Source organism: Virgibacillus alimentarius, assembly GCF_000709085.1.
GTDB lineage: Bacteria > Bacillota > Bacilli > Bacillales > Amphibacillaceae > Virgibacillus_B > Virgibacillus_B alimentarius.
Map to the genome: position 1 here is coordinate 1 of NZ_JFBD01000066.1, position 57,671 is coordinate 57,671.

At 37.5% G+C, this 57,671-nt stretch carries 60 protein-coding genes, 5 pseudogenes and 1 riboswitch (1 of these 66 running past the window's edge); of the genes and pseudogenes, 49 read left to right on the plus strand and 16 right to left on the minus strand.

Annotated elements, in window-relative coordinates:
• Positions 1–306: 306 nt before the first annotated feature.
• The 5 genes from GZ63_RS0110870 to rocF all read left to right on the plus strand — a co-directional run bounded on the left by GZ63_RS0110870 (position 307) and on the right by rocF (position 5,734).
• A complete protein-coding gene (locus GZ63_RS0110870; protein WP_029269470.1) occupies positions 307–1,596 on the plus strand; it encodes a hydroxymethylglutaryl-CoA reductase, degradative in 1,290 nt (429 codons plus the stop codon).
• Positions 1,593–2,561, plus strand: a complete 969-nt coding sequence (gene mvk, locus GZ63_RS0110875) for a mevalonate kinase (protein WP_029269472.1) — start codon at positions 1,593–1,595, stop codon at positions 2,559–2,561. The genes GZ63_RS0110870 and mvk overlap by 4 nt, the downstream gene beginning before the upstream one ends.
• 41 nt (positions 2,562–2,602) lie before the next feature.
• Positions 2,603–3,577 carry a diphosphomevalonate decarboxylase gene (gene mvaD, locus GZ63_RS0110880; protein ID WP_029269474.1) on the plus strand — a complete coding sequence of 325 codons (975 nt, stop codon included), beginning with the start codon at positions 2,603–2,605 and terminating at the stop codon, positions 3,575–3,577.
• 13 nt (positions 3,578–3,590) lie between these two features.
• Positions 3,591–4,700 (plus strand): phosphomevalonate kinase, encoded by a 1,110-nt coding sequence (locus GZ63_RS0110885; RefSeq protein WP_029269476.1) that lies wholly within the window; start codon positions 3,591–3,593, stop codon positions 4,698–4,700.
• A gap of 131 nt (positions 4,701–4,831) precedes the next feature.
• The gene (gene rocF, locus GZ63_RS0110890) at positions 4,832–5,734 is read left to right on the plus strand and encodes an arginase (RefSeq protein WP_029269478.1); all 903 of its coding nucleotides are present in this window, start codon (positions 4,832–4,834) and stop codon (positions 5,732–5,734) included.
• Positions 5,735–5,788: 54 nt separating this feature from the next.
• Here rocF and GZ63_RS17450 read toward each other — a convergent pair whose 3' ends face one another.
• Positions 5,789–5,953 (minus strand): aspartyl-phosphate phosphatase Spo0E family protein, encoded by a 165-nt coding sequence (locus tag GZ63_RS17450; protein ID WP_084179223.1) that lies wholly within the window; start codon positions 5,951–5,953, stop codon positions 5,789–5,791.
• Between the two features lie 223 nt (positions 5,954–6,176).
• Between GZ63_RS17450 and cdaA the strand changes: the two genes are divergently transcribed.
• The 8 genes and pseudogenes from cdaA to GZ63_RS18420 form a co-directional block, all read left to right on the plus strand.
• Complete coding sequence (cdaA, locus tag GZ63_RS0110900) at positions 6,177–6,998, plus strand: diadenylate cyclase CdaA (protein WP_029269480.1); 822 nt, start codon at positions 6,177–6,179, stop codon at positions 6,996–6,998.
• Positions 6,991–8,013 carry a CdaR family protein gene (locus GZ63_RS0110905; RefSeq protein ID WP_051681470.1) on the plus strand — a complete coding sequence of 341 codons (1,023 nt, stop codon included), beginning with the start codon at positions 6,991–6,993 and terminating at the stop codon, positions 8,011–8,013. Before cdaA ends, GZ63_RS0110905 begins: the two co-directional genes overlap by 8 nt.
• Positions 7,985–8,434, plus strand: a complete 450-nt coding sequence (locus tag GZ63_RS0110910) for a CdaR family protein (protein ID WP_029269484.1) — start codon at positions 7,985–7,987, stop codon at positions 8,432–8,434. The genes GZ63_RS0110905 and GZ63_RS0110910 overlap by 29 nt, the downstream gene beginning before the upstream one ends.
• A 101-nt stretch (positions 8,435–8,535) precedes the next feature.
• Positions 8,536–9,881: pseudogene (glmM, locus tag GZ63_RS16690) on the plus strand (phosphoglucosamine mutase).
• A gap of 65 nt (positions 9,882–9,946) precedes the next feature.
• Positions 9,947–10,624, plus strand: coding sequence for a response regulator transcription factor (locus GZ63_RS0110920; protein WP_029269486.1), 678 nt, complete (start codon positions 9,947–9,949; stop codon positions 10,622–10,624).
• Between the two features lie 41 nt (positions 10,625–10,665).
• The gene (locus GZ63_RS0110925; protein ID WP_029269488.1) at positions 10,666–12,057 is read left to right on the plus strand and encodes a HAMP domain-containing sensor histidine kinase; all 1,392 of its coding nucleotides are present in this window, start codon (positions 10,666–10,668) and stop codon (positions 12,055–12,057) included.
• Between the two features lie 33 nt (positions 12,058–12,090).
• Positions 12,091–12,483, plus strand: coding sequence for a hypothetical protein (locus GZ63_RS0110930; RefSeq protein WP_029269490.1), 393 nt, complete (start codon positions 12,091–12,093; stop codon positions 12,481–12,483).
• Positions 12,484–12,568: 85 nt separating this feature from the next.
• Positions 12,569–12,703, plus strand: a pseudogene (locus GZ63_RS18420) (hypothetical protein); the annotation flags it as partial.
• Between the two features lie 28 nt (positions 12,704–12,731).
• On the opposite strand, the gene GZ63_RS17455 reads toward GZ63_RS18420, so the two are convergent.
• Positions 12,732–12,908: a YjzC family protein gene (locus GZ63_RS17455; protein WP_084179226.1), complete on the minus strand. Its 177-nt coding sequence runs from the start codon at positions 12,906–12,908 to the stop codon at positions 12,732–12,734.
• 63 nt (positions 12,909–12,971) lie between these two features.
• Complete coding sequence (locus GZ63_RS0110940) at positions 12,972–13,598, minus strand: metal-dependent hydrolase (protein WP_029269491.1); 627 nt, start codon at positions 13,596–13,598, stop codon at positions 12,972–12,974.
• A 199-nt stretch (positions 13,599–13,797) separates the two neighbouring features.
• On the opposite strand from GZ63_RS0110940, the gene GZ63_RS0110945 reads away from it, so the two are divergent.
• The 3 genes from GZ63_RS0110945 (at position 13,798) to brnQ (ending at position 17,183) form a co-directional block, all read left to right on the plus strand.
• Positions 13,798–15,189, plus strand: a complete 1,392-nt coding sequence (locus GZ63_RS0110945) for a DUF6612 family protein (protein WP_029269493.1) — start codon at positions 13,798–13,800, stop codon at positions 15,187–15,189.
• Between the two features lie 48 nt (positions 15,190–15,237).
• Entirely contained in the window at positions 15,238–15,645 is a 408-nt protein-coding gene (locus tag GZ63_RS0110950) for a secondary thiamine-phosphate synthase enzyme YjbQ (RefSeq protein WP_029269495.1), read from the plus strand.
• Between the two features lie 182 nt (positions 15,646–15,827).
• The gene (gene brnQ / locus GZ63_RS0110955; RefSeq protein ID WP_029269497.1) at positions 15,828–17,183 is read left to right on the plus strand and encodes a branched-chain amino acid transport system II carrier protein; all 1,356 of its coding nucleotides are present in this window, start codon (positions 15,828–15,830) and stop codon (positions 17,181–17,183) included.
• 52 nt (positions 17,184–17,235) lie between these two features.
• Here the strand turns inward: brnQ and GZ63_RS0110960 are convergent, their stop codons facing one another.
• Positions 17,236–17,898, minus strand: a complete 663-nt coding sequence (locus GZ63_RS0110960) for a GntR family transcriptional regulator (protein ID WP_029269499.1) — start codon at positions 17,896–17,898, stop codon at positions 17,236–17,238.
• Between the two features lie 701 nt (positions 17,899–18,599).
• Here GZ63_RS0110960 and GZ63_RS17905 point away from each other — a divergent pair.
• Positions 18,600–18,752, plus strand: coding sequence for a hypothetical protein (locus GZ63_RS17905; protein ID WP_156947724.1), 153 nt, complete (start codon positions 18,600–18,602; stop codon positions 18,750–18,752).
• 144 nt (positions 18,753–18,896) lie between these two features.
• Here the strand turns inward: GZ63_RS17905 and GZ63_RS0110975 are convergent, their stop codons facing one another.
• The 5 genes from GZ63_RS0110975 to GZ63_RS0110995 all read right to left on the minus strand — a co-directional run bounded on the left by GZ63_RS0110975 (position 18,897) and on the right by GZ63_RS0110995 (position 23,041).
• Positions 18,897–19,103 (minus strand): CDGSH iron-sulfur domain-containing protein, encoded by a 207-nt coding sequence (locus GZ63_RS0110975; protein ID WP_029269501.1) that lies wholly within the window; start codon positions 19,101–19,103, stop codon positions 18,897–18,899.
• Between the two features lie 150 nt (positions 19,104–19,253).
• Positions 19,254–20,087: a phosphate ABC transporter ATP-binding protein PstB gene (gene pstB / locus GZ63_RS0110980; RefSeq protein WP_029269502.1), complete on the minus strand. Its 834-nt coding sequence runs from the start codon at positions 20,085–20,087 to the stop codon at positions 19,254–19,256.
• A 53-nt stretch (positions 20,088–20,140) separates the two neighbouring features.
• A complete protein-coding gene (gene pstA / locus GZ63_RS0110985) occupies positions 20,141–21,025 on the minus strand; it encodes a phosphate ABC transporter permease PstA (RefSeq protein WP_029269504.1) in 885 nt (294 codons plus the stop codon).
• Position 21,026: 1 nt separating this feature from the next.
• Positions 21,027–21,983: a phosphate ABC transporter permease subunit PstC gene (gene pstC / locus GZ63_RS0110990; RefSeq protein ID WP_029269506.1), complete on the minus strand. Its 957-nt coding sequence runs from the start codon at positions 21,981–21,983 to the stop codon at positions 21,027–21,029.
• 83 nt (positions 21,984–22,066) lie between these two features.
• Positions 22,067–23,041 (minus strand): PstS family phosphate ABC transporter substrate-binding protein, encoded by a 975-nt coding sequence (locus tag GZ63_RS0110995; RefSeq protein ID WP_029269508.1) that lies wholly within the window; start codon positions 23,039–23,041, stop codon positions 22,067–22,069.
• Positions 23,042–23,296: 255 nt separating this feature from the next.
• On the opposite strand from GZ63_RS0110995, the gene GZ63_RS18730 reads away from it, so the two are divergent.
• The 18 genes and pseudogenes from GZ63_RS18730 to GZ63_RS18940 all read left to right on the plus strand — a co-directional run bounded on the left by GZ63_RS18730 (position 23,297) and on the right by GZ63_RS18940 (position 36,949).
• Positions 23,297–23,722, plus strand: a complete 426-nt coding sequence (locus tag GZ63_RS18730) for a GntR family transcriptional regulator (RefSeq protein ID WP_318842378.1) — start codon at positions 23,297–23,299, stop codon at positions 23,720–23,722.
• Positions 23,723–23,726: 4 nt separating this feature from the next.
• Positions 23,727–23,999: a UTRA domain-containing protein gene (locus GZ63_RS18735; protein WP_318842379.1), complete on the plus strand. Its 273-nt coding sequence runs from the start codon at positions 23,727–23,729 to the stop codon at positions 23,997–23,999.
• A 130-nt stretch (positions 24,000–24,129) separates the two neighbouring features.
• On the plus strand, positions 24,130–24,552 hold the full coding sequence (phnG, locus tag GZ63_RS0111005; RefSeq protein WP_029269510.1) for a phosphonate C-P lyase system protein PhnG: 423 nt from the start codon (positions 24,130–24,132) through the stop codon (positions 24,550–24,552).
• A gap of 45 nt (positions 24,553–24,597) precedes the next feature.
• Positions 24,598–25,194, plus strand: coding sequence for a phosphonate C-P lyase system protein PhnH (gene phnH / locus GZ63_RS0111010; protein WP_029269511.1), 597 nt, complete (start codon positions 24,598–24,600; stop codon positions 25,192–25,194).
• Positions 25,194–26,297 carry a carbon-phosphorus lyase complex subunit PhnI gene (locus GZ63_RS0111015; protein WP_029269513.1) on the plus strand — a complete coding sequence of 368 codons (1,104 nt, stop codon included), beginning with the start codon at positions 25,194–25,196 and terminating at the stop codon, positions 26,295–26,297. The genes phnH and GZ63_RS0111015 overlap by 1 nt, the downstream gene beginning before the upstream one ends.
• 2 nt (positions 26,298–26,299) lie before the next feature.
• A pseudogene (locus GZ63_RS16700) lies at positions 26,300–27,164 on the plus strand (alpha-D-ribose 1-methylphosphonate 5-phosphate C-P-lyase PhnJ).
• Positions 27,157–27,996: an ATP-binding cassette domain-containing protein gene (locus GZ63_RS0111025; RefSeq protein ID WP_029269515.1), complete on the plus strand. Its 840-nt coding sequence runs from the start codon at positions 27,157–27,159 to the stop codon at positions 27,994–27,996. The pseudogene GZ63_RS16700 and the gene GZ63_RS0111025 overlap by 8 nt, the downstream one beginning before the upstream one ends.
• Before the next feature lie 14 nt (positions 27,997–28,010).
• A complete protein-coding gene (phnM, locus tag GZ63_RS0111030; protein ID WP_051681471.1) occupies positions 28,011–29,234 on the plus strand; it encodes a phosphonate metabolism protein PhnM in 1,224 nt (407 codons plus the stop codon).
• Positions 29,212–29,931 carry a phosphonate C-P lyase system protein PhnL gene (phnL, locus tag GZ63_RS0111035; protein ID WP_029269519.1) on the plus strand — a complete coding sequence of 240 codons (720 nt, stop codon included), beginning with the start codon at positions 29,212–29,214 and terminating at the stop codon, positions 29,929–29,931. The genes phnM and phnL overlap by 23 nt, the downstream gene beginning before the upstream one ends.
• On the plus strand, positions 29,928–30,725 hold the full coding sequence (locus tag GZ63_RS0111040) for a PHP domain-containing protein (RefSeq protein WP_029269521.1): 798 nt from the start codon (positions 29,928–29,930) through the stop codon (positions 30,723–30,725). Before phnL ends, GZ63_RS0111040 begins: the two co-directional genes overlap by 4 nt.
• A gap of 179 nt (positions 30,726–30,904) precedes the next feature.
• Positions 30,905–31,948: a PhnD/SsuA/transferrin family substrate-binding protein gene (locus GZ63_RS0111045; protein WP_029269523.1), complete on the plus strand. Its 1,044-nt coding sequence runs from the start codon at positions 30,905–30,907 to the stop codon at positions 31,946–31,948.
• A gap of 73 nt (positions 31,949–32,021) precedes the next feature.
• Entirely contained in the window at positions 32,022–32,786 is a 765-nt protein-coding gene (gene phnC / locus GZ63_RS0111050) for a phosphonate ABC transporter ATP-binding protein (protein ID WP_029269525.1), read from the plus strand.
• 25 nt (positions 32,787–32,811) lie between these two features.
• Positions 32,812–33,585, plus strand: a complete 774-nt coding sequence (gene phnE / locus GZ63_RS0111055; protein ID WP_404814847.1) for a phosphonate ABC transporter, permease protein PhnE — start codon at positions 32,812–32,814, stop codon at positions 33,583–33,585.
• Positions 33,585–34,421, plus strand: coding sequence for an ABC transporter permease subunit (locus tag GZ63_RS0111060; protein WP_029269529.1), 837 nt, complete (start codon positions 33,585–33,587; stop codon positions 34,419–34,421). Before phnE ends, GZ63_RS0111060 begins: the two co-directional genes overlap by 1 nt.
• A gap of 346 nt (positions 34,422–34,767) precedes the next feature.
• A complete protein-coding gene (locus GZ63_RS17160; protein ID WP_029269531.1) occupies positions 34,768–35,367 on the plus strand; it encodes a DedA family protein in 600 nt (199 codons plus the stop codon).
• A gap of 240 nt (positions 35,368–35,607) precedes the next feature.
• Complete coding sequence (locus GZ63_RS0111070; RefSeq protein ID WP_029269533.1) at positions 35,608–36,318, plus strand: EcsC family protein; 711 nt, start codon at positions 35,608–35,610, stop codon at positions 36,316–36,318.
• 23 nt (positions 36,319–36,341) lie between these two features.
• The gene (locus GZ63_RS18935) at positions 36,342–36,659 is read left to right on the plus strand and encodes a nucleotidyltransferase domain-containing protein (protein WP_455570177.1); all 318 of its coding nucleotides are present in this window, start codon (positions 36,342–36,344) and stop codon (positions 36,657–36,659) included.
• A 131-nt stretch (positions 36,660–36,790) separates the two neighbouring features.
• Positions 36,791–36,949: a hypothetical protein gene (locus tag GZ63_RS18940; RefSeq protein ID WP_455570176.1), complete on the plus strand. Its 159-nt coding sequence runs from the start codon at positions 36,791–36,793 to the stop codon at positions 36,947–36,949.
• 77 nt (positions 36,950–37,026) lie between these two features.
• Here the strand turns inward: GZ63_RS18940 and GZ63_RS16715 are convergent.
• Positions 37,027–38,759 (minus strand): annotated as a pseudogene (locus GZ63_RS16715) (ABC transporter ATP-binding protein).
• Positions 38,760–39,049: 290 nt separating this feature from the next.
• Here GZ63_RS16715 and yfkAB point away from each other — a divergent pair.
• A complete protein-coding gene (gene yfkAB, locus GZ63_RS0111085) occupies positions 39,050–40,180 on the plus strand; it encodes a radical SAM/CxCxxxxC motif protein YfkAB (protein ID WP_029269535.1) in 1,131 nt (376 codons plus the stop codon).
• A 109-nt stretch (positions 40,181–40,289) separates the two neighbouring features.
• Here the strand turns inward: yfkAB and GZ63_RS0111090 are convergent, their stop codons facing one another.
• Positions 40,290–40,910 (minus strand): NUDIX hydrolase, encoded by a 621-nt coding sequence (locus GZ63_RS0111090; protein WP_029269537.1) that lies wholly within the window; start codon positions 40,908–40,910, stop codon positions 40,290–40,292.
• Between the two features lie 203 nt (positions 40,911–41,113).
• On the minus strand, positions 41,114–42,718 hold the full coding sequence (locus GZ63_RS0111100; RefSeq protein WP_029269538.1) for a catalase: 1,605 nt from the start codon (positions 42,716–42,718) through the stop codon (positions 41,114–41,116).
• 273 nt (positions 42,719–42,991) lie between these two features.
• Between GZ63_RS0111100 and GZ63_RS0111105 the strand changes: the two genes are divergently transcribed.
• Positions 42,992–43,585, plus strand: coding sequence for a lysophospholipid acyltransferase family protein (locus tag GZ63_RS0111105; protein WP_029269540.1), 594 nt, complete (start codon positions 42,992–42,994; stop codon positions 43,583–43,585).
• Positions 43,586–43,637: 52 nt separating this feature from the next.
• Here GZ63_RS0111105 and GZ63_RS0111110 read toward each other — a convergent pair whose 3' ends face one another.
• Together GZ63_RS0111110 and GZ63_RS0111120 are read right to left on the minus strand one after the other, a co-directional pair.
• A complete protein-coding gene (locus GZ63_RS0111110; protein ID WP_029269542.1) occupies positions 43,638–44,255 on the minus strand; it encodes a DUF3298 and DUF4163 domain-containing protein in 618 nt (205 codons plus the stop codon).
• Between the two features lie 166 nt (positions 44,256–44,421).
• Complete coding sequence (locus GZ63_RS0111120) at positions 44,422–45,666, minus strand: serpin family protein (RefSeq protein WP_051681473.1); 1,245 nt, start codon at positions 45,664–45,666, stop codon at positions 44,422–44,424.
• A 214-nt stretch (positions 45,667–45,880) separates the two neighbouring features.
• Here GZ63_RS0111120 and GZ63_RS0111125 point away from each other — a divergent pair, with 214 nt between their 5' ends.
• The gene (locus GZ63_RS0111125) at positions 45,881–46,609 is read left to right on the plus strand and encodes a polysaccharide deacetylase family protein (RefSeq protein ID WP_029269546.1); all 729 of its coding nucleotides are present in this window, start codon (positions 45,881–45,883) and stop codon (positions 46,607–46,609) included.
• A gap of 100 nt (positions 46,610–46,709) precedes the next feature.
• On the opposite strand, the gene GZ63_RS0111130 is transcribed toward GZ63_RS0111125, so the two are convergent.
• A complete protein-coding gene (locus GZ63_RS0111130) occupies positions 46,710–47,195 on the minus strand; it encodes a QueT transporter family protein (RefSeq protein WP_029269547.1) in 486 nt (161 codons plus the stop codon).
• Between the two features lie 6 nt (positions 47,196–47,201).
• Positions 47,202–47,246: riboswitch (PreQ1 riboswitch) on the minus strand.
• A 104-nt stretch (positions 47,247–47,350) separates the two neighbouring features.
• Entirely contained in the window at positions 47,351–48,115 is a 765-nt protein-coding gene (locus GZ63_RS0111135; RefSeq protein ID WP_029269549.1) for a DUF3891 family protein, read from the minus strand.
• A gap of 174 nt (positions 48,116–48,289) precedes the next feature.
• On the opposite strand from GZ63_RS0111135, the gene GZ63_RS0111140 reads away from it, so the two are divergent.
• The 11 genes and pseudogenes from GZ63_RS0111140 to GZ63_RS0111190 all read left to right on the plus strand — a co-directional run.
• Entirely contained in the window at positions 48,290–48,838 is a 549-nt protein-coding gene (locus GZ63_RS0111140; protein WP_029269550.1) for a LemA family protein, read from the plus strand.
• Positions 48,839–48,850: 12 nt separating this feature from the next.
• Positions 48,851–49,753, plus strand: coding sequence for a zinc metalloprotease HtpX (gene htpX, locus GZ63_RS0111145; protein ID WP_029269551.1), 903 nt, complete (start codon positions 48,851–48,853; stop codon positions 49,751–49,753).
• 104 nt (positions 49,754–49,857) lie between these two features.
• Positions 49,858–50,810 (plus strand): annotated as a pseudogene (locus tag GZ63_RS16720) (calcium/sodium antiporter).
• Between the two features lie 271 nt (positions 50,811–51,081).
• Positions 51,082–52,383: an ABC transporter substrate-binding protein gene (locus GZ63_RS0111155; RefSeq protein ID WP_051681474.1), complete on the plus strand. Its 1,302-nt coding sequence runs from the start codon at positions 51,082–51,084 to the stop codon at positions 52,381–52,383.
• A 111-nt stretch (positions 52,384–52,494) separates the two neighbouring features.
• A complete protein-coding gene (locus GZ63_RS0111160) occupies positions 52,495–53,574 on the plus strand; it encodes an ABC transporter ATP-binding protein (RefSeq protein WP_029269555.1) in 1,080 nt (359 codons plus the stop codon).
• 2 nt (positions 53,575–53,576) lie between these two features.
• Positions 53,577–54,446 carry a carbohydrate ABC transporter permease gene (locus tag GZ63_RS0111165; protein ID WP_029269557.1) on the plus strand — a complete coding sequence of 290 codons (870 nt, stop codon included), beginning with the start codon at positions 53,577–53,579 and terminating at the stop codon, positions 54,444–54,446.
• Positions 54,447–54,463: 17 nt separating this feature from the next.
• On the plus strand, positions 54,464–55,288 hold the full coding sequence (locus GZ63_RS0111170) for a carbohydrate ABC transporter permease (protein WP_029269559.1): 825 nt from the start codon (positions 54,464–54,466) through the stop codon (positions 55,286–55,288).
• Between the two features lie 32 nt (positions 55,289–55,320).
• Positions 55,321–56,133 (plus strand): glycerophosphodiester phosphodiesterase, encoded by an 813-nt coding sequence (locus GZ63_RS0111175; RefSeq protein ID WP_084179229.1) that lies wholly within the window; start codon positions 55,321–55,323, stop codon positions 56,131–56,133.
• Positions 56,134–56,141: 8 nt separating this feature from the next.
• Positions 56,142–57,110, plus strand: a complete 969-nt coding sequence (locus GZ63_RS0111180; protein ID WP_029269563.1) for a glycosyltransferase family 2 protein — start codon at positions 56,142–56,144, stop codon at positions 57,108–57,110.
• Entirely contained in the window at positions 57,091–57,471 is a 381-nt protein-coding gene (locus GZ63_RS0111185; protein ID WP_029269564.1) for a GtrA family protein, read from the plus strand. The genes GZ63_RS0111180 and GZ63_RS0111185 overlap by 20 nt, the downstream gene beginning before the upstream one ends.
• Positions 57,465–57,671: the beginning of a YfhO family protein gene (locus tag GZ63_RS0111190; RefSeq protein WP_051681475.1), read on the plus strand. Its footprint extends 2,451 nt past the window's final position; 207 of the gene's 2,658 nt are visible here — the first part of the coding sequence; its start codon is at positions 57,465–57,467; its stop codon lies off the right edge, out of view. The genes GZ63_RS0111185 and GZ63_RS0111190 overlap by 7 nt, the downstream gene beginning before the upstream one ends.

Genomic DNA, 57,671 nt, shown 5'->3' on the forward strand with positions numbered 1-57,671 from the left:
GTTAAGGCCTTGGTTAACCAATTCCGGAATTCCGGAAGGTCGGAGGTTCGAATCCTCCATGGCTCACCACTTAAAATGATAAAAATGTTAAGGTTATACATCATACATAAAATAAAGTACATGAACAAACAAGGTCGCTATGATTGTAGTCAACCTTGTTTATTTGCATTTTGTACTCTTTTTTAACATAATAGATACAAAAATTATAAAACATGTTATAATTACTATTTGAGAAAAATAAAAGTGAAGGCTTTATATAGATATTTTAGATGTAAATAATTATGGACTTCAAAAGGATGAGGTAGCGTGAGAACTTCTAGAATTCCAGGTTTTTATAATATGACAGTTGAAGAGCGCAGAGCATTAGTGGCAAAAATGTATGGTCTTTCTGGGGAAGAAAAGAATGATTTATTTTCTGCGGAACCGCTGCCAGTCGGTACTGCGGATAAAATGATAGAAAATGTTGTGGGTTCCTTTCCCCTTCCTCTCGGATTAGGGTTGAATTTTTTAATTAATGGGAAGGAATATGCGATCCCAATGGCTATTGAAGAACCTTCTGTTGTTGCCTCTGCAAGTTATATTGCAAAAATTGTTAGGGAAGCTGGGGGCTTTACGACAGAGGCTACAGATAGATTGATGATTGGCCAGATTCAAGTTGTAGGGTGTCCTGATATTTATGCTGCAAAGGACGCTATCTTGAAAGAAAAACAAGCTTTGATTGAAGATGCAAATGCTGCCTACCCAAGTATGGTTGCAAGAGGTGGCGGAGCAGAAGATTTAGAAGTTCGTATTCTAAATGAAGAATCCGGATCCGCCTTTAGCCAAATGCTTGTCTTACATTTATATGTGAATACATGCGACGCAATGGGTGCGAATATAATAAACACAATGGTAGAATCATTAGCTCCAATTGTGGAACAGCTAACAGATGGGAAAGTTTATTTACGTATTCTTTCCAATTATGCTGACCGTTGTTTAGCCCGTGCACGTTGTGTGATTCCTCCTGAATTATTAGCAGATGAAAACTATACTGGTGAAGAAGTTCGCGATGGAGTTGTACATGCATATGAGTTTGCTGCCTCTGATCCATATCGAGCAGTGACGCATAATAAAGGTATAATGAATGGAATAGATCCAGTTGTTATTGCTACAGGGAACGACTGGCGCGCAGTTGAAGCTGGCGCACATGCATATGCAGTCCGTCATGGTTCATACGGTTCCATGACAACATGGTATGTGGATCATGAGGGGAATTTGGTCGGCGAATTAGAATTGCCTATGTCCGTTGGTACTGTTGGCGGTTCGATAAACGTCCACCCAATTTCGAAATTAGCGCATAAAATTTTAGGCGTGGAATCGGCGCAAGAACTTGCTCAAATTATTGTATCGGTTGGATTGGCACAAAATCTTGGGGCATTAAAAGCATTAGTAACTGATGGGATCCAAAAAGGGCATATGGCACTACATTCTCGTTCTGTTGCAATTGCAGCAGGGGCTACTGGGGAGATGATCGATATTATTGCTGAGAAATTAGTCGATGTAAAAGAAATTCGTGTCGGAAAAGCAAAAGAATTGGTGGAAGAGTATATAAAATGAGTGCAGAAAAGGCAACAACTTCAGAACAAATAGCTATCGGCATAGCTCATAGTAAATTAATATTAATTGGCGAACATGCAGTTGTCCATGGGCAGCCTGCAATTGCAATTCCTTTTCCATTAGTTGGTGTGGAATCCGTTGTTGAATATGTCCCTGGTTCTGTAAAAATTGACAGTTCGTTTTATCATGGTCCAATTGATTCAGCCCCAGAATCACTAGAAGGCATTGTCAATTGTATTAAAAGCACCTTAAAGTATCTTAATATGCCCTGTGAGGATTTATTAGTTCAAATACAATCATCGATACCCCCTGGTAAGGGCCTTGGTTCCAGTGCATCCGTTGCAGTCGCGGTGGTTAGATCCTTGTTTGCTTATGCTAACGTATCCTATACAGAAGAAGAGTTACTCTATTTCGCAAATATTTCTGAGACCTATGCACATGGAGCACCAAGTGGCATTGATTCATTAACTATCATGTCACAATCACCAGTGTGGTATGAGAAAGATCGCTCCATCGAATTTATCAATCTTAGCGACGATTTTCACTTTATTGTAGCTGACTCCGGAAGAGTAGGAGATACACGTTTAGCAGTTGAATCCGTAACAGAGCTGCTTAAAGCTGCTCCTAAAATCATTCAGTCCAAACTGGATCGCATCGGGGAATTAACACACCAGGCAAAGCATGCTTTGGAAAAGGCTGGTAAACAAATATTGGGCAAGATGTTAGACGAGGCACAAAAAGAATTAGAGGCGCTCGGTGTAAGTGATGCGGGATTAAACAAATTGATCTACTTTGCCCGTCAAGAAGGAGCTTTAGGTGCAAAACTTACTGGCGGAGGAAATGGTGGTTGTATTATTGCACTAGCAAAAAATGAAGTGCATTCAAGACAGCTTTCTGAAAAGTTAAGACGATTTGGTGCACATGCTGTGTGGCCATTTGTTTTACGGAAAAAGGATCAATCATAAATACCTTTGATTCAGGGAGAAGAAAAGGAGATATATCTATCATGAAGGCGACAGCTAAAGCACATACGAATATTGCCTTAATCAAATATTGGGGAAAACGGGATGAGTCATTCATATTGCCAACGAATAATAGCTTATCTCTAACATTGGATGGTTTTAGTACAACTACTTCTGTTGAATTTCGGGAAGATTTATCAGAGGATATATTTACTTTAGATGATAAGCGTATTACAGGGGTAGAGTACGATCGTGTTCGAAGCTTTCTGGATTTAATTAGGAATTTAAGTGATAAAACGCTATACGCTGATGTTCATTCGATTAATGATGTGCCAACGGCTGCAGGTTTTGCCTCTTCTGCTTCTGGTTTTGCTGCTCTTGCAGGAGCTGCAACCCGGGCAATGGGATTGCAACTAAGCGATTATGAACTTTCACGGATAACAAGACAAGGTTCTGGCTCAGCTTGCCGTTCGATTTATGGCGGATTTGCTGAGTGGCAGCAAGGCGTAAAAACAGATGGATCTGACTCATATGCTGTCCCAGTAGCTCCCGTTGAACATTGGGATATTCGGGTTGCTGCGGTTGTTTTGTCGGCTGATATGAAGAAGGTTTCAAGCCGGGAAGGTATGAGAAGAACGGTAGATACCTCTGCATTTTTTCAGAGCTGGGTTGATAGTATTCCTAATGATTTAGAACAGATAAAGCAAGGGATTCAGGAACGTGATTTTGAAAAGGTAGGTCAGATAGCAGAAGCAAACTGTCTAAGAATGCATGCAACAACGCTTGGGGCAAATCCGCCATTTACGTATTGGGCCGATACAACAATGACTGTCATGCAGGCTGTGCAAAGCTTGCGAGAAGGTGGCATTTCGGCTTATTTTACGATTGATGCCGGACCAAATGTAAAAGTGCTTTATTTACCGGAAAATGAAGAAAAAATTAAAACAGCACTAATGCATGTACCTGGTGTAACAGATGTTATTCTAAGTCGTGCGGGTCAGGGAATATCCTATAAATAGGGGTTGAAACGCTTTGTCCAAGACATCATTGACCATAAAGGTTCCTGGTAAACTAATGATCGCTGGTGAGTTTGCTGTACTTGAGCCTCACCATAAGTTAGTCGTCATGGCGGTTAACCGCTTTGTATATGCCACAATTGAGGAAAGCCATGAAAACTTCTTAACCTTAGAGAATTTTAATCTTAATCATATTACTTGGGACTATGAAAATAGTAATATTAACGTTCATGCAAACGATGATCGTATCCGTTTTGCGAAAGATGCGATGACTATTGCTTTAAATTTTTTAGAAGAAAATAGTATTACTACGGGAGGTTTCTCGTTAAAAGTAAAAAGTGAACTTGATGACATATCTGGAGTGAAATATGGCTTAGGTTCAAGTGCTGCTGTAGTCACTTCGATCATTGCTGCGATATTGAAAAAATATTTACCAAACCCATCCGCATCTCTCATTTTCAAGCTTGCGGCTATTTCGCATGTAAAAACGCAAGGTAATGGATCTGGTGCTGATGTTGCGGCCTCATCCTATGGTGGAATGCTAAAGTACGCCTCCTTTCAAGCTGAGTGGTTAAAGGAGATGTATAGGAATGCTAACTCTTTAATGGAATTACTAGAAGAAAATTGGTCTTATCTATCCGTTCATCCAGTTAGTCTACCTGAAAATGTACATATTTGTATAGGGTGGACAGGTAATCCAGCCTCTACTGCTAAGCTAGTTGATAAAGTTTTAAAGCTTAAACAAAATAATACATCTCAATTTGGGCAGTTTCTTGATGATAGTGCGAAAGCTGTTACTCATTTTTATCAAGGGATGCAACAAAACGATATAGATCTTCTATTAAGTGGAGTAAAGAAAAACAGACAGGCTTTATCTACTGTAGGAAATAATGCTAACGTCGATATAGAAACTCCATTATTAGGTAAACTATGTGATTTAGCTGAACAGTTCGGTGGTGCTGGTAAACCATCAGGAGCTGGTGGCGGTGATTGTGGTATTGCATTTATGCCGTCAAAGGAAAAAGCAAAAGATCTGTTCCGTGCATGGGAAGCGGCGGGGATTAAACCGCTGGATATTGAACTATACGGTACTGGAGCTTCGACAATTTCATCATCTTATCACTGATAATAAAGCAGGATGACTCATGGGGTGATCCTGCTTTTAAATCTAGAAGTTTGTATAATTATGCATTTTTGTGCTTGGTTGAGTCATTGATCTGTTTTTGGATAAAATGAAAAGCAGAGGGAGGGACTGTCATGAATGAAAATATTTCAATTATCGGTGTCCCAATGGATTTAGGCCAATGTCGGCGAGGTGTTGATATGGGACCAAGCGCAATTAGATATGCAGGTGTTATTGAAAGACTCGAGCAATTAAAATACGATATTGATGATTTAGGTGACATCTCGATTTCGCGCCCCGACAGGAAACAAAGGGAACAAAAAAATAAGCTGCGAAATTTACCACAGGTGGCAGAAGCAAATGAAGAACTGGGAAAAATGGTTGATGAAGAAATAAAGAAACAGCGCTTTCCTTTAATTTTAGGTGGCGATCATAGTATAGCGATCGGAAGTCTGGCTGGGATTTCTAAACACTATGAAAATTTAGGAGTTATTTGGTATGATGCACATGGTGATTTGAATTCTGATAAGACGTCACCATCGGGCAACATTCATGGAATGCCATTAGCTGCTAATCTAGGTGTTGGTATCGAAAGATTGACACATATTTTAGGGTACTCACCTAAGATTAAGCCAGAGAATGTCGTAATAATTGGTGCGCGCTGTCTGGACCCGGGTGAGAAGGATTATATTCGTGACCTGGGAATAAAAGTATATACGATGCATGAAATTGATTTAATGGGGCTGCCAAAAGTAATGGCGGAGACAATTGATTATTTGGAAGCGCGTACAGATGGATTGCATCTTAGCCTTGATTTAGATGGTTTGGATCCGTCAGAAGCCCCAGGTGTAGGAACGCCAGTTATTGGCGGACTTACCTATCGTGAAAGCCATTTAGCAATGGAGATGCTTGCTGAATCAAATCTTTTAACATCAGCGGAATTTGTTGAAGTTAATCCAATTCTGGATGATAAAAATAAAACGGCATCAGTAGCTGTCGGGTTAATAGGATCTTTATTCGGCGAAAAATTAAAATAGAAAAGTAAAAAAGACATTAAGTTTCTTTATCTAATGTGAAATTTAATGTCTTTTTTATTTATTTATGCATATTTCATTTTGATATTCATTTATTAAATCATCCAACCTCATGCTGATCTTCACAACGATGTCAGAAGTTAGAGGATGAATATTGCTAAGTGATATCATTTCTTCCCGACAATGTTCAATTTCCTTTAATAATCCAGAATTTTTTCTCATTCATATAAACCTCCATTCCAATAATCTATAATATAAAATCCCACAGCTAAATGCAAGTTAAACTTTGTTACAAATTTTGTGATTTCAATGCCAGGGGGGTTACACTAACAAATCAAAGAAATGAAAATATTTATGGACTAACATGAAATGTGGTATAATATATACTGTTAGACGTCTTTAAATAGATTTTTATAGAAATTCACGTGTAAAAGGGTGTGGGAACATGCTTGATGGGGGATTTGATCTTTTAGATGTAGTAAGAATAGGCGTAGATATAGCTCTCGTCTGGTATGTTTTATATAAATTATTAATGTGGATTCGTGGTACGAAAGCGATACAGCTCCTGAAAGGGATTATCATTGTACTGGCTGTAAGAATGTTTAGTATTGTGTTTGACTTACAAACAATACAATGGATTACATATCAAGCAATTTTATGGGGTTTTCTCGTCATCATTATACTATTCCAGCCTGAATTAAGACGAGCATTAGAACAATTAGGAAGGGGAAGCCTTTTCTCAAGAAGTACAAAATCAGAGGAAGAAATTTTGGCAAAAACAATCGATTCACTTATTGAATCGTGCAATTATATGGCAAAACGTCGTATTGGTGCACTCATTACAATCGAAAGGGAAACTGGGATGGGAGAATATGCAGAAACAGGTATTCCGATAAACGGAAAGCTAACCCATCAGTTATTAACGAATATATTTACACCGAATACACCGTTGCATGATGGAGCTGTTATTCTAAGCGGCGAAGAAATAGTCGCAGCTGCTTGTTACCTGCCATTATCAGAAAACCCCTTTATATCGAAAGAATTGGGTACGCGACATAGAGCTGCAATGGGAGTTAGTGAAGTTACTGACGCAATTACAATTGTTGTTTCAGAAGAGACAGGAAATATAACATGTACAAGAAATGGTGAAATGCATAGAGATTTTAATCAAAGCGATTTACGAGCATTTTTGCAAGAAAATTTAACTTTAAACTTAAAAACCCCTGAAACAAAAACAAGGAATTGGAGGGGGAAGAAGAATGGATAAGTGGTTTAAAAGTAAATGGTTTGTACGTGTGCTCTCTTTGGCATTTGCGATTATGCTTTATGTTTTTGTTAATGTAGAAGCGAATACCACACAGTCTGATTCAAGATTTACTCCCAGTTCAAATGACGAAACGGAAACCGTAGAAGATGTTCCAGTAGATATACGTATCGACGATGAACGCTATGTTGTAAGTGGAGTTCCTGAACATGTATCCGTTTCTTTGGAAGGGATAAACAGTATATTGACACCAACTGTCAGGCAGCGAAACTTTAATGTTTTTGTAGACCTTGAGGGCCTAGGTGAGGGTAAACATACGGTAGAAATTGAGCATGAAAATATACCTAAAGGTCTCTCTGCTTATATTGAGCCCAAAACAGTTGATGTAACGATTGAAGAGCGAGAGACGAAAGAATTTAGTGTTTTTGCGGAGTTTATGAATAAAGAACAACTCCCAGAAGGATATGAGCTTGGCGAACCAGAAGTAGATCCTGGCCAAGTAACCATAACAAGTTCAAAAAGTGTAATTGATCAAATAGCGATGGTTAAAGTGTATATCGATGTTGCAGATGTAACAGAACCCATTAATAAGCGAGAGATTCCTATCAATGTGTATGATAGCCAGGGAAATACACTAAATGTGCATGTAGAGCCAGAAAATATCCTTGTTTCTGTGGATGTGCATAATCCAAGTAAGACTGTATCTATTGATGTTCCAACAAAGGGAAAGCTGCCAGATGATTATGAGCTTGTTTCTCTATCACCTAATAAAGAGGAAGTAACGATATACGGAACAAATGATGTGTTAGCTGAAATTGATAATATATCTACGGAGGATATTGACTTATCAGAAATAAATAAATCAGAGACGATTAATACAAATCTAAAAGTTCCAGAAGGTGCAAGAATAGATGATGATAAGATAAAGGTTAAGGTTAACATTGAAGAAACGAAAGAGGAAGAAGCTGATTCAGCAAGCACTAAAGACGATGAAGATACGAAAAAAAAAAACAGATAAACAAGAGTCTGAATCAAAGTCTAAATCAAAGTCTGAATCAGAAATTGAATCAAAAAACCTGAAAGAATCAAATGAATCAACAGAGTCATCGGGCTCATCAGATGAAGAAGAAAAAACGGATGAACTTAAATCTTCAGATAAAACTTTAGAGAATATACCTATTGAAATTCTAAACCAAGATGATGAACAAGAAATAGTTTTCGTTGATCCAAGCAATGCAGTGGTGGATATCACTGTAGAAGGCGATGAAAAGGAAATAAAAGAATTAAAAGAAGAAGATTTCAGTGCTTTTATAGATGTGGATGGTTTAGAAGAAGGAGAGCATGAAATTCCGATAACCATTGAAGGGTCAAGTGATATTCATGCAAGCAGTAGTTTAAAAGATGTCACGATCGAAGTCAATTCTTTAGCAAATGAATAGAATAACACCAGTAAATATACATGTAAGTATGTAAAAACGGCATTTAAATTAATGATATTGTTCTCCCTGCATCTTTTAAGGGGGTAAAGGAGAGGTACAACATGGGAATATATTTTGGAACAGACGGTGTAAGAGGGGTTGCCAATGGTGAATTAACACCAGAATTGGCATTTAGACTCGGGAGATTTGGCGGATATGTTTTAACAAAAGAAATTAAGAGCCCAAAAATCCTTATAGGCCGTGATACACGAATTTCAGGCTATATGCTCGAGGGTGCCCTCATTGCAGGTCTATTATCAATCGGCGCGGAGGTAATGCGTTTAGGTGTTGTGTCAACACCAGGAGTTGCTTATCTTACGAAGGCAAATAGCGCAGAGGCTGGAATCATGATATCAGCTTCTCATAATCCTGTCGAAGATAATGGGATTAAATTTTTCGGCCCCGATGGTTTTAAATTAACCAGTGACCAAGAAGAAGAAATCGAGCGTTTAATGGAGGGCGAGGATAACTTACCGCGTCCTATAGGAGCAGATATAGGGGTCGTAAACGATTATTTTGAAAGCGGGCAAAAATATCTTTCTTTTCTAAAAGAAACGATTGATAATGATTTTGAAGGTATGCAAATTGCTATAGACTGTGCACATGGTGCAACATCTAGTTTAGCAACCCATCTGTTCGCAGATTTGGAGGCGGATATTTATTCCATTGGTTCCTCTCCAAACGGACTAAATATCAATGATGGAGTAGGATCCACACATCCGGAAAAGCTTCAGGAGTTTGTTAAAGAAAAAAAGGCTGATATCGGGCTTGCCTTTGATGGAGATGGTGATCGATTAATTGCTGTAGATGAGAACGGCAGCATTGTCGATGGTGACAAGATCATGTTTATTTGTGCAAAATATATGAATGAAAAAGGTTTTTTGCGTCATAATACCGTTGTATCAACTGTTATGAGTAACCTAGGCTTTTATAAAGCACTTGAAGAGAATGGAATGCGTAGTGATAAAACGGATGTTGGTGATCGTTATGTGATGGAGGAAATGCGGCGAGGCGGCTATAATTTAGGCGGAGAACAATCAGGACATATTATTTTCCTTGATTATAATACTACAGGGGATGGAATGTTATCAGCGATTCAGCTGTTGAATGTGTTGAAGGAAACAGGAAAGCCCCTATCAGAGCTTGCTAATGAAATGACTATTTTCCCACAAGTATTAAAAAACGTAAGAGTCATCGATAAGCAAAAAGCATTAATTAATCCAACCATTCTAGAGACAATTCAGGAAGTTGAAACAGAAATGGGAGAAGAGGGACGTGTCCTTGTTCGACATCGGGTACCGAACCACTTGTTCGAGTAATGGTAGAAGCCCCGACAGAGGAAGCCTGTGAAAAATATGCGAATCGAGTTGTAACGGTCATTGAAGAATTACTGGGAATGAATAATTAATTGTAAAGCTGCAATCTCTAAAAGGGAAAGCAGCTTTTTCTATCCTATTTGAGGGAGGCATAATGATGATAAATATATTAGTTGTGGATGATGATCCGCATATACGTGAATTATTACGCTTTTACTTGCAAAAGGAACACTATCAACCAATTGAAGCAGTGGACGGTCAAGATGCTCTGAAACGTCTCGAAGAAAACCAAATCCATTTAGCAATTGTGGACATTATGATGCCTAATATAGACGGATATCAATTGTGTAAAGAAATTCGTGCATATTATGATATTCCCGTTCTTATGCTTACAGCGAAAGGAGAAATTATAGATAAGGAAAAAGCCTTTTTAGCAGGTACGGACGATTACCTTGTGAAGCCATTTGAACCAAAGGAAGTTTTATTCCGGATCAAGGCACTACTTCGTCGTTTTCAGATGATTAATGAAGAGAAAATCCATGTGGGTGAAATAACGATTAATCGCAAGAATTATGAAGTCGCTATTGGTGACAAAACAATTATTTTACCTTTGAAAGAATTTGAACTTCTGGCACAATTAGCTAGTTATCCAGATCGTATTTTCTCTCGTGAACAGTTAATTGACTTCGTTTGGGGGAATGACTTTATTGGTAATGACCGAACGGTTGACGTACATATTAAACGTCTCAGAGAGCGATTTTCTCCCGAGCAGAGCAAATTCTCTATCCAGACGGTACGCGGATTGGGGTACAAGTTGGAGGAAGTTAAGGAATAGGTACCACCTCACCTATCAGATTAAGTTCGGAGGTCAGTATCATGCGAACACTTTATGTCAGAATTATTGTTACAACAATGGCCATCATGATAGCAAGTTCGATTATTGCCTTTGCAGTGACCAATATCTATTATCAGCATTACCTAAAACCGGAGAATGATCGTAAAATTACTAAAATAGCTCAAAATATTGTGTATGTATTGGAAAAGAATGATAATCGGGACATTTCAACTTTTTTTGCTTCGATGACAAATTTAGGTTATCAGTTTTATGTTATTGACCAAAATGGCAATGAGCAGTTTTATGGTAAACCTTTTCGGAAAAATAATCTAAAAGCGAAGTACATCGATCATGTTTTAGAAGGAAACGTATATCATGGTATTGCACAATTTCCATGGAAACCTTTTGTTACTGGCTTTTTTGATAATGAACTAAAAAATACAGTGGGTGTACCGGTTACTCTGGATAATGAACGACAGGCGTTATTTGTACGTCCAAATACATCCCAGCAGTTTGGAGAAATGCGTGTCTTTCTAGCAGTGTTATTATTATTTGCTTTATTATTCAGCTTTTTATTAGTATTAATAAGTACACGTTTTATTGTTAATCCGATAAAGAAACTTACAGAAGCAACAAAAAAAATAGCAGCTGGGAATTATCATTTAAAATTGAATGTTCATCGCCGTGATGAGATTGGCCGACTTGCTAATAATTTCTCCATCATGAGCAATAGTTTGGAAAAAACAGAAGAAAAGAGACAAGAGTTTGTTTCCGGTGTCTCTCATGAAATTCAATCTCCACTTGCGTCAATTCAAGGATTTGCACAAACATTAAGAAATGAAAATTTATCTGAGCAAGAAAGAATACATTATTTAACAATCATCGAAAAAGAGAGTAAACGATTATCCGCTTTAAGTAAACAGCTGCTAACCCTTTCGTTTTTAGATAGTGAGATGGAGAGCAGTGAAAAAATTGCATTTGATTTAGCGGCGCAGTTGAAGGAAGTTGTGTATTCCACAGAGTGGCAATGGCGAGAGAAAGGTATTGCCTTTGAAATGAACCTCAATCCATGTGAGGCAGTAGGGGACCCGAGGCTCTTACAGCAAGTTTGGATGAATTTAATTACAAATGCGATTCGCTACACGGACAAGGGAGGAGAAGTAATAGTAACGGCAAATTGTGAAAAATCTGGCGTTTACGTTACTGTTAAAGATAACGGAATAGGGATTGCAGAGGAAGATATAACCCAGATTTTTGACCGTTTTTATAAAGTTGATAAGGCGCGTACACGTACGAAGAATAGTACAGGCCTAGGGCTAGCGATCGTAAAGAAAATTATCAGTCTACATGGTGGATCGATTATGGTGGATAGTGAACCTGGAACAGGCTCAGCCTTTCATGTTTATTTGCCAAAATCACAAATATCCGAATAAGTCCTATTTGAATATAAATATGGAGGAAACATGATGAGAGAACTTATTAAACTGATGGCAAATAGAATGAATGATATTCATGATATTTTAGTAGATACGTTTGGTGTACATATGACCGATAAGGAGCTCCACTTTTGGGTTATAGGAATTATAGGGATCATTACCTATTTTATTGTTTACTTTTGTTTTAAAATTATAGAAAAGATGCAGTGGAGTATAACGATACTATCCTTTATTTATACATTTACTGTTATGGTTGTTTTGGTGTTTGCAATAGAGCTACAGCAGGCAATCACCAACCGCGGCAATATGGAATTTGCTGATGCTGTGATGGGTCTATGGGGTTATTTGGTATTTTTTTTGGTATATATCGTTGCAGCATTTATTATCTATACAATTGTTAAACTTTTTAAGGGAAAAAAATAATATCTTAGCTTTTGATTATTTTCCATTTATTAACCGGTATTCCAATCCCTTTTTATAGATTATGACCAAGAGCAATCAGATTATTGTTTTGTTTAACAATAATTCCGGCGGAAACGCATCGAGTAACGCAAAAGAACTGCAATCGATGCTGAAGGTCAAATACGAAGGACTTGCACCAAAACAGCTTGATTTATTTGGGGACAGTCTCTCACCACTTTAAAGTGATGAGGGACTGTCCCCCATTCTTACTAGCCTTTTTCATAGGTCCATACGCGGTCGTGATTCGTGTTTTGCGGAAATTTTTCTCCTGCTTTAAGTTTAACTATTTTTGGATCGTTTACATTATTTCCTGTTTCTCCTATCTCACGGTATATGCCGTTATTAGGCGCTTTTTGGCCATAACGAAAATGACTGTATTCTCCCAAAATGATCACTCCTTTTTATTTTATTATGGCAATATAAGAAGTGATTCATTCACGATTGGATATTTAGATTTCTTTTGTTGAAACTGGAAGGAATAGCGGAATGCCTCGTTTATTAAAGGGAAGAAGTTTACTATCTGCCACTAAATGGCTAATATATCCAATGATACAAGTATAATAAATACCTTTCATATCAAGAGCTGCTTCTAAATGGAAGGCAATTATTCCAAAGAAAATAAGACCAATGATCGAGTGGGTATAACTGCGATGAGGAACCCAAGCAGATATAAAAATATAAATCCCTAGCAAGAATAACCATATTTCGTCTAAAAAATATCCTCCTGTCACAACACCAATACCTGTAATGAGCAGCATATGTTTTTGCTTGATGAGTGAAGAAAGTATAATCATTCCCAGTCCAATTCCAATGCCAATCGTTCTTTCTTCATCCGACCCCCCGTAAAAACTATAAGTGATCAGCAAAACTCCGATTAACTGGGCAATCGACCGAATGATTTTATGGGATATCGTGATTCTACCGCTAAGTTTCCCATCAATATCAAGATCAGGGATCAATCCTGAAATTAGTCCTAATCCCATGAAAAGAAGTGTTGCAGAAGGAGTGGCTGAAAAATAATTAGCAACAATAAATCCTGACGCAGTTCCAATCACCGCGTGTGAAGTACCTGTCATTTTGAACTTCTCCTCAAATAAGATTTTCAAACCCAATAATTATTTTACAATAAAACGGTTTAGATAGGATAGACGTCGTTTCATTTAGGTCACAAAAATTTCCGGAATTTCCCCTTCCCCCTTTTTAATGTAATAAATTTCTTTTTCGTATATAATGCAAATAGCATGAATTTTTTAAATGATAGAGAGGGAAGGAACTTTGAGGAAATTTTTGGTATTATTTATTGTTTTATGTTTATTATTACTAGCAGCATGTAATTCCGATTCTTCCGTATCTAAATCAAAGGATTCAGACTCCAAAGATACCTCAGCGAAGGAACAATCCGTTGCTGAAATTTTAAAAAAGACGGAAGAGGCACATAAGGATCTGGAATCACTGGAAGTTGAATTTATGGAGTCTTATGAAGGTGGACAGGATAAGGGCGTTGAAAAATATGATTATAAAAATAGTGTGGGGTTTTTGAAATATAATGAAGGGGTAGTGATGTATAAAGATAAGGATGGCTTTCTTCTTTCGTTAGATGGCAAGACAGAAGCGCCACAAATCGAAGAAAAAAATGTATTTGCAATGAAATTTGATAATCAAATGAGTCAACATAAAAATCAAATTCATTACTTAAAAGAGTTTGATTCCGATCTATATGAGAAATTTGATATGGAGGATAAGGATGAACATTTCATTCTTACTTATAGTGGAAGTGATAAAGATAAATTGCAATTAATGCAAGGATTTGCTGATACATATAATGAAAATTTAGCAGATGTTTTGGGGAGAGATGTCGAAGCGAAAGACCTTACCGTCGATAAGCTAACTATCACAGTAGAAATTAACAAAGATACGAATCAAATTGAAACCTTTGAAGAGGAAATGAAGTATTCTCAATTTGTTGATGGAAAGAATCGTGATTATGATCAAAAGGTAGTATATGAGTATTCGAACTATAATGACATTGATGAGATCAAAAAACCCGATTTCACGGGTGACAAAACTACAAAGGAGAAAGATAAATCACATGCATTAAGTAAAAAAGACGAGAAAAAATATGAAGAAGAGGCATCTGCTTATGTTGATGCATTGATTCAAGCAACTGTTTTTCAAAATGTAGATAAATACATGGAAAAGGCCCCGGATTCTAAAGAAGATAAAAAATCAGACGGGCAAATGCAAAAAAATCTATTTAAAGATTTCTATATTCAAAACACAAAACAAAATATGCAAGGATCGAGTGTTTCAGACAAGCAAATTAACGATTTGGCTGATGCCTTTTTGGGTGCACTTTCAAAAACCAAATATGAAATTGTAGATGTAACAGTCCAAACAGAAAGAGATATAGCCGTTACCGTCTCGGTTGAGGGGATTGATGATGCTTCTATCTATCAAGAAGCTGGACAAGAATTAAAGGAACTCTATGAGAATGAAGAGATTGGCAAGGAAGAGCTAGATGCAAAAAATATAGAAATATTAATTCAAAAGTATAATGAGGTAGAAGCTTTAACAGAACCAAAAATCGTGGAGGTTGATGTGACCCGAAATCAGGATTCATATGAGGTACTGATGCAGGATCAATATTTAGCAGGGTTTGTGCAGTAATATTTTTTTAAGGGTAATTAAGAAAAGATTGGAAGGAGACGGATCAGGTTGAGCAAGACATTATATTCCTTTGAGATCTCTACAACAGAAAAGCAATCGTTTACCAATTTGGACAAACAGTTGGAGCTGGCTCTTACTGAAAGCGGAATACAAGATGGGATTATGATCGTTTATTGTCCGCATACAACAGCCGCCATCACTATCAATGAAAATGCAGATCCAGATGTGAAAACGGATTTGAAATTAGGATTGAATGAAACCTTTCCGAACAAAAAAGAATATATTCATATGGAGGGAAATTCAGATGGTCACATGAAATCTTCAGTGGTGGGTGCAAGCGAAATGTTGATTGTTTCAGATGGCAGTTTGATCTTAGGTACATGGCAAAGTGTTTATTTTTGTGAATTTGATGGTCCGAGGAAGCGAAAAGTATTAGTGAAAATAATAGAAGGATAAACGATCAATTTAGCCTATCGCCAGCATGGAGGCGGTAGGCATTGTCAATTTATGTCGAAATCATCAAAAAATTTAGTATGATATATTGCATTTTGCAGAAAAAGATAGTAATATAGATTCACTAATATATTGCATTTAGCAAAAGAATCTGACAATAGAGTTTAACATCAAGGGGCGTTTACATGAATAAGAAACTATCATTTTCATCCTATTTTATAATCGGGGTTATGTTATTTGCGCTATTTTTTGGAGCAGGAAATTTAATTTTCCCTGCCACACTCGGTCAAAATGCGGGTGAGAATCTTTGGCCTGCGGTAATCGGGTTTTTGATTACGGGTGTCGGGCTCCCATTTTTGGGAATTTTAGCAATAGGTTTTTCAGGAAGTCGTAATTTACAGGAACTTGCAGGAAGAATTCACCCGATTTATGGTATTATTTTTACTAGTCTACTATATTTGACGATCGGTCCATTTTTTGCAGCTCCACGTACAGGTGCAGTTGCGTATGACGTTGGGATAACACCGTTTGTAAGTGAGGAATATAGTCAAATAAGCTTATTCCTATTCTCAGCACTATTCTTTGCAGCTTCCCTTTGGCTTTCACTTACTCCGGCAAAACTAGTTGAACGATTTGGTAAACTATTATCTCCGGCTATCATTGTTCTTTTGATATTTTTGTTAGTGACGGCTATCATAAATCCGATGGGGTCTATTGAAGCACCACAAGAAGCATATAAAAGCGGAGCCTTCCTAAATGGGTTTTTAGAAGGTTATAACACAATGGATGCGTTAGCTTCTCTTGTGTTTGGTATTATCGTTATCAATGCTATCCGATCGTTTGGTGTGAAATCCACTCAAGGTGTACTGGCAGCAACAGCGAAATCAGGTATTGTTGCAGTCTTATTTTTAGGCATCATTTATACAGGCATTGCATATTTGGGAGCAACAAGCACGGAAGTATTTGGCCTTTTTGAGACTGGAGGACCTGTATTAGGGAATGCTGCTTCGCATTACTTTGGACTAGCAGGAACGATGATGTTATCCATTATTATTATCCTTGCTTGTTTGACAACAAGTATAGGGCTGATGACATCGTGTGGGGAATACTTCCATTCCCTATTTCCGAAAGTAAGTTACAAAGTATTTGTCACGTTCTTTACAACGCTCACATTTATCATTGCAAATTTCGGATTGACAAATATTATTAACTACTCAGTCCCTGTTTTGATGTTTCTATATCCGCTTGCCATTGTGGTGATGCTTTTAGCTTTCTTGTCCCCATTGTTTAACCATTCAAGAATGGTTTATGTATCGGCTACAATTGTTACATTTATGATTAGTATTATTGATGGTATCAAGACGCTTTTCGATCAATTTGAAATGGACTATGCCGGATGGCTGACATCGATAATAGCTTTTTATGAAAAATCATTGCCATTATATAATGAGGGACTGGGCTGGCTGGTGCCTGTGCTTGCTGTTATCTTGATCACAGGAATCATAGCACGAGTACAGCAGCTATCTACCGCTCACGCATAATATAAAATATAAAAGCCGTTTTCTATTCATTGATATAGAAAACGGCTTTTACTTACTGCTTTTTAAATAAGCGAAATTCATCGATTGCCCGAAGCCAGTTTTTCCGCATCACTGCAGAAACTTCATTGATCTTCTTTTTCTTCATTAATTGAATTACTGTCTTGTGTTCGGTAATTGATTGTTTGGTTAGAAAGATAGAGTTATGGAAAAATAGTCTTCGAACATGAGCTTGTAAGTAAGTAACGATATTATGAATATAGGCATTATTAGCTGTGTTTACAATGATTTGGTGAAATTCCTCATCAACTTTTAAAGCGGAGAAGTAGTTTTCTGAATGAATTGCTTTGGAAAAACGCTCATTCGTATTCTCCAGAAGTGTAATCGTCTGATCAGTTATATTGGCAATGGCTAGTTCAGCGGATAAGGCTTGTAATGCAGCGAGAGTAGGGAGAAGGTCATTGAGTGAGTCTTTTTCCACTTCCGTTACTTGTGTCGCTTTACCCGGATACATTTTTACAAAGCCCTGTGCTTCTAATAACTGTAATGATTCCCGAATAGGAGTCCTGCTCACACCAAGTGCTTCAGCGAGTTCAGAATCATTCAACTTTTCACCGGGGTGCAAAGTTCCATCGATAATCCATTGTTGTAGTTGAGTGAATGCGCTTTCCTTTGCGGATTTGCGAGTTGGCCTTGAATGATCAATTGGTATTGGCATAATGATTCACCCTCCAATATGATGTATTATATGTGCCTATTATACTATAAAAACAATCACTTTGATATACAATATATTGCGTTTAACAATGAAACTAGAAATACGAGATCTTTCTTCTGAAGCAAATAAAGTCATATTAGGAATGATTTAAAACATATAATGGCAATAGAGAGGATGGTATGCATTGGGGAGTTTTATTAGAAAGCTAAAGGGGGGCAGATTCATGTGTTAGGTGTAACAAATCCCGTACCTGGAATTTTACCTGTAAAAGGGAGTGGTGATGATTTCATCCATCTTTTCAAATAAATTATTGTTTCCGATCGTATTGCTTGTGATCAATTTAATGTATACCGCTTACTTCATTGAGATGTTATTCGATGGTTCCATATCCACTTTTGGAGGACTTTTCTTATTGTTTTCTTCGTTTATTGGCTTAATATCTATATTGTATATCAAAAGAAAGTTTGGTAATCGCAATAGCCTTATGATTCAAACTTTGGTTTTTATTAATTGGTTATTGATTATATTCCCTATACTGGCTCTGATACTGATTGTTCTCGCCAGCGCTGGAGTTTAAAAGAAATCCATACGATACGGCAGATGCTGAAAATGAACGTATGTTTCTGGAGTGATATATTATTAAATTACCATCATCAGTATTTTGATGAAATTTTAACACCTGAGCCTCAAGGAGTGGGTTTATGCCACAGAAACTTGCCGTTACTATTCTTTATGGCGCTGGCATACCAGAAGAGGATTTTGCGTGTGACACGATAAGAAAGATCAGCAATAAGTTTTCAAGCATATTGGTGGTCAATCAAAAGTCACTGGGAAAGATAATAAATAGGAAGTGAGACTATGGTGAAAATTGAATAGATACATGAAAGTTTATCTATCGGAGATTTAGAAAAGACGATTTCCTCCTTCCAATTAGGAAAATCGTCTTTTCTTCGGATTTTTTAGTCACCATGAAAGTCAATTGTGAATGTCTCGTCGAATTAGTTTTTGTCTGCACGCGGAGCACTGTCAAAGTCGATCTTTTTATGAGATCCATCGCAAAAAGGTTTATTCTCTGAATGCCCGCAACGACATAATGATATTGCCTTTTTTGTTTCAAATTTTTCCCCTGTCGCATCTGTCAATTCGAATGAACCAGTTACAATATAGGGTCCATTATCATTTACACGAACCTTTGACTCAGTCATTTGATCAACTCCCTATATAAATCTAATAATATACCATATTATCCAGTATTCCCGTATTTATTCTATAACAAACGTATATGTTTTTATACATATGCAAGTAAAGGAAATATATTCTAGTATTTAATCATATAGAGATCTTAATCTTTCTAATTAACCGAATCGCCCTGAAATATAATCTTCCGTGCGCTTATCTGTCGGATTATTGAATATTAAATTTGTGTTATCGTATTCTACCACCTCCCCGTTTAAAAAGAAGGCGGTTTTATCTGAAATACGGGCGGCTTGTTGCATATTATGTGTCACCACAATGATGGAGTACTCTTGTTTTAATTCTTGGATTAGCTCTTCAACCTTATGTGTTGACTTAGGGTCGAGTGCTGAAGTAGGTTCATCCATTAAAATGACATTTGGTTCTATAGCTAAGCAGCGTGCAATGCATAGGCGCTGTTGCTGTCCGCCGGATAACTCGTAGGCATTTTCATGGAGTCGATCCTTTACTTCATCCCATATATAAGCCCCGCGAAGACTACGCTCAACAATTTGATTGAGTACTTTTTTATTTCGGATTCCATGTATTTTCGGTCCATACGCAATATTTTCATAGATGGATTTTGGGAAGGGGTTTGGCTTCTGGAAGACCATTCCAACACGAGTTCTTAAATCTTCAACTTTGAGCGTTCTATCGAAAATACTTTTCCCGTTATACAGAATGGTTCCGGTTGTTTGGACTCCAGGTACAAGTTCAACCATGCGATTCAAAGTCTTTAAGTATGTGGATTTCCCGCAGCCTGAAGGTCCAATAATGGCAGTTACCTCTTTTTCGTAGATGGATAGGTTAATATCCTTTAAAGCATGCACATCACTGTACCAAAGGTTTAAATCCTGTGTATCATAGACAACCTTTTTAACCGGTAGATAGTTTCCTAAGTCTTTTTTTGTTAGTGTGTGATCACTTGTTTGTTGATAATCTAATAAAATACTCATTATGTTTCACTCCTTAAGAGATTTCATGGCAATTTCTTTAAAAAAAGGGCAAATCAAAATCGTTTTTGAAATTTATTTCGAATAATAACAGCAGCTGAATTTAAGATAAGTAACACGAATAACAAGACAATAATTGTTGCAGCGGCAAGATTCGCATATTCGGCTGTAAGTGATGAATCAAGCGTCCAATAATAGATTTGCATTGGAAGCACCGTAAAACGGTCCGTAATACCTCCTGGAAAAGGGATTAATAATGCAGGAATACCAATGACGACAAGTGGAGCAGTTTCTCCAATAGCGCGTGATAGGGACAAAATAGCGCCTGTTAATATTCCGGGCAAAGCTGCAGGAAGTATAATATTTTTGATGGTTTGCCATTTTGTGGCTCCCATTCCGTAGGATGCTTCACTTAAATGTTGTGGCACGGAACGAATAGCCTCTTGACTTGCGACAACTACGATTGGTAGCACGAGTAATGACATTGTTAAACCACCAGCAAAGACAATATTTCCAAGTTCCATTGCTCGAACAAAAATCGTCAATCCTAGAATTCCGTAAACAATGGACGGTACACCAGCTAAATTCGAGATATTTGTTTGAATAATCGCTTGCAGTCGTCCTTTTTTTGCGTACAATTCTAGATAAATAGCAGTTCCAACGCCTAAAAACATGGTAACTGGTGCAACGACAACCATTAGCCAAAATGTACCAAGAATTGCGCCCATAATACCTGCTTTGTCTGCTTGCGTTGATAATTTTCCGGTAATAAAATCCATATTGATCCAATCTATTCCTTGAATAAGGACGCGTGCGATTAAAATTCCAAGCATAATCAGGCCAAAGATAGTAGAAAGGAAGAAGATTATTTTTGAAATGTTATTTTTTATGAGGCGCATATTTAATTTGTTTTGTACTTGTGCTGTATGAACATACTTCATTTTAATACTCCTCCCTAAACCTACGAGAGATATATCTTGCTGCTAAGTTCATGATTAGTGTAAAAACAAAGAGAGTCATGGCAACTGCATATAAACTGTAATAGATCGTTGAACCAGCAGGGGCATCTCCGCCAGTTACTTCCACAATGTATGCAGTCATTGTTTGCATGGATTGTGTAATATCAAAGGTGAAGTTTTTAGAACTTCCACTTGCAATGGTTACGATCATTGTTTCGCCAATTGCGCGGGATATTCCTAAAACGAAAGAAGCAATAATGCCTGATAAAGCTGCCGGAATAACGACGCGCGTTGTAACCTCTAATTTTGTAGCTCCTAATCCTAATGCTCCTTCTCGCATGGAGTTAGGGACAGAAGACATTGCATCCTCAGACATGGAGGCGATCATCGGAATAATCATAATTCCCATGACAATTCCAGGGCTAAGAATATTTGTTGGCTCAAGTCCGGGAATGATTTCTCTTAAAATGGGTGTAACGAATGTAAAAGCAAAAAAACCGTACACAATAGTGGGTATACCAGCAAGTACTTCCAATAATGGTTTGATTGTTTTCTTTACTCTATCTGATGCATACTCACTTAAATAAATGGCTGACATAAGACCGATAGGAGCTGCTACAATGATTGCAATTACGGATGAAAAGAATGTTCCTGTTATAAGTGGTAACACACCAAAACTAGGATCTTGACTTAAAGGTTCAAGTGTATTACCTGTAAAGAAGTCTAAAATAGGGACCCGTTTAAAAAATTCAATTGTTTCCGTTAATAAAGTAAATATAATTCCTATTGTTGTAAAAATAGAGATGGAGGTGATAATAAAGAGAAAGAACGGGATTGCTTTCTCAACTAGATTTGCAAAGCTTTTTTTCTGTTTCTTTTGATCGATTAATTCTCTGACCTGAACAGTATTATCGTCTTTCATCTTGGTGTTTGCAGCCATTATGTCGAGCACCCTTTCCAATGTTTATCGTTACAATAGGATGAGAGCCAAATTCTCGCTCTCATCCTATGAAAATTGTTTTTTTATTCTTTAAGCCCTTCTAGGAAATCAACATATTCTTGAACTTCCTCTTCTGGCAGTGGCGCAAATCCAGTTTCGCCAGCGAACTCATTTACGTGGTTCATAACGTAAATTGCATAATCCAGAACTTGCGGCTTTTCTTTAGCTTGATCAACATTTAAATATGTGAACACTGGCCGAGTGAATGGAGCATAGTCTCCGTCTTCAGCGATTGTATCAATAGATGGCTCAACAGGACCGTCACCGAAGTCTACATGTACTGCTTGTAATTTATCTTGGTTGTTTACATAGTAACCAAAGCCAAAGAAGGCAATCCCGTTAACATCTTCTGAAATAAGATTTACGAGCGTTGAGTATTCTTGTTGAAGGTTAATATCACTAACTAGATCTTTTTCCTCTAAAATGTTCTCATAGAAAAACTCATAAGTTCCGTGATTTTCATTCGGTCCATATGTGTTGATCTTTTCATCAGGAAATTCTGGATCGATATCTGACCATTTTTCAATATTTTCATCCTTTAGAAAGATCTTTTTTAAATCTTTTTCGGTAAGTTCAGTAGCCCAGTCATTGTCTGGATGAACGACAAAGGTAAGTCCATCTAATGCAACTTTTAATTCCTTTACTTCCATTCCTAGTTCTTCTGCCTTTTTAGCTTCTTCATCTTTAATTTGACGTGATGCATCATTAAAGTCAGTTCCATCTTCAGCTAAAAATTTTTTAAATCCTGCACTTGTACCTGCCCGGCTTACTTCAACAGAAACATTTTCCTGTTCATTCACCATATATTCTTCAGCTAATTTGGACATTAAAGGATAAACCGTTCCTGATCCATCAATAGCAACACTGCCTTCTAATTCATTTGATTCTTTTCCTTTTGCTTTATTTCCCTCTTCATCTTTTGAGTCATTTCCACATGCTGTAAGTATCATTGCGAAACTAATTAATACAAAGAATACAAAATACTTTTTGAAGTTCATTCAAATTGTCCTCCCCTATAGATGTTTATTTTGTTTAAGAGGTTTTCTTTTCCTCTCATTTAGAATTGTATCAACCGAGTATTAAGTGAATATGTCCTTCATGTAAATGTTTTGTAAATTTAAAAGAATTAGGATTATATGAGCGATTAGAGGTTGGCAGAATCAAGGTCAATATGCTATGAATAGATTCATAGAGAGAGCTTTTTTGTTTGACAAGCGGGTACATGATTCATGGAATGATTGGAGATGAAGGGTATGTCCGAAAATAAGGAAGCACGCATTATTGACGAATTAATGCATCAAATTGTTTCAAATAGACTGGAGCCAGGGACCAGGCTGCCATCTGAAAACAAACTTGCAAATAAGTATTCGGTGCCTCGAATGACTGTCAGGAGTGCATTTGCAAAGCTGGAACAACGTGGTTATATTTATTCAAAACAAGGAAAAGGAAGATTTTTAAAAGAGAAGTCAAGGCAAATTGAATTACATCTAACTGGAAAAAACAGTTTCACGGAAAAAATGAAAAATTTAGGGCATGATCTAAAGACACGTAATATTTATTGTGAACAAATTGATTATGACGCAAAAATTTATCACATATTACAAGCGGAGAAAGATGGCAATGTGAGTACGCTATATCAATGGAGAGCCGATTGCTTTACATATTTCATTTGTGAGTGAGGAAATGTTTCCAATGATCAAGAAAGATGGACATGCTATTGAATCCATGTTTTCCTATTATCATAAACTTGGCTATACGGAGTTTACGAGCAGTAAAAGTATGCTAAGTGTTGCCCATCCTACGCTTGATGAGCAATCATTGCTAGCATGCAACAGTCTAGTACCATTACTCATAGTTGAAACGGATTGCATTGACGTAACCTCTAAAAGAATTTTGGAATATACAAAAATCATCTATAGAAGTGATAAGTTTAAATATGATATAACGATCGATTAAAAGGCAGGAAGGTGCTATTTTCCCTTCGCTGCCTTTTTTGTTAAGTGAATTTACAAATAATTTACCGGATCTTAATACACACAAACTTGGCGACAAGATAAGATGAACTTGTGAAGGAGGTGCCATGAAAATGAAAAGACGCAAACGAACGGAAATTCTCATTCAGGATGATTCAAATTTAGCGCAGGATCTTGCTTCAATGATTTTGGAGAAGTATGAATGCCGCGAAGTAGTCATGCCGCAGTATGGATTGACGATGATCAAGATGCGGGAATCTGCGAAAAAATCATTGTTCTACATGGGAGAAGTTCTCATTACAGAAGCAAAAGTAGAGGTTCAATCGTGTATCGGTATTGGAATTATTGTTGGAATGGAAGAGAAAAAAGCTAGAAATATGGCTATTATTGATGCGGCTTATCAGGCAGGTCTGCCTGAAACAGAATCATGGGAAGCGGAACTAATAGAAGCAGAACAGCGAATCATTGAAAAGCGGTTAAAACATCAAGCAGATTTATCTGAAACGAAAGTTGATTTCGAAACGATGGATGTGTAATTCTATCATTTTAAAGAAAAGAGAAAAGGATGAGGAGAGATAAATATGTTAATCGATCAAGTACATGATCTGCAATATGTTTACCGAAGATTATTGCATAGTTTATCAAGGCCAGGAACGATATCATCTATTCAGAAATCAGCAGAAAAAGTGGATCATTCACTCCCCTGTTTTGATGCAACGTTACTTTGCGCGATGACTTTGCTTGATGCTGAAGTTTCTTTTCATATCCTTCCTAATGATGATGGCGATTTAATCGAGAAAATTTCGGAATATACATTAGCCAACTATGCTCCGATTACGGAAGCGGATTATATTTTTGTCCTGTGTGGAACGACAGAAACAATGATCACCGGTGCAATGGAAGATTGTAAAATTGGCACTCTTATCAATCCAGAGCATTCGGCTACATGGATTATGGAAAGCAAGACGCTAACAAATCATGATGGAGTTACATTAAGTGGACCAGGAATTAAACACACTGCAAAACTACATCTTGATTATACTGTTGGAATGTGGAATGAAAGGAATGAACGGACGAAGGAATATCCGCTCGGTATTGATTTGATTTTTGTAGATAATGAAGCACAAATCACTGGTGTCCCTAGAACAAGTATCATTGAGTTTATGGAGGTGGTCTAATGGGCTATGTTGCAGTGAAAGGCGGCACAAAAGCGATTGAAGCTTCCATGAAAAGAGTGAAGTATGACCGTATAAAAGGAGAGAAAGTTCTTGACGTGCATACAATCATGTCAACAATGAGCGCCATGGTTGACCAAGTTATGTCAGAGAGCAGTTTATATTCTCCTTTTCTAGCAGCACTTTCTATTAAACAGGCAGAAGGTAATATGGAAGAAGCTGTTTTTCTCATGCGTGCACACCGTTCGACTCTACCCCGCCTTTATTATAGTCAAGCCTTGGAAACTAAAACAATGCTGGTAGAACGGCGTATTTCAGCAAGTTTTAAGGATATTCCGGGTGGGCAGTTATTAGGGTCCACCGTTGATTATACACATCGATTGTTGGATTTTAATTTAGTAGATGAAAGTTTAGAAAAAAATAAAAGATGGCTAAAAGACTATGAAACTGCTTTGCAAGAAAATGTACCTTCAGATCATGTTCATTATTATACGAAAGTGGTTGAGTACTTACGGGAGGAAGGCCTTTTTGAAGAATATGCACTAGATAATACAGATCCGGTTGATATTACAAAGGAAAGTCTTCATTTTCCGGCTCCAAGAAGTGCCAGATTACAAGTTTTAACGAGAGGTCAAACGGGAGCTGTCACATCATTGGGTTATGCTTCATTGCGTGGTTATGGACAGGTCCATCCAACGGTGGGCGAAGTGCGTGTAGGACATGTTCCAATTCATGTTAAACATCCAAATGAAATAGAGGATGATGCTGAAAATGACTATTACATTGGAAAAATAAAGATAACAGAAGTAGAGGCTTTTGTACCAGTCAATATCAAAAATGAAGATCATGAGGAAGAACTGGCATTTGAAATAGGCTATGGTGTCTGTTATGGACAAAATGAAACGAAGGCAATTGCAATGAGTATATTAGATCAATGTTTGGAACATCCGGAATATCATTTTCCAACCCATGACGAGGAATTTGTGTTACTCCATATTGATTCGGTTGAGTCAACGGGTTTTATTTCCCATTTAAAATTACCGCATTATGTCACATTTCAGTCCAGGTTGGATAGTGTCCGCCGTGTAAAGAAAGGAAGGCAATAATAATGCATAATACGCATTTTGCGTTTTTTGATGAAAGTTCAAAAAAAGAGATTCGTCGTGCTATTTTAAAAGCAGTGGCCATTCCCGGATATCAGGTTCCGTTTGCTTCAAGGGAGATGCCAATCGCGAGAGGCTGGGGGACAGGGGGCTTGCAAATCACCTTGTCTATTATAGGAAAACCAGATGTACTTAAGGTCATTGATCAAGGGGCAGATGAGTCTGTTAATGCAGTGAGCATTAAGAAACTAGTTCACGAAACAACTGGTGTAAAGCTGACAGATCAAACCAAGGATGCTTCGATTATACAATCAAGACATCGTATTCCCGAGGTCCCTTTGACAAAGGATCAAATTATCGTTTTACAAGTTCCGGAGCCTGAGCCGCTTCGTAAGGTTGAAGCAAAGGAATATGTAACAAAAAAAATTACATGCAGAAAAAGAATATAGCGCGGCTTGGCTCATGCTATTTGAACAAATCATGAAATTCGGCAGAACCTCGACAGCAGAGGATCATCCTGTATACGTTCATAACAGGTATGTTATGGCTCCTAGTCCGATTCCGAGATTTGATAACCCAAAAATGCATCAGTCGGATGCGCTTATGTTGCTCGGTGCCGGAAGAGAAAAGAAGATATACGCCATACCCCCTTATACCGAAGTGAAATCTCTTGCCTTTGAGGATTATCCATTTACGGTTGAATCCTTTGAAGGGAAAAGCTGTCATCTATGTGGTGCAACGAAAACGTTCTTGGATGAAATAATTGATCCGGAAACGGGTGATGCGATCTATCAATGTAATGATACAAGCTACTGCATTTCACGATTGAATGAAAATGAAAAAAGTGAGGTGGCGGAAAGTTATGTATGAAAAGCCAATATTAAAAGTACGTCATTTGCACAAGCAATTCGGAAAGGGCTGCACACAGTGTCAGGAAGGGCATAGTGAATCCCTCCAAAAAAATTACTGTCCAAAATGTGGAACAGTCTATGCATGTAGAGATGTTTCGTTCGATTTATTTCCCGGAGAAATTCTTGGCATTGTTGGTGAGAGCGGAAGTGGAAAATCCACGATGATGCAATGTTTGTACTTTGATGAAGCAGTTACATCGGGAGAAGCGTATGTCAATGATTCAGATCTGATGGGGAAAAACATGTTTGAATTATCAGCACAGCAAAAGCGCTCTATTCGCAACCATAAATATGGAATGGTTTACCAGAACCCTGTTCATGGATTAAAAATGGACTTTTCTTCTATAGGGAACATCGCAGAAAAATTAATTGCCGCAGGAAAACGTTATGTAAACGAAATGGAAGCAACAAGTAAAAATCTACTGGATAGTGTACACATTCCTTTATTTCGAATGAAAGAAGAACCGCAAAACTTCTCTGGGGGAATGCAGCAAAGGGTCCAAATTGCAAAAGCGTTATCGAATAATCCGCCCATTCTTTTTTTGGATGAAGTAACGACGGGGCTTGATTTATCTGTACAGGCAAATGTTCTGGATTTAATTAAGAAAATACAGCGGGAATTAGGGATAAGTATGGTTGTAGTCTCTCATGATCTAGCAGTGATCCGAATGTTAGCTGACCGTACGGTTGTTATGCTAAACGGTTCGATTATTGAAGAAGGATTAACTGACCAAATTTTGGAGGATCCTCAGCGTGCATATACACAACAACTGGTCTACTCACTTATATAGGGGGATGATAATGTATGTATATTATTTATAATGGAAAAATCGTAACAGAAGAAAAGATCATCGAGGATCATGCTGTCCTTGTTAATGGGCCTTTCATCGAAGCTATTATCCCAGAAGGAGATATTTATTGGTATATTGACGCACAGTTCATTGATGCAAAAGGTGGATATATTTCCCCTGGGTTTGTCGATATTCATTCTGATTATATTGAAACCATTGTATCCCCTAGACCTACAAGTATGATGAATGTTGATATCAGTTTAAGGGAAGCTGAAAAAATACTAATCAGTCATGGCATTACGACTATGTTTCATTCTCTTTCCTTTTATCGGGAAGATGTTTTCTCAAATAAACCGATAAGACAGCCGAGAAATGTTCAGCGCTTGGTGGATGCAATTGCAGAAACACATCATGCATTGCACCTTATTCGCCACAGGATGCATGCGCGTTTTGAAATTGACAATATCGATGGAGTTGAGCAGATCGTAAAAAATATTGAAGAAGACAAAGTGCATCTACTCTCTTTTATGGACCATACACCAGGGCAGGGTCAATATCGGGATTTGGAAATATACCGGGATACGTTGAAGGGATACCGGGACTTATCGAATGAACAAATTGCTGACATTATCAAGGAAAGAAAAAATAGTAAGTGCCTGACAATAGATCAAATAAAGGAAGTCGCTAATTTGGCCTTATCAAAAAATATAGCAGTAGCTTCCCATGATGATGATGATACAAAAAAATTAAATTTAGTAAAAACACTAGGTACAACGATTAGCGAATTTCCGATAACGATGGGTGTAGCAAAAAAGGCAAAGGAAATGGGGCTAGTGACAGTTGCTGGTGCTCCGAATGTGCTGATGGGCGGTTCTCATTCAGGTAATTTATCCGCAGCGGAAGCGGTAGAGCATAAATGCGTGGATATTTTGTGCAGTGATTATTATCCATCTGCATTGCTTCATGCAATATTTGAATTAAGTGAGAAATATGGCAATGATTTGCACGAGATGTTTATGATGGTTACCCTTAATCCCGCAAAAGCTGTATGTATGGATGATGAGGTAGGTTCGATCCGGCAGGGGAAAAAGGCAGACATTCTAATTATTGAACGGATGGAAGATGGTTATCCAATGCTGACAAAGACGATGGTAAACGGTGTGATGATCACGACAACAAACTATCGATTGAACAATGAAGTTAGGAGGGAGATCCATGCCAATACTGGAAGTAAATAATTTCGGGAAAAGGTTTACCATTCACCATTTGAATAAAACAATGCACGCGGTTGAACAAATCCATTTTTCATTAAAGCCAGGCGAATTTATTGGAATCATTGGAAAAAGCGGAAGCGGAAAGTCCACAATATTAAAAAGCATTTACCGGACGTACTTACCAGATCAGGGCAGTATTCTTTATGACTCGAAACGCTTTGGAACGATTGATTTATCAAAAGCAACAGAGCGACAAATGCTATTTTTGCGCAAATACGAAATTGGTTATGTATCCCAATTTCTTAATGTGATGCCAAGAACAACGTCAAGACAGCTTGTTGAGCATTCTTTATTAGAAATGGGAGAGTCAGAAGATCGTGCACGAATGGAAGCAGAAAATGCTTTAATCCATTTTGAACTTGACCCGAAGCTGTGGGATACGTACCCAAATACATTTTCCGGGGGTGAGAAGCTTCGCTTAAACATTGCGATGGCAACGGTGAAACAACCTAGGTTATTGCTGCTTGATGAACCTACTGCCAGCTTGGACCAGCAATCTAAAAAAAAGGTCCGTGAAGTTATTGAGAAATTGAAAAGAAATGGTACTACATTGGTAGGGATCTTTCATGATATTGAATTTATGGAAGGGCTTTGTGACAAAGTTTATGATATGAAAACGAAACATTTTATTTATGAGAAAGAAGATGAGTGTATCGTATGAAGGCTGACTTGCATGTTCACAGTAATTATTCTGATGGTTCTGACTCAATCAAAAAAGTGATGCAGCGGGCGCGCGAAAATGGGGTGACCCAAATCAGTTTTGTAGATCATGATACAGTAGATGGGCTTAACGAAGCTTTTGAACTAGGACAGAAATATGGTATGGAGGTTGTACCTGGGGTCGAAATTTCAGCGTATGATTTTCGGAGAAACCGCAAAGTGCATATTTTAGGCTATCACTATCGGACGGACGCACCACATATTAAGAAGCTTTGTCAGCCTCTACTTGAAAGACGGCACGCCCATTCGTTGTGGCAAGTGGAGCAAATACAGGCGGCAGGGTATGCATTAAATAAAGATAAAATAATAGAAACAGCGAAACCGAGTCAGACGGTCTATAAACAACACATTATGAAACATTTATCATCCCCCCCTTATCCATCGACTGCATATCAGCAACTTTATAAAGGGTTATTTAAAGGGAACGGTGTTGCCTCAGGGGACATTGAATATGTGGATGCATTTGAAGCTGTCAGGGTGATTAGCGCTGATGGAGGAATTGCTGTTGTGGCACATCCTGGTCAACTAGATTCTTATGAGATCATACCGGAACTTATTGATGTCGGACTAAAAGGTATCGAAAGGAATCATCACGATCATACCGAGGAAGATCACCAAAAGGTAGAGTTGCTAGCTAAAAGGTATAATCTTATGTTGACAGGCGGAACAGATTATCATGGTTCTTTTGGTAAATCAATAGATGTAGGCGATATCTTAAGTCACACGATATTGTAATGTTAAATTAAGTTAATATAACGTTAAATTACTGTAAATTCGCCCTATTTTGAAACCCGATATGTTTTAATGAAATTATAGAAAAGGAATGGGGTGTTATCTATTACGTTTAAGTAGATTTGTCATTGTTGAAAGAAACAAGGTAGCTTGTAACACTATTTTAAATAGGGGGAGCGTCAATGTTGAAGAAGAATTGGTTGCTTATCACGTTGTTATTCATTACCTTACTACTGGCTGCATGTTCAGAGGGAAGTGCTGGAGCGGATGGGAAAGAAGAAGCGGATGATGTCATTGATATTGTTTGGTACCCGAATGAATCTGGTTCTGATATGAAATCTTCCCGTGATGAAATTGGGAAGATCATTGAAGAAAAAACAGATAAAAAAGTAGAACATCATTTGACAACAGATTACGCAATTGCAATTGAGACACTAGTAAACAACAATGCTGATCTAGCTTTTATGGGAGCTCAAGGATACGTCGAGGCAAACCAAAAAAACGATGCCATTCAACCATTGGCTGTACCAACTGGTCCATCCGGGACATTGGATGATGCTGTTTATCATAGTTGGCTGGCAGTTAACGTTGATGATCAGGAGAATTACAAAGAAGACGGTGAATATGCATTTGATACAATTGAAGATAAAAAGATGTCCTTTGTATCAAACAGTTCTACTTCCGGATTTAAAGTCCCTTCAGCAAGTATTATTGATCATTTTTCAAGTAAAGAAGTGTATGCTGATTTAGCTGAAGAAGACTTAATGGAAGGTGGCGAATTATTCTCTCAAGTATTATTTGGAAATTCGCATCAAGGTTCTGCAGTAAATCTGCTTTCAGGTAATGCAGATGTAGCTGCGTTTTGTGATACATGTGTAGAGAACTATGTAGAAGTTGCTGAAGGGGAAGAAAACAAGCAGGGATCTGTATATAAGGTGAAAGAAGATGCGGCTGAGCCTTTTAATAAAGTAACTGGCAGTGAATTTACGCTTATAAGTGTTACACCAGTTTTAAATGCGCCATTCGTTGCGAATAAGGATGTGATTGGACAGGAGGATTTTGATAAATTACAAGCGTTATTTACTTCTGATGAGGTTGCTAACAATGAGCAGATTTTTGTTCCTGAAGAATCCGGCGAATCAGGTTTATTCTTTAAAACAGATAAGGAGAGATTTTCAGAAGTAGAAGATTCATGGTTTGATCCAATCCGGGAACTTTCCAATTAATTATTTTGTATCTGTTAAGGATGGACGAAGATGAAGATGTTGATTTAATCACATGAAAAGGAGCGAGGATAACATGTCATTGTTAAAAGTTGTGGGACTAGATAAATCATATCATTCAAATTTCCGAGTATTAACTGATATAAATTTTGAAGTTGATACAGGGGAGTTTGTTTCCATCATTGGCCCTTCTGGTGCGGGAAAGTCGACGCTGCTTAGGTGTATCAATCGAATGGTAGAGGTTAATGAAGGCAAGATTCTGTTTGGAGACCTTGATGTAGGCAATTTATCGAAAAAAGCTTTGCGGAAGTTACGGACAAATATTGGCATGATTTTTCAGCATTACAATCTTGTGCCCCGACTGACAGTGATTGAGAATGTGCTTCATGGCAGATTCGGTTACAAAACAACGCTGCAAGGTATTTTAGGGAAATTTACGGAAAAGGAGAAAGAGCACGCCTTTTTCTTACTTGAAAAACTTGGCATTAGTGACCATGCTTATAAACGATGTGATCAATTAAGTGGTGGGCAGCAGCAAAGGGTAGGAATTGCTCGGGCCCTGATCCAAGAGCCAAAACTTGTATTATGTGATGAACCGATTGCTTCTTTGGATCCTAATTCCTCCAAAGTGATTATGGATCATTTAAAAGCAATTACTTCTGAACTGAATATTACTTGTTTGGTAAATTTGCATCAGGTTGACGTTGCAATCAACTATTCTGACCGGATTATCGGATTGAATCAAGGAGAAATCGTGTTTGATGGTCCAAGTCAAATGCTCACAGAAGGACGTATAAACAGTATTTATGGAACAGAGACAAGACAGTTTATTACAGTGTAAGGAGCATAACATCGTGAACGATATAATGATACGGAAACGCAAATGGCAATTTACAATATTTTTAATCATTATGATTGCTGCAACCTATGCATCTTCCATCATAACGGATTTTAATGCACTGCATGGAATTACCACGTTTCCTGCAGCATTATACTGGATCTTTTCTAACATGCTCATATCGCAAGAGACGCTAACACGACTGCCAAGTATACTGGATAAGTTGTTGGAAACGATTTTCATGTCAATTGCGGCCACAACAACCGCAGCAGTGATTTCTATGTTTTTAGGGCTGATGGGATCGACTACAACCAGAGTGAATCGCGCTTTTAGTTCGCTTGCCAGATTCACTGCTTCTATTTCAAGAAATATCCCAGTTGTCGCCTGGGCATTAATTTTGCTGCTTTCTTTTGGGCAAAACTCTTTAACTGGATATTTGGCTTTATTTGTTGGCTCCATTGGCTTCCTCACGAGAGTATTTATTGAAACCATTGATGAAGCGAGTCAAAGTTCTGTAGAAGCACTAAGAGCAACTGGCGCAACGTACTTTCAAATTGTGAATAAAGCTGTCATCCCGCAATGTCTGCCACTCCTCATCAGCTGGATATTATTTATGATTGAAACGAATATCAGGAGTGCAACTTTAGTGGGCATATTAACAGGTACAGGAATTGGCTATACATTTGATTTATATTATAAATCGATGAACTATAATGTGGTGGCACTTGTGACATTCAGTATAGTAATAACCGTCATTATCATTGAGCTTCTTTCAAACTACATACGAAAGGTGATTCTATAATGGAAGTGGCTAATATAAGAAGAAAAAGAGATGGTCGAATAACGATTAAAGCTGGCAGTAAAGCAGAAGCTTTAATGGTTAGCACCTTAATGATATTAGCAGTGCTAACCATGATCGGATTTCTGTTATTTGACTATTCTGGACTGGAGCTTAAAAAGGCGATCTCAGAAACAGGGAATAACCTGAAGACAATGTTTTTGGAACCTGCTTTAACTCACTTTAGCTGGGGTGAGGCAATCTACCAAGTGGGAATCACAGTAGGGTTAGCCTTTCTAGCAACAGTACTAGGGGCGGTTATTTCTATTTTTTTAGCTTTGTTTGCCGCAACCAATTTATCGAATGAGTGGGTGTCAAAAGTCATTCGTATTTTCGTTGCCGTTATCCGTGCGGTACCAACTGTATTATGGGTTCTTATATTTGCTATTGCTGCTGGATTAGGCAGTGAAGCTGCGATTATTGGAATGCTTTTTCATTCAATAGCATATCTAGTCAAAGCTTATTCGGAAGTGTTTGAAGAGGTGGATGAGGGAACGCTAGAAGCGTTACGTGCAACAGGCTCCAACTGGTGGCATATTGTTATGCATGGTGTCATCCCATCGACATTAACTTATTTAATGTCCTGGACCTTTTTGCGATTTGAAATTAATTTTTCGGTAGCGGTAGCAATGGGGGCGGCAGCTGGTGCAGGTGGCATCGGATTCGAGCTTTTCATGGCCTCCGGATTCTATTTTGACTTACGAGAAGTAGGAATGATCACTTATGCAATTCTAGTTGTGGCGATTATATTAGAAATTATTTCAACCCGACTAAAAAATCGGTACTTTCCCAGTCAGTGATATAAAAAATAAAAAAAATGCCGTAACAAGAAAAATCAATAGGCATCATATTATATTAGGGGTACAAATTGGAAATCGATTCGTACCCCGTTTTTAGAGGATTTAATTGCTGAAAAGCAAAATTAATAGATACAAATATTGAAGAACGAAGCAGGAAAAATCAAATCCGACACCTTATCAAGTCAGGGTGTTGGATTTTTTATTTTATATGTAGAAAATGAGAAGGTGCAACACCAATCAAACAGCTTAAGATGTATTCGATTCGCATAATAAAAAGACATTGAGAGAAGCTTAAGAAACATGGGATACGTATAATTTACTACAAGTAAAAGGAAGGTAAAATCCGATGATACAGGCATTTTTGGAATGGATCAAAGTTATTGGGCTACCGGGATTATTTTTAGTAATGTTCCTAGAAGGGTCTTCTTTGCCTTTTCCTGGTGTGGTTATGGTGCTCACTTATGGATACTTACTTTCCCCTGGATATTTGGGTACAGCTATACTTGCAGTTGGGATGGGCATTGCTTACAGTATTGCGAGTCTTATTCCATACTTTATCGCAATAAAGTTAGAACAATTCCTCCCCAAACGCATAAAGAAAGGCTTGAAGAAAGGACAATCATTTTTTAACCGGTACGGGGTATGGAGCATTGCACTATCTCGACCGTTTGGTGTTGGTAATTATATTTCGTATATAGCGGGAATGAGTAACGTGAATGTATTTAAGTATTTTATATTAACCTTTATCGGCATTTATCCGTGGTCCTATGTAATGATTATTTTAGGAGATTTTTTCAATGGTAATTACGAGGCATTTAAACAATTTTTTCAATCATACAGCATGTATATATACGGCACCGTAATTATCTTAGTTATTGTCATTGCACTATTTTTATACAAAAAGATCAAACAGAGAAAAGGAGGAAATTTCAAAATCCGGAGGTGAGATGTATTGAATTGGGAGGATATTGCAGATGTGAAATGATAAAGGAATAAAAACTTTGTATTTTGCTAAGCACCTATACATAATTTATTCATACAATAATATAAATATAACGCTACCTAGAATCATTGTATCTAATTAAGATTCACACTACGTTTATCCTGATATTTTCGCTTAAAGCAATATACGATACAATGGATATGTAGAAGGTTTAACTGTAAGTAATTTGGAGATGATTGGCGAATGATAGCGTATGAAATAAAGGTACATGAAGAGATAATAGACTGGCAGAAGCGTATTTTAAAACGATCAAACTTCTTCAACCGAATGTCCAAAAAGGCTCAGAATAAAATAAATGGAATGATTCCTGGTAAAGTTCATCAGGTTATCACGGATAGTATCAAAAATATGGTGAAAGCAACCTTGTTTGGCTCCAATCTTACAACAAACAAAACGAAGTCAATGGGAATGCGATTAGAGGAACGGGATCATCTTCTGAAGGAAAAGCTATCCTCTTACCGGAAGACAGCAGTTGCTGAAGGAGCAGGAACAGGGGCGGGCGGGATTTTTCTAGGACTTGCTGATTTCCCTTTGCTTTTATCGATTAAAATGAAATTTTTATTTGATGCTGCTGCGGTTTATGGCTTTAATACGGATGAATATGAAGAACGCTTATTCATTCTTCATGTATTTCAGCTAGCTTTTTCAAATGATGAGAAACGAAGGGAAACATTCCATATTATTGATCATTGGGAAGAAACAAAGAAAACGCTTGTCGATATGGATTGGTATGTGTTTCAGCAAGAATATCGCGACTACATTGATTTAGTGAAATTAGCACAGTTAATTCCGGGCTTTGGAGCAATTGTCGGCGCTTATGCAAATTATAATCTTCTCGATCAATTAGGAGAAACAGCAATGAATGCCTATCGAATGCGGTATCTGAGAAAGTAAATGAAAGAGTGTTTGTTTTGTCTGTGAAACAAGTTAAGAATGATGTTAGTCAAGCTTTAGAAAACGCCTTTGGGATTGTAGGGATCGTACTTGGAGGCTCAAGGGCGAGGGGTAGGCATCGGCTTGATTCTGACATCGATATTGGAATCTATTATGATGAAACACGGGGCTTTGATACAAAGAAAGTGAATAAGATTGCTGCACAATTAGATGATGATCACCGGGAAAACTTAGTGTCATCCCTTGGGGGCTGGGACGACTGGATCAATGGCGGAGGCTGGCTAGTCGTGCAAGGTTTCCATGTTGATCTTATTTTCTATTTGAAGCGTCTTTTTCTCTAATGTTTGCTGAAGATAATGTGGATAAAGATGATATTTCGTATGTTGCTGGGCACTGTTTCCGAACGATTTCCTGTTTAAATCAAGTATAGTTTGCAGTGAATGAAGTGTATTGCATCAATGAGAAGAAAGCGGTGGCTATGGTTGATGATTTTCACGGGAAACCGGAAAATTACAAACAAAAGGTAGATGCGGCTTTTAGTAAACTTTCATCTAGTCAGCAAAGTACAAGAGAAGCTGTAGAAATAATACGTAAACTTGTAACAAAGACGAAGGAGATAGTGAATGTTTGATTGATTTGATACATAACTGGACGAGGGTGACTCTTTGGTCGTTGCTGTATACGTTTACCAAAGAATCGAACATTTTCTCATGTCAATTGCTGCTCCACAAACGCTCGGTATAATGTATGGGATTGTATTAATTCTTGATGTGTTCCACTTCCAGTTATCCGTCCATTCTCGATAAACAGTATTTTATCAGCGTCTACAATTGTTGATAGCCTGTGAGCAATCACGAATGTTGTTCTTCTCTTCATAAGTTTTTCTAGCGCTTGCTGAACAACCTTTTCTGATTGACTATCTAGCTTGCAGTTGCTTCGTCCATCAAAAGAATATTGGGATCCCTTAGAAAAGCCCGGGCAATAGCGATCCGTTGCCTTTGTCCACCCGAAAGTTTTATTCCTCGTTCACCAATCTCTGTATCTAGTCCATCCGGAAAAGACTTAATAAATTGTGCTGCGTACGCCATTTCAGCTACTTCCCACAGACGATTATCGGATATTTCATTCCAATCTTCTAAGCCATAACATAAGTTTTCACGAATTGTACCAGTCATCGTCGCACTTTCTTGGGGAACATAGCCGATTTGACTTCGCCAGGATTGTATTGATAGTTTTTTAATGGATGTATTACCGATTCGAATTTCGCCACTGCATGGCTCGTAAAAGCGCTCCAGCAATCCGAATATGGTCGTTTTGCCACCACCACTTGGGCCAGCGAAAGCAACCATTTCACCGGGTTCGGCTGTAAATGATACGTTCTGAAGGACAAGTTCATTCGCAGTATATGCAAATGATACATCATTAACGTGAAGGGTTTTATTTGCAATATCGATATCTAATCCATCCTGACCTTCTTCCAAAGGCAGTTCAAGTATAGAAATAATCCGTTCGGTCGCCCCTTTTGCTTTTTGTAATTGAGTGAAAAACATGGCAAAAGTAGTAATAGGCATAATGATTTGGAAAAGGTAAAGCAAAAAGGCAACAAGGGAGCCGGTAGACATTGTTCCGCTTGCAACACGTATGCCACCATAGCCAATAATCATGACAATGACGACCATGATGACAAGATGCATTAACGGTGCAATAAAAGCAAAGATACGTGCTTCTTTTAATCCGAATCCAAGTAAACTTTTTATCCCGGCTATACCCTTTCTTTCCGCATCTTTTTCTGCGTTAGAGGCTTTCATCAAGCGAATTTCGCTAAGTGTTTGTTGGACGTTCCCTGTAAACACGGCTGTTTCATCTTGAAGACCGCGTGATATTTTCGCCATTTTTCTTCCAAGTGGAATCATAATCGCTATCGTAACAGGAACGGAGAGAAGCATAATTACTGTCATTTTCCAATCCATAACGAGTAAAATAGCAATCGCACCTATAATGGAGATCATTCCAGTTATAAATTGCGGAAAGTGTTCCGATATAAGGCCCTTAACAATGCTTGTGTCATTCACAACCCGACTTACTGTTTCCCCGCTGGATGTCTTATCGAAATAGCTGACTGGCAGCCGGGTGAGCTTTAGCCACATGTTTTCTCGTAGTTTGGCAACTATTTTTTGTCCAACTGCCGTTAACAGATAAATCGATAATCCATTGACGATCGCTTGCGTAATAAACGCTGCAACTATCGCCACAATGAGAGGAACACTTAGCGATGATATCGAAAAACCATCTATTAAATTTTTTGTCAGTATGGGAACGATTAGCCCTGCAAGCGTTGTAACAACACTTGCGATTAAACCAATCGTAAGAGACAGCTTCGGAATATTCGTCGACAATAAAAGTGAAAAAAAAGACCCAAGACCATTTTGTTCATTCTTCATGCAATTAAACTCCTTCTTGTGCGGGGTTTGTCCCCCACCCACTGCGTTAGCACTTTATGTGTCAGGGGATAAGCCCCCATATATGATTTTCTGATAAAGCAGGTGAAAAGTAAAGTGCACGCATTTTTAAATGGTTTTATTTTAGATGTAACATTCATAGGGTGATGTTAGGGAAAAGAACAATAATTGACGGTCATGATAAAATTGGATAGAGGAATGAAAGGATTCTAGGAATTTTTCATGTATAAGTCATGATATTTAAACATGAATATTGAAAGGAAGTTTCATAGATGAATCTAAAAGAAAATCTGCAGGCGATGTCTCCTGCCAACGATCCGTGGGAAGCTTATATGGATGTTGAAGAGCATGGACAGATGACCCTGTCCAATATTGAAATTACGACAACAACCCTTTGTAACATGCGCTGCGCACACTGTGCTGTTGGATACACATTACAGCATCGTGATCCAGAGTCTTTGCCGATGGACCTTATCTTAAGGCGACTAGATGAGATCCCATATCTTCGTACGCTTAGTATTACAGGCGGAGAACCGATGATGTCCAAGAAGTCGATAAGAAATGATGTCCTTCCATTGCTTGAATATGCGCATAATCGCGGTGTGAAAACACAAATCAACTCTAATTTAACGCTGCCTTATGATAGGTATACGTCGATTATTCCTTATTTAGATGTACTACATATATCACATAACTGGGGGACTGTTGAAGAATTTGTAGAAACTGGATTTGCCAACATGGAACGGAAGCCTTCCGCGGAAAACCGGAAAAACTACTTTGAGCGCATGGTTGAAAATGCTCAGCGTCTATCAAGTGAAGGAGTTATGGTGTCAGCAGAAACGATGCTAAATAAGCGCACGTTCCCGTATCTTGAAAGTATTCATGATCATGTTATTGAAATGGGGTGTTCTCGTCATGAAATTCACCCGATGTATCCAGTTGATTTCGCCAGCAGACTTGAAACACTCCATTTAGATGGTATTCGAACTGCCATTAAACGATTGCTTGATCATCGCAACGAAGGTATCTGGATGATGTTTGGTACGCTTCCTTTTTATCCTTGCAGTTCAACGGAAGGGGATTTGGAATTGCTTAAACGCCTTTACCGACAAAAAAATGTTAGCATCAGAAATGATCCAGATGGACGTTCTCGATTAAATGTAAATATTTTTACCGGAGATGTCATTGTAACTGATTTTGGTGATGAGGAACCATCGCTAGGAAACATTCAAAATACATCTTTACCAGAAGCTTATGACCGGTGGATGGCATCATCTACAGCAAAAAGCCTTAACTGTCATTGTCCAGCGGTAAAATGTTTGGGACCAAATCTACTCGTTAAAAATACGTATTATCAAGATATTGATTTTCAAAAGCGGGAAACGAATATCAAGATGTATTAAAGTCATATGAATGATAGCTAGAAAGCCACGATCACAAAATGATCATGGCTTTTCACTTTTAATGCTTCACGTACTGATTCTATGAATCTAGTACACACAGTTAAAAGAATTATTCCTTTTGAAGTAAGGATATAAAGTGGTTTAATATTTTTGCGGTTAATCCCCAAATTACTCTTTCATTATATTTATAAAATATCTCGTCGATTTGACGAGTTCGCCAATTATAATTTTCTCCGCCAATAATTAAGTCATAAGGGAAACTTTCTTCTGGAATTACTTCGAAATTCACTTTATACTTCTTCGGATTTGTTTTGAGGAAATAGGAAAGTGGTACGGTAAATACTTCTTCAACTTCATCTTTGTTCGGTGTAATCTGTTTAATGTTTTTAATTCTGCCTATAAAGGGATAGATGATTCTTCCGAAGTCAGAGACCATATAGTCGAGTGGAATTACATCATAGATATCTGCTTCAGAAATCCTAAGTTCCTCTGAAGTCTCCCGGATTGCGGTCTGTCGTTGATTTTTATCGTCCTTATCAACTTTCCCTCCTGGAAAGCAAATATCTCCAGGTTGACTGCGCAAATTCATGGAACGGACCTCAAACAAAATATAAGTTTCTTCTCCTATTTCAATGAGCGGGAGCAGTATAGCATATTTGCGGAATTTTTCTTGTCCAAGAATGGATGGATTACGGTTTTTTAACTTAGTAATAATGTTTGATGCGTTCAAAATTTCACCTCCATACACCCACTATATGCATGCTTTGTACTTTCTATTATACAAGTTCTTCCATTTGAATGACTAATATTTGAAATAACAAAGATTTTTTTTCAGATAAAGAAGGAAAATTATTGGTGCCTCTTTCTATCTGTATGTCTAAATAACAAAGGAGCCAATGTTCCTCAAAATGAACACTGGCTCCTTTTATTTTATTAATAAGGTTCAGCATCTTGGCCTTTTTCAATAGCCTCATCAGGTGCTTTTTCGGCGTCTTTATTGCCTAGAGGGTTCCTGCTTGATCCGTCTTTAACTTTATTAGCTAATCCTTCTCTTAAACGGCGACCGTATTCTTCATCTGCTGATTCTGCTAAAGCGACCATTTTATCTTGAATCCGTTTGTCACACTCGGAAAGATCGCCGACGAGATTAGAAATTAACTCATCCTTTTCCCAGTCTTCAAACCAGCGATATGTTTCACCAGCCTGTTTTGTATTATCATTTCGGTCAATTGATTTACGAACTAGATTTCCTTCAACTCTTGGTGAATGTTCCTTACCAATTTGTTCTGCTTCCTCTAGACCACCTAATATGGATGGTTCATAATTGATGTGTGGATTTTGCTTTGGACCCTTATCATTCTCATATCGTGAACTGCCTCCCTCTTGGTTTGTTGCAACATGTTTTTTCGCAGCATTAATTGGAATTTGTAAATAGTTTGCACCTAATCTGTAGCGTTGTGTATCTGAGTAAGAGAAAGTCCTTCCCTGTAACATTTTATCATCAGAAAAGTCAAGTCCATCAACAAGAACGCCAGTACCAAATGCGGATTGTTCTACTTCTGTAAAGTAATTTTCTGGATTCTTATTTAACACTAATTTACCAACAGGCAACCAAGGAAATTGATCATTAGGCCATAACTTTGTATCATCTAAGGGATCAAAATCCAGTTCAGGATGTGCATCATCACTCATAATTTGTACAAAAAGTTCCCACTCTGGATAGTCACCGTGTTCAATTGCCTCATATAAATCTTGTGTAGCATGACTGAAGTTCGTAGCTTGAATCTCATTTGCCTCTTTTACCGTTAAGTTTTTAATTTCTTGTTTGGGTTCCCAGTGGTATTTAACGAGAACTGCTTCTCCTTTGTCATTTATCCACCTATACGTATTAACACCTGACCCTTGCATCATCCGGTAGTTTGCAGGGATACCCCACGGAGAATAGATAAATGTAACCATATGAAAGGATTCAGGTGAGTTTGCACAAAAATCAAAAAAACGCTCGCTATCCTGTATATTCGTGACTGGATCAGGTCTAAACGCATGGATCATATCAGGAAACTTCATGGCATCTCGAATAAAAAAGATCTTTATATTGTTTCCGACCAAGTCCCAAATTCCATCTTCCGTATAAAATTTTATTGCAAACCCTCTGGGATCCCGAACTGTTTCCGGCGAGTGCTTCCCATTAACAACTGTTGAAAATCGTACAAACACAGGAGTTTGTTTTCCCTTTTCCTGAAAAACTTTTGCTCGTGTATATTTTGATACTGGTTCATCACCAACTGTTCCATATGTTTCAAAATAACCGTGTGCACCAGCACCGCGTGCATGGACAATACGTTCTGGTATCTTTTCTCTGTCAAAGTGACTCATTTTTTCAATGAAATCATAATTCTCTAATGTTGCAGGTCCACGACTTCCAACGGTTCTTATGTTTTGATTGTTGGTAACCGGATGACCTTGTCTAGTTGTTAGCGTCTGATCACTATCGTTTTGGTCATGAGCTTTTAAGTTTTTTGATTTATCTTCATTCACTGGATAACCATCCTTTTCTATGTTTTGTTGTTTATAATTTATATGATTACGTTTTCCTAAGGGGGAATTATTTATTCCTGGGAGGTTAAATTATAATTACATAGAAGAGGACAAGAAAAATAAAAAAGCAAACATGAAAACGCGAACGTATTTATGTTTGACAACATTGAATCAGGGAAAGGTGATTCCTTAAATATTAGTACCAGGTAATATAACTTTGTGTTAAAATAGGTGTAGAATATCAACACGCAGTTTTGCAAAGGAGTTTAACAAATGTATTCTTTTTCAGCACATGCCTTAAAAATCATACTTAGTTTATTTGGACGGTTAAAAATTTATAATAAAGATAAAATGCCACGTTCAGGTGGGTCTGTTATAGCGTGTACACATACAGGTTGGGTAGACATACTTTGGCTCGGTATTTCGATTTTGCCTATTCAAATCCATTATATGGCAAAAAAGGAGTTATTTCAGACCCCTTTTCTAAAATGGCTCATGAGAAACTTAAATGCCTTTCCAGTAGATCGTGAAAATCCCGGTCCAAGTACGATAAAAGTTCCAAAAAAGTTATTAAAAGAGAACAAAGTTGTCGGTATTTTTCCAAGCGGAACTAGAACAAGTGAAGAGGTGCCGTTAAAAAGAGGAGCTGTTACAATTGCGGCGAGTTCTAAGGTTCCGATTATCCCAGTGGCCTATCATGGACCCAATAATTTTAAGGACTTATTTAAGCGGTTTAAGCCAAAAATTATATACGGTGATCCAATATATTTACCTGAAGACATGCCAAAAAAAGAAGGAATGGAAGTGATGATGAAGGACCTCAACGATACGCTAAAAGAATTACAAAATGAATTAAAGAATAAATAAGGGGACAGTCCCCCACTTTACTAAAGTGCGAAAGTGGTGAGGGACAGTCCCTTTAATTTATCATCCGTTCTAGCAGTCCATTTTCGGGGATAATGTGTTGCAATGTATAAATGGAAATAGGGAACATTGGAAGGCCTACATAGTATGGGGTAATTTCATAAAGCTGGAAATAGAGAACAAGCGTCTTGTCAGCAATATAAAAGTCCTGGTCAGGTGAAATACTAGAAAACCCATTTAAAAGTTGTATGTCCCTTTCCTGTATTTGATGCTCGACATGCTTAGAAAGGACATGGATATAATTACTGTTAGGCTTAAATAGGTCTTGAAGCGTATAATTTTCCCCTGTTTGAATATCGAATGTTAGGGATTTCATCAGCGTGAGTCCATGTGCATGATGGTCAGCCATTGCATAGTTTGTTAGGGTTAAACTAAGTAGATTACGCTCATTCGTTTTAATTTCGAATGTACCAATCATGTCAGCGAATGTGTTAGTACCTTGTTGCTGATATTGATATTGTATTAATGCACGTACCAGTTGATAAATCGTTTGATTAATGTATTGTTGTACATGCATCTCTTGCAAACCATATACTTGAGGATAGTAAATCGTAGTTCCCGGCCGTTTTATGACCATTGTTTGAATGGAGACAGGAAGTGTTTGAATGGACATTTTCATCATCCTTTACATCAGTTTGTAGTATTATATGTAACGATTGGGGAAATGTCCCTTATATTTTACGAGGGTCGCTTGGAAAACAATATTACGGTGATATTAGCTCAGCACTTGGAAGAGAAAAAGCAATAAAATACATAGGCGGGACTGAAAAACAGCCCCGCTATGGTTGATAAATACTGCCTATGAATAAGATGGCTCCCGTTTCATCATCGGTGATGGCGATGAAGAATGGTCGGTTTACTTTCATCTGGAATGGTTTATTAACGGGTGCTGATGTTGTTTCCATTTCTGTAGATGTTGCTGCAGATGCTTCTGTCCCTTCTTCATTGACGTCAATATATGTTTTTTGTTTCACTTGGCCAATCCATACGGGATCATTTCCCTGGATCATTCGGCTAAAATTGGCGTCTTTATTAAATGCTGATTCCATACCTAGTTGCTGCAATGTTTTATTCAATGAGGTTTCATAGTCAATCTGAAACTTAGGAAGAATAATTGTCCCTTTTTTTGTTTGAAATTCCGAATTCCACACCTTCCAATTTTTACTTGATAACATTTCTTCGAATTCTTTTAAACTGCTGTTCTTTTTTGGAAGAAACACCTTCATGCTCATTTCCTCTTCACCGTATGGGAGAGACACTGCTTGAAATTCTTTATCATTCAGATACTCGAGGTCTTCTGTTAGTTTCATGAATGATACATCTTTTTTTGATTTTTCGCTAAGATGAAACGTTCCATCCTTTGTCTGTTTTTGATCAAATGGATATGTCCAGCTCCCTTTAAAGTAAATCGCGTTTGTAAGGATAGATATTAAATCAGGATTTAATGGTTTATCTGCAATTTGTTCAATTTTGTCATTTGTAGCATTTTTTACCCAATTATTTATTTTATCTGCAGATTTAGTATCATGTATGTCAATCGCATTCGCCTCAGCATGAAAATAACTTTTGATTGGATGTACAAAATCCTCTTGGAATTGAAAGTCTTCATTAAGCCACATAGCATTAGCTAAGAACAGTTTTACATGATTGGATTTCTTATCCATGATGGACATCAATGATGCATTTGCTTCGTTTAACTTTTGAACTTCGGTATCCTCCACTCCTAATACCTCTGCTATTTCTTTTTGCGTAACACCATGTGCTCCATTATAGAGCATGGATAATGACAGGAATAAGCTTGTTGGTGAGATGAAAGTATTCAAATACTCGTCTGTCTTGAGTTCTGAGAATAAGTTAAACCCCAATTCATTATTAGAAGGTATAATTTCTTTGTAGTCTTCTTGATTGAATTGTATGTCATCCGTATTTCCAGGTTTATGCTGACTGGATTCTTTTTCCGTACTACAACCTACCATTGTCATAAAGAGTATTCCTAATGAAAATAAAACGGCTAATCTCTTCATGGGCACTCCTTCCCTAATACCAGTTTATTTTAATACTATTCTAACATAATTCATAATATTTTAATTTGAGGAAAGATATTGATAACTCAACCATTTAAGTGACTTTAGGAATAGTAAAATAGAGATCGTGTCCATGAATATTCCTCTTCCTATAGTGTTAAAGTAAGGGGGTATATGGAGCACCTAAAAGAAATGACGAAAGAGTGGGGTATTCATGTTATTACAAAGATGCAGTAAAATACAGTTTGTGATTGTTATCATCATTTTCAGCATGGCGGTTCATTTTCATATACCAGTTCAAGCTTCCATGTACCCTTTGCAGACGAAGTATCCAGATATTATGCTTTATAAAGGAAAGACGGATAAAAAGGTGATTGCATTAACTTTTGATGATGGGCCCGATCAGCGTTTTACACCGCAAGTCTTAGAAGTATTAAAGAAACATAATGTCAAGGCGACCTTTTTTCTACTAGGTACTCGCGTTCATAAGTATCCGGAGATGGTAAAAAGAATAGACCGAGAAGGCCATATCATTGGGAATCATACATATTGGCATCCGGACCTGACAAAAACTGGTAAACAAAATTTGGCATGGGAAATAGAAAAAAACGAAAAGGAATTGAAGGAGTTAACGAACAATGTAACAGACTTATTCCGTGCTCCTTATGGTGCAATGAATGAAGATCTGGTAGAGAAACTAGGGGAAATGGGTTATCGTGGCATAGGCTGGTCGATTGATTCAGAGGACTGGAAAAGTTTGACTCCAGAAAAAATAAAACAAAATATACTTAATTATGTTCATCCTGGTGCGATTATTTTGATGCATAGTGCAGGGCATTGGTCACAAGATCTATCAGGAACAGCTGAAGCACTAGATCAGATTATTCCATATCTAAAAAAGAAAGGTTATGAATTTGTTACGGTACCAGAGCTTTGGTCATGATTGCCCAAATATAGATCAAACTAATTTCTTTCATCGTTAATCAATATGTAAGAAGGACATCTCATCATGAATAAAGAGATGCCTTTAAAAGGATCAATGCTTATACTAATTTATCAAAATGCATTCGTTTATGAAGTGCATAAATAATAGGTATTCCTAGAGCCATTACTACAAATTCGCCAATTGCAGTAGTCAGCCAAGTAATCAGAAACGGTAACCCTAAAGCTAAATTCAGCATAATTGCGATGATAAACATATTAAATGAAAAAATGATTGTGTTTGCAATCATGCGCACCCATATACTTTCAATGAATCTTCCAACTCCCATGGTCATGAGCAGTGAAATAACAGATTGTCCTACCCCGAATATCAAATCATAGATACCAAGTGGAGAGAGGAAGAGATTAGCTAAGAACACACCTAATGTGATTCCTAAGAAATACTTTTTATTGAATACAATGAGATGGTTGAACAACTCAGACAGGCGAAATTGTATATTCGTAAATCCAAATGGCTGTACCAGCACAGAAACTGCTATATAAAGTGCTGCCAACAGTCCATTGTTAACAAGTGTTTTAACATTCATAAATATTTCCCCCTAGTTTTTTTACGTGGGATGGTTTCGAACCACGGTGATATTTAAAAACTATTTTATTATACCTTTTTTTGAATAAAAGACAATAGGGATTTTGCTGGAAAAAGCGAACGATGTCATGATGATGCGAGCGTCAGTATACTAACCTAAGGAACGAGGCGAATCTTTACATGTTCATATGGTGCATCTTGATAGCTCTTGTCCAACCCTTTATTTGCTATTAATTTTTTAGAGATTACTTTTTGCTTTAACGTAAGTGTAAGCTTACTAGCAAAAGGAAATTCATTTATTGTAACGGTATCTTTGTCCACCCACTCGGTTTTTAGTTTATCCTGTTGAAAGCCGTGTAAGGAAGTGGAGAGCGGAATACCATCTCGGTAAAAGAAATGTTCCTCTTCTTTTGAGGTACCAGGTTCATTTAAACAAATATATAAAGATAAATTATCACAAAGCTGAAGAAGGCCATAGTGAAAATCAAATAAGTAGCTATCAAATGTTGATAAGGAGCGGATAATTCGGTTTCTGCGTTCTTTTTCCTTTTGTACAAAAATCTTTGCTTCCTGGGTTCTACGATTTAATAAAAATCGCATGTAATGCATACTACATAGGAGAGCTGCGTATTCATCTTCTTTTTCAACCTCATCAATCCCATGCTTATAAAGTACAGTTTTAGGAAGAATCGGGAAATTAGTAAAGGTAAAAGGGGCCATTTTTTCATCGTTCCAAAATGGTTGTTTATCGAATGATTTCCAGCCGCAATCATGATGAAAGATGGCAAATTCAACCGTTTTTTTAAACTTCGTATCAATGAAAAGAGAGTCATTCCAGTTTGCTATCATTTCACCAGAAAGCTGGGCATGGTTATCTTGTTCAATCATAATGAAATGATTAGGGTGCTCTCTAACAATCATGAATAAATCATCCTTTCAAAGAACTGTTTCGTATCGGTTATAAACTCATGATAATTCAATTGAACGGGGCATACAAATAAAAGGGAAGTTCGCTTGTGCTGTTTATTTACAGTTAATGATCAGATGGTATAATGACTAAGATATAGTAATAATTTACGAGAGGGTGAAGCTATTATGATCATTACGATTATAATCGCTGTTATTGTTGCGATTATCGTAATTTACGGTATTTCAAGTTATAACAGTTTTGTTAAATATCGTAATTGGGTTAAGGAATCATGGAGTCAGATCGATGTTCAATTAAAACGGCGGTATGATCTTATTCCTAATTTGGTCAATACAGTAAAAGGCTACGCTGAACATGAGAGAGAAACATTAGAGAATGTGATTCAGGCGCGTAATCAGCTCGTTCAAGGATCACCACAAGAGCGTATAGAAGCAGATAATCAGATTCAGGGAGCATTAAAGTCCATCTTTGCTTTAAAGGAGTCATATCCCGACCTTAAAGCAAATCAAAACTTTTTAAAACTCCAGGAGGAACTAACTTCAACAGAAAATAAAGTTGCTTATTCCCGTCAGCTTTATAACAAAACCGTAGCTGAATATAATATAAAACGTGAATCTTTTCCAAGTAATTTAATCGCAGGTATATTTGGCTTTAAAAAGGAAGAACAGTTGACGATTCCAGAAGAAGAGCGCGAAGCACCTACTGTGAATTTTTAATGGGGGATCGTTATGCTTTATAAACAAATTTTACAGAATAAACGTAAAACAATTTTTCTCGTTGCTTTATTTAGTTTACTTGTACTTGCTTTAGGGTGGGCGATCGGCTATTTGGTAAATAACGACTCGATTACTGGAATCATCATTACTCTTATTGTGCTTGCAATTTATATTCCAGTCACTTATATGACTGCCAGTTCTCAAGTTCTCAACATGTCTGGTGCAAAAGAAATCAAGAAAGGCGATCATCCGGAGTTGTTTGATATTGTAGAGGAATTGTCGATCGCTGCTCGCATCCCGATGCCAAAAGTTTATATTGTAAGTGACCCAGTACCGAATGCTTTTGCAACCGGGATAAAGCCGGAAAAAGGATCGGTGGCATTTACGACTGGTTTATTGGAAAAACTAAACCGTGAAGAATTATCGGGTGTTGTTGCTCACGAGCTTGCACATATTCGTAACTACGATATAAGGTTGATGACCATTTGTGTAGCATTAGTAGGGGTTATTATACTTATCGCAAATATTGGTTCGCGTGCTATGTTATTTGGCGGAGGACGCCGTGGTGGTGGAAATCGGAAAGCGAATCCGATTCTCATACTAGTAGCACTCATTTTTGTTATTTTAGCTCCTATTGCGGCTCAATTTGTCAAGCTGGCTGTTTCAAGGAATCGAGAATACTTAGCAGACGCTACAGCAGTTGAATTCACACGTAATCCTGTTGGTTTGATTCGTGCTTTAAAGAAAATTAGTGGTGTACCTAAAGATGTAAAAGACGCAAAAGAGGCAACTGCATCCATGTACATTGTCAGTCCATTTGGAGGCAAACGGCGCAAAACTAGGAGAAAAAGCAGCAGCCTTTGGGCAACACATCCATCAACAGATGATCGTATTAAGCGTTTGGAAAGTATGTAGATATCCGCATTTTATGTAGGTCTCTTTTTGATACAATGAATGTATTACAATAAAGAGGGTATGATTAAATTAATAGGATACTAATTAGAAAAGGACAATTATTTATGGCTTATATTTTCTTATTAATTGGGTTTGTATTGTTAATTAAAGGTGCAGATTTATTTGTTGATGGTTCATCGAATATTGCAACATTACTCCGGATATCTCCAGTGTTAATTGGATTGACAATTGTTGCATTCGGGACAAGTTCACCGGAGGCAACTGTAAGTATTATTGCAGCGCTAAAAGGAAATGCCGGCGTTTCATTGGGGAATGTTATTGGAAGCAGTATTTTTAATATTACGCTTGTTGTTGGCATTGCGGCATTTATATATCCTTTAAAAGTCGAAAGTGAGACTACAAAAAAGGAAATTCCGTTTACACTTTTAGCCAGTGTTGTATTACTTGTTCTTAGTAGTGATATGATATTACAAGGATTTGATAATAACGCATTAACCCGTAGTGATGGTCTCATATTTTTATTGTTTTTAAGTATTTTTATTTATTACGTCTTTGAGGTTGCAATGAAGAACAGACAAAAAGCAGACGATAGAAAAATACCGGATAGTGTAAAGTGGGGAAAGAGTATCTTATTCGCTGTATTGGGACTAGCTGGTATTATTTTGGGCGGGGAAATGGTTGTTAGAAATGGTACAAAGATTGCCTATTCCCTTGGAATGAGTGAAACACTAGTTGGTTTAACGATTATAGCTATAGGAACTTCACTTCCTGAACTAGTCACATCTATTGCTGCTGCGCTGAAAAAGCAAAGTGAGATAGCTCTAGGTAATATCGTTGGAAGTAATATCTTTAACATTCTATTTGTATTAGGTTCAGCATCTGTTATATCCCCGTTGGTGTTGATGGGAAGGTGTTTATAGATCTACTTGTACTGATTTTTCTGACCGTATTACTACTTATTTTTTCAAGAACGAATTATAAAATTGGGAAAATAGAAGGAATGCTCCTTGTTTTTGGCTACCTTATATATATCGTATATATTATTTTACGCAATTAAAAAGCGGCTGTATCCCAGGTTCCGTCCTGAGATGCACAGCCGCTTTTTAATTTTCAATATTAAAAGGGATAGATATTTTTCTATTTTCATAATCTTTACATTTTATTTATGGCATCTTAATACTACCTTAATAGTCAGTTGATAAGCTAGTTATTAAAGAGAGGCAATACTGGATTTAAATGGTTATGTTGGAGGTGAGACAGTTTAATAAAGATGTGTCAAAGCATTGATGAAGGAGATTTTTCTAATACTAAAAATGGAGGAATGATCATTGAGAAAAATACTATTCGCGATGGTTGTAACATTTATTATCTTTATGTCCGTTGCATGTCAGTCTAATAAAGACGAAAAAAATTCCTCAAGTGATAAGACAGCCAAAGCAAGTGGAGACAAAGTAGAAATTACATATTGGTACGCGTGGGGAGATAAAATTGGAGAAAACAATGAAAAACTAACTGAAATGTTTAATGAATCTCAGGATGAAATTCATGTGACTGCGGAATACCAAGGTACATATGAAGATCTTCATGCGAAAACACAGGCAGCATTCGCAGCGGGAAATGCTCCTGAAGTAACGTTAAATGAAATCGCATCAATTGGTGTATTTGCAAAATCAGGAATGACAGAAAATTTAACTCCATTTGTTGAGAATGACGATATAAATCTCGGTGATTTTATCCCAGGACTTATGGGGAACTCTTATGTGGATGACGAATTATATGGTTTACCTTATTTACGGAGTACACCAATTCTTTATATGAATACGACAATGCTAAAAGAGGCTGGATTAGACCCTGAAGGACCGAAAACGTGGGAAGAATTTGAAACGTACTTAAAAAAGCTTACAAAAGAAGGAGAGCATGTTGGTATGAGTATGCCGGCTGGGATTTGGTTTTATGAAGCATTTGTCGCACAAAGTGGCGGACAAATGATTTCAGATGACGGAACGGAAGTAGAATTCAATGGGGATGCTGGTGTAGAAGCGCTTGAATTTTGGAAAAAAATTGAAGACAAAGAATATGTTAAAGTTCCTGAAGGAGATGAAGCGGGAGATATTGCCAAGCAGGACTTTGCTAACGAACGTGCGGCTATGATCTTTTCATCCACTGCAGACCTCTCTTACATGCTTACACTTGCAGAGGATAATGACTTTGCGTTAAATACAGCATTCATGCCATCCAATGAAACGCATGCTGTTCCAACAGGTGGTGCGAATATGGTTATGACAGCTGGGTTGGATAAAGAAAAGCAGAACGCTGCTTGGGAATTTATTAAATGGATGACTGCAAAAGAACAGACGATTTTTGCAAGTAAATATACGGGGTATCTACCAAGCCGTTTATCAGCGGTAGAATCTGAAGAAATGAAAGAATTATATAAAGAAATGCCTCAATTTAAAGTGGCAGTCGATCAATTGGAATATGGTCACGCACGGCCAATGGAAGAAGCGTATCCAGAGATTTCGATGACACTTCAAGATGAGATTTTAAGAACGCTGCTTGATGAAGATTTAGACCCTCAAGAAGCATTAGATACTGCAGCTGAAAAAGCAAATGGAATGCTTCAACAATGATATAGGGTTTACTTTGCCATTAATATTGTGGCGTTTGGCGCAAAAGGAGAGCGTTTTGAATTGCCAGCCCTTCGTAATGCGATAATTCTTTTTTAAAAGGAGATGGTACGTATGGCGGAGATCATACTGAAAAATATATCAAAAAAGTTTAAAGAAGAGGAGGTAGTGAAGAATCTAAATGTAACGATTCGTGATGGGTCTTTTACTGTGCTGGTAGGCCCTTCAGGTTGTGGCAAGTCAACTACGCTCCGAATGATTGCTGGACTTGAGCAGCAGTCTAGTGGGGATATTTGGATCGGGGACGAGTGTGTCAATGACCTCCCCCCTGGGAAACGAAATATTGCAATGGTTTTTCAAAATTATGCTTTGTATCCAACGATGACTGTGAGGGGAAATATAGAGTTCGGTCTTAAAAATAAAAAGGTTCCTAAGAAGGAACGGGAGATATTGATTAGAGAAATCTCAGAGATTGTCGGCTTGACAGACTACCTTGATAAAAAGCCAAATAAATTATCAGGGGGACAAAGGCAACGTGTTGCCTTAGCACGTGCTATGGTTAAAAAGCCGAAAGTTTTTATTTTAGATGAACCGCTGTCGAACTTAGATGCAAAGCTGCGCAGCCAAATGCGGTCTGAACTAATTCAACTGCATAAAAAATTAGGAACTACGTTTGTTTACGTTACCCACGATCAGGTGGAAGCAATGTCGATGGGTGATGAGATTGCTATTTTAAATAAAGGAACCATTCAGCAAATGGGGAGCCCGATGAACGTATACCATGAGCCAAATAATATCTTCACAGCTGAATTTATTGGAACACCGGCAATGAATATCTTTGAATACAACAAGGTAAAAGATCATTTATCCAATTTAAGCAGAAAAGTTAAATTTGTTGGTTTCCGACCTGAACATGCATTACTAGCTCTTACAGAAAAAGAGAAGGACGCCGGTTACCTCAAACTGGCCAGTGAGATTATAACAATGGAAACATTAGGAGCTGAAACGATTTATACAGTAAAAAATGAAGCTGGAGTTATGCATATAAAAAGCTTTATTCCTCCTTTTGAGAATGCTAAAGAACTCTTGGTTTCCATTCCATACGAAAAGCTATACTTCTTCGACCAGGAAGGGAAGCGATATCGTTCTGTCTCCACTAGACAAATGGATACTGCTTTAGCAGGTGGAGCCTAATTATGACGTGGAATAAGATTCGTCCTTATCTAATGATCTCTCCAGCAATTCTAGTATTTAGTTTGTTTTTCATCTACCCGATCTGCTACATGATTTATTTAAGTATGCATGATTGGAACTTCGTTAGCCCGGAGAAAAACTTTGTTGGTACAGCTAATTTTACAAACCTTGTTTCTGAAAAAGAGTTTATTGAAGTGATGCAAAACACGTTTGTATATACAGCTTTAACCGTATCATTAACGATTATTATAGCACTGATACTCGCTGTTTGGCTTAATAAATCAGGGACAATATATGGATTTGTTCAAGGAGCCATCTTCAGTCCGCACATTATATCGCTTGTTTCTATTTCAATGTTGTGGATGTGGTTAATGGATACGGATTATGGACTCTTAAACTGGTTTTTAAATTTGTTTGGTCTCCCGAGTGTTCCTTGGTTGACAGACCCGAGCACATCACTTCTATCTCTTGCTATCGTTGCAATTTGGAAAGGAATTGGTTTTAATACGCTAATTTTTATAGCAGGGCTGCAGAGTATTCCACGTGATATTTATGAAGCGGCTGCATTGGATGGAACGAATAGAATTCGTACGTTTATTAAGCTGACATTGCCGATGCTCTCACCTACTTTGTTTTTCCTGACGATTATAGGTATCATTAATTCGTTTCAGGTATTTGAAACAATTTCGATCATGACTCAGGGTGGTCCTATTAATTCCACCAATACATTTGTTTATTACATTTATGAATATGGATTCCGTTTCTTTAAAATCGGGTACGCTTCAGCAGCTGGTGTTATCTTGCTCGTTATTATTAGCATATTTACGATCATGTATTTCCGATTGCTCGCCCGCCGTGTACATTATCAATAAGGAAGGAAGGGAGTTAAATGAATACTACCATTCCGTATAAACTCCTGAATGGTATAGGGATTCTCATTGTTGTCAGTATTTTTGCATTTCCATTTGTCTGGATGATATCTACATCGTTCAAATCGTTAGGGGAGACAATGATTTTTCCTCCTGCATGGCTGCCGGAAAGTCTACATTGGGAGAATTTTACTGCTGCATGGAATTCTGGACCTTTTTTAACCTATTTTAAGAACAGTATATTTGTTTCAATAAGTATATTAATCTTGCAATTTTTGACTATTATACCTGCAGCATATGCTTTTGCCAGGTATCAATTTAAAGGCAATAAATTCTTTTTTGCACTTACAATGATTACATTGATGATCCCTGCACAACTCATATTTCTGCCAGTCTACTTACAATTTAGTGCATGGGGGCTGCTTGATACACTTTGGGCACTAATTCTCCCCTTTGCTTCCAGTGCGTTTGGTATCTTTTTGCTGCGCCAATCGTTTAAACAGGTACCAGAAGAATTGTTGGAAGCTGCACGTTTGGATGGGGCAAGTGAATGGAAAATTATTTTAAAAATTATGATACCTATTGCTAAACCAGTATTGATAACGTTCGGACTTTTTAGTTTTATTACACACTGGAATGATTATTTCTGGCCACTTGTCATGACAACAAGTGATGTGACACGAACGCTTCCATTGGGAATTGCAAAGCTTCGTGAAGTAGAGGGTGGTGTTGCCTGGCATATTCTTATGGCAGGGAATATGATCCTTGTTATTCCAATATTAATTGTATTTTTCTTCGCACAACGCCAAATTATCCGTGCCTTTGTTTATACAGGTATAAAGTAAAATGATAATCCATGAAAAGGGGAGTGTAAGGGATGAATAGTTGCATTGCACACCGCGGATGGTCGAGTAGAGCACCTGAGAATACAATAGCTGCATTTATACTAGCTCTGAATGAATCAAAAATTTCTGCGATTGAACTAGATGTGCATCTTTCTAAAGACGGGGTCCCTGTTGTCATTCATGACCATACACTGGAACGTACTACGAATGGGAAAGGCCCAGTAAGTACACAAAGTGCACTTGATTTAGTTCAACTGGATGCAGGAATATCATTTGGACCGCAATTTGTTGGACAAAAGATCCCTTTATTGGAAGAAGTAATGGCATTAGCAAAGGGAAAAAAGCGGCTTTTGATTGAGTTAAAGCAAATGGGTGAGTTGTATGTGGGACTGGAAGAAAAAGTTGCCGAGCTCATCAATAAATATAACATGTATCATCAAGTAGTAGTTATTTCTTTTGACCATGAATCAGTAAGAAAAGTGAAAGAATATGATCCGAAAGTTGAAATAGGCTTGGTTTTCACTGGACGGTTAACAATGCTAGCTGAGCAAGTAGATTATACAGGAGCTAGCTATCTATCAATCCAGCATAGGTTTATTACTAAGGAATTAGTAGAATTGTTTCAAGATAAGTGTGTGCAACTTGTGGCATGGACGATCGATGACGTCGGATCTCTAAATCGTATGAAGGGAATAAGTGGAAACATCCACATTACAACCAACCGCCCAGAAATAATGATAGAAGATGTTAAGAAAGCGAAAAGCGAATTTATAGGCTTAGAACATCGTCCTGTCGTTTCAACGGAAAAAACAAATGAATTACGGGTATTTAAAAATAAAAAGTAGGTGAAACGATGAAACAATTAACAGTTTCCTTTATTATTCCCTCTTTTAATGAAGCTTTAAATGTTGCCGCTGTGCTTGAAGCAATCAGAAGAGAAATGGTTCAGTTGCACTATAAATATTATGATTATGAAGTACTTTTTATTGATGATGGCAGTACGGACGGAACGATAGAAACGATTCAAAGCTTGGCATTTGATTATCCGGAAGTGAAATACTTGTCTTTTACACGGAATTTTGGCAAGGAATCAGCAGTATTAGCTGGGTTGGAGCATGCTGTTGGGGAAGCAGTTATCCTAATGGATGCTGATTTGCAGCATCCCCCTTTCCTGATTCATAAACTGATAAAGGGATTTGAAGATGGATATGATCAGGTAATTGCTAAACGCAATCGTAAGGGTGAATCTCGTGTACGCTCGCTGCTTACTTCCCTGTATTACCGCTTTGTAAATAAAGCCATTGATGTTGAGTTAGCAGATGGTGAGGGGGACTTTCGGTTATTAAGCCGAAGAGCAGTCAACTCTCTTTTGTTGCTTAGTGAGGGCAATCGATTTTCAAAAGGGTTATACTCTTGGATCGGGTTAGACCAGACAACCGTCTGCTATAATAATATTGAACGGGAAAACGGAAAGACAAAATGGACTTTCTCAAAGCTGTTGAATTACGGAATTGATGGGATTGTTTCGTTTAACAGAAAGCCGTTAAGAATTTGTGTATATTTCGGTGCTATTATATTAATTTTATCGCTAGTCTATTTGGTAACTACTTATTTTCGTGTATGGAATAATGGTGTTTCTGTTCCTAGTTACTTTATAGCATTATTTGCCATTCTATTTTTAGGGGGGATCCAACTTATTTGTCTGGGCGTTATTGGAGAATATATTGGCCGTATTTATAGTGAAACAAAAAAGAGACCACATTATTTGGTTAAACAGACAAATATTGAAGAGAGGGAACAGTATGCGATACATCAACAATGAATTTACAAAATTTATAATAGTAGGGGGTATTAACACGCTTCATTATTATCTCATTTATATTTTGTGTCTGTCTGTTTTCCAACTTCACTATTTTTTAGCACACACTCTAGGGTTTTTTGTTAGTCTGGTGGGATCTTTCTTTTTAAATTCATTTTTTACATATAAAATAAAACCTACATTAAGAAAGTTTCTTCGATTCCCGCTAACTCAGGTGGTTAATACGGGACTATCGACGGTTCTTCTGTTTCTTTTTGTTGATATTCTTAGAATAGAAAGCAGCATTGCTCCAATTATAGCAGTATGTTTCACGGTTCCCGCCACATTCATAACTACGGGAAAAGTTTTGAGGCCGTCATGTTAAGAAAAATATCAGGTTGGAGAGAAAAACTGCAAAAATACCCAGGCTTGTGTCTGTTTATTTCTCTTTTTGTAATCAGTTTAGTAGTGGCCTTTTTTAGTCATTTGTTTTTTGTGAAAGAGTGGATGGATGGGCGTTATATGACGGGAATCAATGATGGTCTTTCACAAATGCTACCCTTTAAAAAGTTGCTTTATGATGAA

Bases quoted from the DNA above. Each gene is read 5' to 3' on its own strand.
- mvk (WP_029269472.1), top strand. From the start codon at position 1,593: ATGAGTGCAGAAAAGGCAACAACTTCAGAACAAATAGCTATCGGCATA.
- mvaD (WP_029269474.1), top strand. From the start codon at position 2,603: ATGAAGGCGACAGCTAAAGCACATACGAATATTGCCTTAATCAAATAT.
- rocF (WP_029269478.1), top strand. From the start codon at position 4,832: ATGAATGAAAATATTTCAATTATCGGTGTCCCAATGGATTTAGGCCAA.
- GZ63_RS17450 (WP_084179223.1), bottom strand. From the start codon at position 5,953: ATGAGAAAAAATTCTGGATTATTAAAGGAAATTGAACATTGTCGGGAA.
- cdaA (WP_029269480.1), top strand. From the start codon at position 6,177: ATGCTTGATGGGGGATTTGATCTTTTAGATGTAGTAAGAATAGGCGTA.
- GZ63_RS0110905 (WP_051681470.1), top strand. From the start codon at position 6,991: ATGGATAAGTGGTTTAAAAGTAAATGGTTTGTACGTGTGCTCTCTTTG.
- GZ63_RS0110910 (WP_029269484.1), top strand. From the start codon at position 7,985: ATGAAGATACGAAAAAAAAAAACAGATAAACAAGAGTCTGAATCAAAG.
- GZ63_RS0110920 (WP_029269486.1), top strand. From the start codon at position 9,947: ATGATAAATATATTAGTTGTGGATGATGATCCGCATATACGTGAATTA.
- GZ63_RS0110925 (WP_029269488.1), top strand. From the start codon at position 10,666: ATGCGAACACTTTATGTCAGAATTATTGTTACAACAATGGCCATCATG.
- GZ63_RS0110930 (WP_029269490.1), top strand. From the start codon at position 12,091: ATGAGAGAACTTATTAAACTGATGGCAAATAGAATGAATGATATTCAT.
- GZ63_RS0110940 (WP_029269491.1), bottom strand. From the start codon at position 13,598: ATGACAGGTACTTCACACGCGGTGATTGGAACTGCGTCAGGATTTATT.
- brnQ (WP_029269497.1), top strand. From the start codon at position 15,828: ATGAATAAGAAACTATCATTTTCATCCTATTTTATAATCGGGGTTATG.
- GZ63_RS0110960 (WP_029269499.1), bottom strand. From the start codon at position 17,898: ATGCCAATACCAATTGATCATTCAAGGCCAACTCGCAAATCCGCAAAG.
- GZ63_RS17905 (WP_156947724.1), top strand. From the start codon at position 18,600: ATGCCACAGAAACTTGCCGTTACTATTCTTTATGGCGCTGGCATACCA.
- GZ63_RS0110975 (WP_029269501.1), bottom strand. From the start codon at position 19,103: ATGACTGAGTCAAAGGTTCGTGTAAATGATAATGGACCCTATATTGTA.
- pstB (WP_029269502.1), bottom strand. From the start codon at position 20,087: ATGAGTATTTTATTAGATTATCAACAAACAAGTGATCACACACTAACA.
- pstA (WP_029269504.1), bottom strand. From the start codon at position 21,025: ATGAAGTATGTTCATACAGCACAAGTACAAAACAAATTAAATATGCGC.
- pstC (WP_029269506.1), bottom strand. From the start codon at position 21,983: ATGGCTGCAAACACCAAGATGAAAGACGATAATACTGTTCAGGTCAGA.
- GZ63_RS0110995 (WP_029269508.1), bottom strand. From the start codon at position 23,041: ATGAACTTCAAAAAGTATTTTGTATTCTTTGTATTAATTAGTTTCGCA.
- GZ63_RS18730 (WP_318842378.1), top strand. From the start codon at position 23,297: ATGTCCGAAAATAAGGAAGCACGCATTATTGACGAATTAATGCATCAA.
- GZ63_RS18735 (WP_318842379.1), top strand. From the start codon at position 23,727: ATGTTTCCAATGATCAAGAAAGATGGACATGCTATTGAATCCATGTTT.
- phnG (WP_029269510.1), top strand. From the start codon at position 24,130: ATGAAAAGACGCAAACGAACGGAAATTCTCATTCAGGATGATTCAAAT.
- phnH (WP_029269511.1), top strand. From the start codon at position 24,598: ATGTTAATCGATCAAGTACATGATCTGCAATATGTTTACCGAAGATTA.
- GZ63_RS0111015 (WP_029269513.1), top strand. From the start codon at position 25,194: ATGGGCTATGTTGCAGTGAAAGGCGGCACAAAAGCGATTGAAGCTTCC.
- GZ63_RS0111025 (WP_029269515.1), top strand. From the start codon at position 27,157: ATGTATGAAAAGCCAATATTAAAAGTACGTCATTTGCACAAGCAATTC.
- phnM (WP_051681471.1), top strand. From the start codon at position 28,011: ATGTATATTATTTATAATGGAAAAATCGTAACAGAAGAAAAGATCATC.
- phnL (WP_029269519.1), top strand. From the start codon at position 29,212: ATGCCAATACTGGAAGTAAATAATTTCGGGAAAAGGTTTACCATTCAC.
- GZ63_RS0111040 (WP_029269521.1), top strand. From the start codon at position 29,928: ATGAAGGCTGACTTGCATGTTCACAGTAATTATTCTGATGGTTCTGAC.
- GZ63_RS0111045 (WP_029269523.1), top strand. From the start codon at position 30,905: ATGTTGAAGAAGAATTGGTTGCTTATCACGTTGTTATTCATTACCTTA.
- phnC (WP_029269525.1), top strand. From the start codon at position 32,022: ATGTCATTGTTAAAAGTTGTGGGACTAGATAAATCATATCATTCAAAT.
- phnE (WP_404814847.1), top strand. From the start codon at position 32,812: ATGATACGGAAACGCAAATGGCAATTTACAATATTTTTAATCATTATG.
- GZ63_RS0111060 (WP_029269529.1), top strand. From the start codon at position 33,585: ATGGAAGTGGCTAATATAAGAAGAAAAAGAGATGGTCGAATAACGATT.
- GZ63_RS17160 (WP_029269531.1), top strand. From the start codon at position 34,768: ATGATACAGGCATTTTTGGAATGGATCAAAGTTATTGGGCTACCGGGA.
- GZ63_RS0111070 (WP_029269533.1), top strand. From the start codon at position 35,608: ATGATAGCGTATGAAATAAAGGTACATGAAGAGATAATAGACTGGCAG.
- yfkAB (WP_029269535.1), top strand. From the start codon at position 39,050: ATGAATCTAAAAGAAAATCTGCAGGCGATGTCTCCTGCCAACGATCCG.
- GZ63_RS0111105 (WP_029269540.1), top strand. From the start codon at position 42,992: ATGTATTCTTTTTCAGCACATGCCTTAAAAATCATACTTAGTTTATTT.
- GZ63_RS0111110 (WP_029269542.1), bottom strand. From the start codon at position 44,255: ATGTCCATTCAAACACTTCCTGTCTCCATTCAAACAATGGTCATAAAA.
- GZ63_RS0111120 (WP_051681473.1), bottom strand. From the start codon at position 45,666: ATGAAGAGATTAGCCGTTTTATTTTCATTAGGAATACTCTTTATGACA.
- GZ63_RS0111125 (WP_029269546.1), top strand. From the start codon at position 45,881: ATGTTATTACAAAGATGCAGTAAAATACAGTTTGTGATTGTTATCATC.
- GZ63_RS0111130 (WP_029269547.1), bottom strand. From the start codon at position 47,195: ATGAATGTTAAAACACTTGTTAACAATGGACTGTTGGCAGCACTTTAT.
- GZ63_RS0111135 (WP_029269549.1), bottom strand. From the start codon at position 48,115: ATGATTGTTAGAGAGCACCCTAATCATTTCATTATGATTGAACAAGAT.
- GZ63_RS0111140 (WP_029269550.1), top strand. From the start codon at position 48,290: ATGATCATTACGATTATAATCGCTGTTATTGTTGCGATTATCGTAATT.
- htpX (WP_029269551.1), top strand. From the start codon at position 48,851: ATGCTTTATAAACAAATTTTACAGAATAAACGTAAAACAATTTTTCTC.
- GZ63_RS0111160 (WP_029269555.1), top strand. From the start codon at position 52,495: ATGGCGGAGATCATACTGAAAAATATATCAAAAAAGTTTAAAGAAGAG.
- GZ63_RS0111165 (WP_029269557.1), top strand. From the start codon at position 53,577: ATGACGTGGAATAAGATTCGTCCTTATCTAATGATCTCTCCAGCAATT.
- GZ63_RS0111170 (WP_029269559.1), top strand. From the start codon at position 54,464: ATGAATACTACCATTCCGTATAAACTCCTGAATGGTATAGGGATTCTC.
- GZ63_RS0111175 (WP_084179229.1), top strand. From the start codon at position 55,321: ATGAATAGTTGCATTGCACACCGCGGATGGTCGAGTAGAGCACCTGAG.
- GZ63_RS0111180 (WP_029269563.1), top strand. From the start codon at position 56,142: ATGAAACAATTAACAGTTTCCTTTATTATTCCCTCTTTTAATGAAGCT.
- GZ63_RS0111185 (WP_029269564.1), top strand. From the start codon at position 57,091: ATGCGATACATCAACAATGAATTTACAAAATTTATAATAGTAGGGGGT.